This is a genomic window from Acidovorax sp. NPDC077693 (genome assembly GCF_044542805.1).
GTDB lineage: Bacteria > Pseudomonadota > Gammaproteobacteria > Burkholderiales > Burkholderiaceae_C > Acidovorax.
The window spans coordinates 113208-170023 of sequence record NZ_JBITVD010000012.1 but is presented as its reverse complement, the minus strand read 5'-3'; the positions used below and the strand labels follow the sequence as shown (position 1 = coordinate 170023).

Genomic DNA, 56816 nt, shown 5'->3' with positions numbered 1-56816 from the left:
GCACCTCGCGCGCAGCCAGCAGGACGTCGTGGCGGCTCAGGTAACCGCTGGCCAGCACGTGCTGCATGGCGCCCAGGTACTCGCGTGCCTGGCCGATGCGCTGGTCGATGAAGGCATCCGCCACATCGAGCGGCAGGCCGATGTCGGCATAACCTGCGTTGAGCTTTTTCAGGCTGACGGCCAGCTGGGTCAAGGCATCCTGGTAGCCCTTGCCTTCGGCAAACAGCGCATAGATGCCGCGCTCGCCCGTCTTCTTGTGCTCCAGCAGCTGGTTGGTCACGCCCGAGTACGCGGAGACCACGTAGATCCGGCCGTTGATGCGCTTGGGATCGTGCAGCACGATGTGGCGCAGCACATCGCCAAAGGCGGTCATGGAAGTGCCGCCGATCTTTTCGACAGAGATCTTGGAGTTTTGAACGTCTTGCATGGACAGGCTCAAGGGAGCAAACAAGTAAAAAAACCGGGCCGCAGCGCTGCCCGAAAGGCATGCGGCAGCAAACCCGGTATTTTCCACCACTTTTGGCGCGGCACTCTGGCGCGTCCCTGTGTCGGGGCCGCATGTCGGGGCCAGGCACACGCCACAAGGGCTTCGCGGCGATGGAAGGCTGGCGTGCGCCGCGACAGACACCGGCACAAATTGCGAGACCATTTTCGAGGTTCAGTGACATACTTTGCCGGCGCGCGCTTGCCTGAGGCCTTTGCAAGGCATCCACCGCTTTTGTTCATCCACAACAACCGGTACGAAGCACCATGGCACTACCCAATTTGCATGTCCGTTTTGATGGAATCGAGCAGGCGACGCCTGACATGCCCTGTTACGACCCCGCACAGCCGTGGTTTGCCCACGTGACCGTGATCAATGCCAACTACCGCACCGACCTGAGCCCACCGGACGCCTTCCTCGACCCCAAGAGTCCGACGGGGGAAACCGGGCTGTTCTATGTGCGGTTCGAGGTATTTGCCGGGCCGACGCAAGCGGATGGCCCCATGTACGCGGTGGGCCACGACATCGACAAGCTGGGCGGGTATCCGGGCAGCGGGGACTGCATGATCGGCTTCTCGATGCAGCTGCCCAAGAACATCACCAAGGATCAGTTCGGGTCGAAGCACGGTTTCCGGATCACCGCCGACGGTTATGGCGACGTGATCGAGTCGAACGAGAACGACAACGTGGTGTTGTGGGAAAAGGCGCAAGTGCCCCCGTTGGCGCCGAAGTGGAAAGAAGGCGACCCTAGCCCGTTTTCCAACCTGAAGTTCATCGACTTCAAGGCGGTGCCGGGCAGCAAGCGTCAGCTTGACGTTCTGGTCAAGAACCAGGGCACCGAACAATCGCTGCAACTGGAGCTGCGTCTGACCGTGATGGGCCCGCCCTCCCCGGCCAGCCCTCTTGGCACGGCGGCAGAAACCGTCAGCGTCAACTCCACAGCGATTCCCCCCGGCGGCCAGACCTGGGTGCGCTTCAGCGCGCGCAGCGCCTTCGTGCAGCCGCTGGCGGACCTTTCATTGCGCGAGCGCCGGGGCCTGGCACAGGGGGTCAACCGCCGGTTTCGGCAGGTGCAATCGGGAGCGTCGGGCTTTGCGGATATCGGCCCTTTGTCACGGTACCTGGTGGTGGAAAAGAACTTCGATTTTGTGCCGCTCAAGCCCTTCTTCATCGCACTGATGAACTCGGAGCGCAGCGAGAAGGTGGCCTTCGGAGAGAACAAGCCGGTGACCAAACCACCGCGCAAACGCCCTATTGCGATTCCGCACAAGTGACAGGGGCGGTTTGCATCGGGCTCCGGTCCTGATCAGGCTGACAACGGCCCAGCAACCCCTTGGGCAGACGAAAAAAAGCCCAGGCAGCGAACTGCTTGGGCTTTTTTGCGCAATGGCTGATGCGATTACTTCTTCTGCGGCGGCACGTCCGTGCAGCTGCCGTGCGCGATCTCCGCCGCCATACCGATGCTTTCGCCCAGCGTCGGGTGCGGATGGATGGTCTTGCCGATGTCGACTGCGTCCGCGCCCATCTCGATGGCCAAAGCGATCTCGCCGATCATGTCGCCAGCGTGGGTGCCCACGATGCCGCCGCCCAGGATCTTGCCGTGGCCGTGGGCCTCTGGCGAGTCGTCGAACAGCAGCTTGGTCACACCCTCATCGCGGCCGTTGGCGATGGCGCGGCCGGAAGCATTCCACGGGAACAGGCCCTTCTTGACCTTGATGCCTTGCGCCTTGGCCTGGTCTTCGGTCAGGCCCACCCATGCCACTTCGGGGTCGGTGTAGGCCACGCTCGGGATCACGCGGGCGTTGAAGGCGGCGCTGGCCAGTTCCTTGTTGCCTTGCAGTTCACCTGCGATGACTTCGGCTGCCACGTGCGCTTCATGCACCGCCTTGTGCGCCAGCATGGGCTGGCCCACGATGTCGCCGATGGCGAAGATGTGCGGCACGTTGGTGCGCATCTGGATGTCGACGTTGATGAAGCCCCGGTCCGTCACGGCCACGCCGGCCTTGTCGGCGGCGATCTTCTTGCCGTTGGGCGTGCGGCCCACGGCCTGCAGGACCAGGTCGTAGGTCTGCGGCGCGGGCGCGGTGCCGCCCTCTTCCGCTGCGGCGAACGTCACCTCGATGCCTTCAGGCGTGGCCTTGGCCCCCACCGTCTTGGTCTTGAGCATGATGTTGTCGAAGCGCGGCGCGTTCATCTTCTGCCAGATCTTGACGAGGTCGCGGTCGGCGCCCTGCATCAGGCCGTCCATCATCTCGACCACGTCCAGGCGTGCGCCCAGCGTGCTGTACACGGTGCCCATTTCGAGGCCGATGATGCCGCCGCCCAGGATGAGCATGCGCTTGGGGACTTCCTTGAGCGCCAGGGCGCCGGTGGAGTCGACCACGCGTGGATCGTCGGGCATGAAGGGCAGGCGCACGGCCTGGCTGCCGGCGGCGATGATGGCCTTCTTGAAGGCGATGACCTTCTTGGTGCCCGTCTTCTCCTGCGCGGTGCCGCTGGTCTCTTCCACCTCGAGGTGGTTGGCGCCGACGAAGCTGCCGTAGCCGCGCACGGTGGTCACCTTGCGCATCTTGGCCATGGCGGCCAGGCCGCCGGTCAGCTTGCCGATGACCTTGTCCTTGTGGCCGCGCAGCGTGTCGATGTTGACCTGCGGTGCGCCGAAGTCGATGCCGGCCGCCTTGAGGTGGCTGACTTCATCGATCACGGCGGCCACGTGCAGCAGCGCCTTGGAGGGGATGCAGCCCACGTTCAGGCACACGCCGCCCAGGGTGGCGTAGCGCTCGACGATGACGACCTTGAGGCCCAGGTCGGCCGCACGGAAGGCGGCGCTGTAGCCGCCGGGGCCGCCACCGAGCACGACAACGTCGCAGTCCAGGTCGGCCGTGCCGCCGAAGCTGGATGCTTCGATTTTAGGAGCGGCTGGCGCTTGCGCGGCGGGCGCTGGAGCAGCTTTTTGCTCAGGACTTGCGGGTGCAGATGCCGCGGCTGGAGCAGCCGCAGGCGCTGGCGCCGGTGCAGCGGCCGCATCCGACGTTTCGAGCGTGAGCACCACCGAGCCTTCGGCGATCTTCTCGCCGAGCTTGACCTTCAGCTCCTTGACCACACCGGCGTGGCTGGAGGGGATCTCCATGGAGGCCTTGTCGGACTCCACGGTGACCAGGCTCTGCTCGGCCTTGATGGTGTCGCCGGGCTTGACCAGCACTTCGATGATCGCCACTTCGGCGAAGTCGCCGATGTCCGGAACCTTGATATCAATGATTGCCATACCAGGGTCTCCTTGTTACAGCAGGATGCGGCGGTAGTCCGCCAGCACCTGGCCCAGATAGGCGTTAAAGCGCGCAGCCGATGCACCGTCGATGACGCGGTGGTCGTACGACAGCGACAGTGGCAACACCAGGCGCGGCACGAACTGCTTGCCGTCCCACACGGGCTTGGTCTGGCCCTTGGACAGGCCCAGGATGGCCACCTCAGGTGCGTTGATGATGGGGGTGAAGTGCGTGCCGCCGATGCCGCCCAGCGAGCTGATCGACATGCAGCCGCCCTGCATGTCGGCAGCGCCGAGCTTGCCGTCGCGGGCCTTCTTGGCCAGTTCGCCCATCTCCTGGCTGATCTGGATGATGCCCTTCTTGTCGGCGTCCTTGAGCACGGGCACCACGAGGCCGTTGGGCGTGTCGGCCGCAAAGCCGATGTGGTAGTACTGCTTGTAGACGAGTGTGTCGCCGTCCAGGCTGGTGTTGAACTCAGGGAATTTCTTGAGCGCGGACACCACGGCCTTGATCACGAAGGCGAGCATGGTCACCTTGACGCCGCTCTTCTCGTTCTCCTTGTTGGTGGAGACGCGGAAGGCTTCGAGTTCGGTGATGTCGGCCTCGTCGTTGTTGGTGACGTGGGGGATCATCACCCAGTTGCGGTGCAGGTTGGCGCCGCTGATCTTCTTGATGCGCGACAGGTCCTTGCGCTCCACCGTGCCGAACTTGGTGAAGTCGACCTTGGGCCAGGGCAGCAGATCCAGGCCTGCGCCGGAGCCACCGCTGACGCCCGCGGGCGCCTTGGCGGCCTGGGCCTTGGTCTGGGTGGCGCCGCTCATCACCTGCTTGGTGAAAGCCTGCACGTCGTCCTGGCTGATGCGGCCCTTGGGCCCGGTGCCCTTGACCTCGTCGAGCGGCACGCCGAGTTCGCGGGCGAACTTGCGCACGGAGGGCGATGCGTGCGGCAGGCCGGGGGTGGGCGTGCCGGGCTGGTGGGCAGGCACGGCCGCCGCTGCCGGGGCAGGTGCTGCCGCAGCGGCCTGGGCCGGAGCCGGTGCTGGGGCCGCAGCCTGGGCTGCAGGCGCAGCAGCAGCAACCGGGGCGGCGGCAGGTGCCGGCGCAGATGCCGCAGGCGCGGCTGCACCTTCCAGCACCGCGACCAGGTCGCCGATGTTCACGGTGTCGCCGATCTTGACCTTGAGTTCCTTGAGCACGCCAGCGGCGGGCGAAGGGATCTCCATGGAGGCCTTGTCGGACTCCACGGTGAAGAGCGACTGCTCGACCTTGACCGTGTCGCCGACCTTGACCAGCATCTCGATGATGGCCACGTCCTTGAAGTCACCGATGTCGGGGACGCGCACTTCCACCGGGCCCGATGCAGCGGCCGGCGCCGCTGCAGGAGCGGGAGCCGGTGCTGCGGCCTGGGGTGCTGCAGCGGGTGCGGGTGCAGATGCCGACGCGGGTGCTGCAGCCGGAGCGGCCGCAGGAGCGCCAGCGTCTGCCGCTTCGAGCACGACGATGACGGAGCCCTGCTTGACCTTGTCGCCGACGGCGGTCTTGATCTCCTTGATCACGCCCGCGTGGCTCGACGGGATTTCCATCGATGCCTTGTCCGATTCCACCGTGATGAGCGACTGCTCTGCCTTGACGGTATCGCCAGGCTTGACGAGCAGCTCGATCACGCCGACTTCGTCGAAGTCGCCGATGTCCGGGACTTGAATGTTGACCAATGCCATTGTTGTCTCCGGTTCGATTTATGCGTAGAGCGGGTTGACCTTGTCGGCCTGGATGTTGTACTTGGCGATGGCTTCTGCCACCTTGGCCGCAGGCACCTTGCCTTCTTCGGACAGCGCCTTGAGGGCCGCCACGACGATGTAGTGGCGGTTGATCTCGAAGTGCTCACGCAGCTTGCTGCGGAAGTCGCTGCGCCCGAAGCCGTCGGTGCCCAGCACCTTGTAGGTGCGCCCAGCCGGGATGAACGAGCGGATCTGGTCCGCATAGTTCTTCATGTAGTCGGTGGATGCGACCACGGGGCCCGTGGTCTTGCCCAGTTGCTCGGCCACGAAGGACGTGCGTGGGGTTTCCGTGGGGTGCAGCAGGTTCCAGCGCTCCACGTCCTGGCCGTCGCGGGCCAGTTCGTTGAAGCTGGGGCAGCTCCAGATGCTGGCGGCCACGCCCCATTCCTTTTCGAGCAGTTCCTGGGCGAAGAAGGATTCGCGCAGGATGGTGCCGCTGCCCAGCAGTTGCACGGTGGGTGCGTCTGCCGCCAGGGCGGGCGCCTGCTTGCACAGGTACATGCCCTTGATGATCTGCTCTTCCGTGCCGGGCTGCAGGCCGGGCATGGGGTAGTTTTCGTTGAGCAGCGTCAGGTAGTAGAAGACGTTTTCCTGGCGCTCGACCATGCGCTTCAGACCGTGGTGCATGATCACGCCGACTTCGTGGGCGAAGGTCGGGTCGTAGCTCACGCAGTTGGGGATGGTGCCGGCCAGGATGTGGCTGTGGCCGTCTTCGTGCTGCAGGCCTTCGCCATTGAGCGTGGTGCGTCCGGACGTGCCGCCCAGCAGGAAGCCGCGGGCCTGCATGTCGCCCGCCGCCCAGGCCAGGTCGCCGATGCGCTGGAAGCCGAACATCGAGTAGTACACGTAGAACGGGATCATGATCCGGTTGTTCGTGCTGTAGCTGGTGGCAGCGGCGATCCAGCTGGCCATGCCGCCGGCTTCGTTGATGCCTTCCTGCAGGATCTGGCCGGCCTTGTCTTCCTTGTAGTACATCACTTGGTCGCGGTCGACCGGGGTGTACAGCTGGCCCTTGGGGTTGTAGATGCCGATCTGGCGGAACAGGCCTTCCATGCCGAAGGTGCGGGCCTCGTCCACCAGGATGGGCACGACGCGCGGGCCCAGGGCCTGGTCGCGCAGCAGCTGCGTCAAGAAGCGCACGTACGCCTGGGTCGTGGAGATTTCACGGCCTTCGGCGGTGGGCTCCAGCACGGCCTTGAAGGTGTCGAGCGAGGGCACGGTGAAGCTCTCTTCGGCCTTGGGCAGGCGCTTGGGCAGGTAGCCGCCCAGGGCCTTGCGGCGCTCCTGCAGGTACTGCATTTCCGGCGTGTCGTCGGCCGGCTTGTAGTAGGGGATGTCGGCCAGTTGGCTGTCCGGAATCGGGATGTTGAAGCGGTCGCGGATGTACTTGATGTCTTCGTCCGACAGCTTCTTGGTCTGGTGCACGGTGTTCTTGCCTTCACCGGCCTTGCCCATCCCATAACCCTTGACGGTCTTGACCAGCAGCACCGTGGGCTGGTTCTTGTGCTCGTTGGCGGCGTGGAACGCGGCGTACACCTTGGCGGGCTCGTGGCCACCGCGGCGCAGCTCGAAGATCTCTTCGTCGCTCATGTGCTCGACCAGCTTGGCCGTTTCGGGGTACTTGCCGAAGAAGTTCTTGCGCACGAAGGCGCCGTCGTTGGCCTTCATGGCCTGGTAGTCGCCGTCCAGCGTTTCCATCATCAGCTGCTTGAGCTTGCCGGTCTTGTCGCGCGCCAGCAGGGTGTCCCAGCCATTGCCCCACAGGAGCTTGATGACGTTCCAGCCGCTGCCGCGGAACTCGCTTTCGAGCTCTTGCACGATCTTGCCGTTGCCGCGCACCGGGCCGTCCAGGCGCTGCAGGTTGCAGTTGACGACGAAGACCAGGTTGTCCAGGTTTTCACGCGCGGCCAGGCCGATGGCGCCCAGCGATTCGGGCTCGTCCATTTCGCCGTCGCCGCAGAAGACCCAGACCTTGCGCTTGGCCGTGTCGGCAATGCCGCGGGCGTGCAGGTACTTGAGAAAGCGCGCCTGGTAGATGGCCATCAGCGGGCCCAGGCCCATCGACACCGTGGGGAACTGCCAGAACTCGGGCATGAGCTTGGGGTGCGGGTAGCTCGAGAGGCCCTTGCCATCCACTTCCTGGCGGAAGCTGTCGAGCTGCTCTTCGGTCAGGCGGCCTTCGAGGTAGGCGCGGGCGTAGATGCCGGGCGAGCTGTGGCCCTGGATGTACAGCAGGTCGCCACCGTGGTCCTCACTGGCAGCGTGCCAGAAGTGGTTGAAGCCGGCGCCGAACATGCTGGCGACGGACGCGAACGAGCCGATGTGGCCACCCAGATCGCCACCGTCGGCAGGATTCAGGCGGTTGGCCCGCACGACCATGGCCATGGCGTTCCAGCGCATGTAGGCGCGCAGGCGCTTTTCGATCGCGATATTGCCAGGGCAATGGGCTTCCTGGTCGGCTTCGATGGTGTTGACGTAGCCCGTATTGGCGGAGAACGGCATGTCGATGCTGCTCTGGCGGGCGTGTTCGAGAAGTTGCTCGAGCAGGAAATGGGCGCGCTCAGGGCCCTCCTTGTCGATGACGGCGGACAGGGCGTCCATCCATTCACGGGTTTCCTGCTGATCGGCGTCCGTGCCGATGCCGAAACCGGCCTCTTGGTCGGGCTGAGCTGACATGTTTGTCTCCTGTAGATGTGGCAGCAAATTTAGGTCGTTGGCTCTAGTTTCGCATATTTTTTACCAATTTCAAATGGTGCTTTTGCATTTCACATTGCAAGAAAATGCTGCAAGCGCACAAAATACCGGGGCCAGCAGGGCCACGCGCCTCACCTACACTCGGAGGATGGACCCGCTGCCGACCACCTCCCCTCCCACGGCCTCCCCCGTGGCCGCCCCGATCCGCTGGTGGCGCAAGTGGTGGCGGGGGCTGTCGCCCACCCGGCAGGACCGGTTTGCCGCCCTGGCGCCGCTGGCTGCGGTGCTGATGTTTCTGGCGGCCATCGTGGCGGCGTTCTGGTATTTGAGGGCCGAAGAGGCCGAACGCGAACAGGAAGCCCTGCGCCGTGATGTGGAATACGCCCAGCAGCGCGTGCGGCTGCGGCTGCTGGAGCGCCAGGAGCAGCTCATGCGCATTGCGCGCGACCTGTCGAACCAGGAGCTGGAGCGCTCCGAATTCGTGAGCCGCGCCGAGACCCTGATCAGCCAGTACCCCGAGCTGCAGGCCATCACCTGGATCGACGAGCGCCGCCGCATCCGCGCCAGCCACGCCGCCCCCACCCTGGCCAGCAGCGAGCTGCGCATCGCGGGCGAAGTGCTCAAGCCCGGCGACACGGCGGACACCTTCGGCCTGGCACGCGACCTGCAGCAACCGGTGTATGCCCAGCCCGCGGTGACGGCGGGCGACACCACGCCGCTGCTGCAACTGCAGGTGCCCCTGAACAACCAGGGCAAGTTCAGCGGCGTGGTGCTGGGCGAATATTCCATCGACAGCCTGCTGCGCTACGGCACCCCCACCGAGGTGCTGGCACGGTATGCCGTGACGCTGCTGGACGGCAAGAACCAGGTGCTGGCCGGCACGCCGCTGGGGCCGCGCAATACCGCCACGCAGTTTCTGCCGTGGGCATCGCGTGCCAACGAATACGAAGTGCCCGTCTCGCCCGTGGGCAACGGCCTGGTGCTGAAGGCACAGGCCTACCGCACGTCCCTGGGCGTGGTGGGCAGCGGGCTGTTCTGGCTGGTGGGCACGCTCTCGGCCATGACCGCGTGGATGCTGATCGCCACCTGGCGCCACACGCGCCGGCGCATGCAGGCGCAACAGGCCCTGGTGGCCGAGACCAACTTCCGCCGCGCGATGGAGAACTCCATCCTGACCGGCATGCGTGCGCTGGACATGGAAGGCCGCATCACCTACGTGAACGCCGCTTTCTGCCAGATGACGGGCTGGAGCGAGGCCGAGCTGGTGGGCCTGAAGGCGCCCTTCCCCTACTGGCCCGATTCCGACCACGAAGCGCTGCACGCCAAGCTGCGCGACGAGCTCTCGGGCAAGACCATCGTGGGGGGCTTTCAGGTGCGGGTGCGGCGCAAGAGCGGCACCCTGTTCGACGCGCGGCTGTACGTCTCGCCGCTGATCGACGCGCGCGGCCACCAGACCGGCTGGATGACGTCGATGACCGACATCACCGAGCCCAACCGCATCCGCGAGCAGCTGTCGGCCTCGCACGAGCGCTTCACCATCGTGCTGGAGTCGCTGGACGCCTCGGTGTCGGTGGCGCCGCTGGGCAGCGAGGAGCTGCTGTTCGCCAACAAGCTCTACCGCCAGTGGTTCGGCTCGCAGACCGGCGGGCACCTGCAGCTGGTGGCGCAGGCCGGCGTGGTGCCCGTGGCCGGCAACAACCCCACGGGCATGGACGACGAGGACGGGCTGATGGGCCTGCCGACCGACCCGCTCACCAGCGCACGCACCGAGAACGCCGAGATCTATTTGCCCGACCTGGGCAAGTGGCTGGAAGTGCGCTCGCGCTACCTGAACTGGGTGGACGGGCGCCTGGCGCAGATGGTGATTGCCACCGACATCACGCCACGCCGCCAGGCCGAAGAGCAGGCGTCGCGCCAGGCCGAGCGCGCCCAGTCGGTCAGCCGCCTGATCACCATGGGCGAGATGGCGTCGAGCGTGGCGCACGAGCTGAACCAGCCGCTCACGGCCATCAACAACTACTGCAGCGGCATGGTCTCGCGCATCCAGAGCGGGCAGTTGACCGAAGAAGCCCTGCTGACCGCGCTGCAGAAAACGGCGCACCAGGCGCAGCGTGCGGGCCAGATCATCCAGCGCATCCGCGCCTTCGTGAAGAAGAGCGAACCCAACCGCACGCTGGCGGACGTGCATTCGATGGTGAACGAGGCCGTGGAGCTGGCCGACATCGAACTGCGCCGCCACAACGTGCGCCTGACGCACTACGTGGCTGCGCGCCTGCCGCCGGTGATGGCGGACACCATCCTGATCGAGCAGGTGCTGGTGAACCTGATGAAGAACGGCGCCGAATCCATCCAGCATGCCGACCGCCCGGTGGCTGGCCGCAGCGTGGAGCTGCGGGTGGTGCCCAAGACCATCGAAGACCGGCAGGGCGTGGAGTTCTCGGTGCAGGACACCGGCAAGGGTCTCGCGCCCGAGGTGCTGGAGCGGCTGTTCGAGGCGTTCTTCTCCACCAAGGCCGAAGGCATGGGCATGGGGCTGAACCTGTGCCGCAGCATCGTCGAGTCGCACCAGGGCCGGATGCAGGCGGAGAACCTCTACAATGGAACAGAGGTCATTGGCTGCAGGTTCTTCTTCTGGCTGCCGCTTGCCAAACCTGCGGATGCCACTACAAATTCTGTAGCAAACGTACAAAACCCAAGGACAATTGCATGAGCTTGATTCCGAAAAAAGGCACCGTCTATGTGGTGGATGACGACGAGGCGGTTCGCGATTCCCTGCAGTGGCTGCTGGAAGGCAAGGACTACCGGGTGCGCTGCTTTGATTCGGCCGAGACCTTTTTGTCGCGCTACGACCCGCGCGAGGTGGCCTGCCTGATCGTCGACATCCGCATGGGCGGCATGACCGGCCTGGAGCTGCAGGACCGCCTGATCGAGCGCAAGTCGCCCCTGCCCATCGTCTTCATCACCGGCCACGGCGACGTGCCCATGGCGGTGAACACCATGAAGAAGGGCGCGCTGGATTTCATCCAGAAGCCTTTCAACGAAGAAGAACTGGTCGGCCTAGTCGAGCGCATGCTGGACCACGCCCGCGAAGCCTTCGCCGGCTACCAGCAGGCCGCCAGCCGCGACGCCCTGCTCTCCAAGCTCACCAGCCGCGAAGCCCAGGTGCTCGAACGCATCGTCGCCGGCCGCCTGAACAAGCAGATCGCCGACGACCTGGGCATCAGCATCAAGACGGTGGAAGCGCACCGCGCCAACATCATGGAAAAGCTCAACGCCAACACCGTGGCCGACCTGCTCAAGATCGCCCTCGGACAGAACGCACCCAAGGGCTGAGCTGAACCAATAGCATTGCTCACATTTTCATAGCTTCTTGCGCTCTACAGACCAGCGGTAGCGGCCATTTTGATCCGGTATTTTTGACATGACAGCACAGCTCATCGACGGCAACGCCCTCTCCCGACAATTGCGCGCCGACGTGGCGCAGCGCGCAGCCGCCCTCACCGCACGCGGCCACCAGCCGGGCCTGGCGGTGATCCTGGTCGGCGAAGATCCGGCCTCGGCGGTGTACGTGCGCAACAAGATCAAGGCTTGCGAGGACAGCGGCGTGCGTTCGGTCTTCGAAAAGTACGACGCCGATCTGGCCGAAGCGAAGCTGCTCGATCGCATCGCTGCACTCAATGCCGACCCGGCAGTGCACGGCATCCTGGTGCAGATGCCGCTGCCCAAGCACATCGACCCCCACAAAGTGATCGAGGCCATCGCAACGGCCAAGGACGTCGACGGGTACTCCGTGCTGTCGGCCGGTGAGCTCATGGCGGGCCTGGACGGGTTTCGCCCCTGCACACCTTACGGCAGCATGAAGCTGATCGAATCCACGGGGCAGTCGATCAAGGGCAAGCACGCGGTCGTCATCGGCCGCAGCAACACCGTGGGCAAGCCCATGGCGTTGCTCCTGCTGCAGGCCAATGCCACCGTGACCGTCACCCACAGCGGCACGCCGGACCTGGGGTATCACACCCGCCAGGCAGACATCGTCGTGGCGGCCGTAGGCCGGGCCAACACGCTGACCGCCGACATGGTCAAGCCCGGCGCCATCGTCATCGACGTCGGCATCAACCGGAAGGCGGACGGCAAGCTCTGCGGCGACGTGGACTTCGACGGCGTCAAGGAAGTCGCCGGCTGGATCACCCCCGTTCCTGGCGGGGTCGGCCCCATGACCATTACCATGCTGCTGGTGAACACCATCGAGGCAGCCGAGCGCACTGCGGCCCGCTGAGCGCGGGCCGAAAGCCCAGACGACCACCGGCGACATGCGCTGGCTGCCTTGCAACTTGAACCTACGCCCCTCGGCGTCATCTACCTTCGCATGAGCAACGCCCTTCTCGACTTCACCGGCCTCCCCCCCTTTGACAGCATCCGTCCCGACGACGTGGCGCCCGCCATGGACGTGCTGCTCGAACGGGCCAGTGCGGCCCTGGAAACCGTCACGGCACCCGACTTCCCGGCCCGCTGGGATGCGATCGCCAAGGTGCTGGACGTGGCGACCGAGCGGCTGGGCATGGCCTGGGGCGCGGTCAGCCACCTCAACAGCGTGGCGGACACCCCCGAGTTGCGCGCCGCATACAACGCCGCCCTGCCCCGCGTGACCGAGTTCTGGACGCGCCTGGGCGCCGACGAACGCCTGTTCGCCAAGTACAAGGCCATCGACCCCGCCACGCTCACGGACGAGCAGCGCCAGGCGCACCGCAACGCCGTGCGCAACTTCGTGCTCAGCGGCGCTGAGCTGACGGGTGCCGCCAAGGAGCGGTTCGCCCAGATCCAGGAGCGCCAGGCCGAGCTGTCCCAGAAGTTCAGCGAGAACGCGCTGGATGCCACCGACGCCTACGCCTACTACGCCACGGCCGACGAGCTGGACGGCATCCCGTCCGATGTGCAGCAGGCCGCGCTCGCAGCCGCGCAGGCCGACGGCAAGGACGGCTACAAGCTCACCCTGAAGATGCCGTGCTATCTGCCGGTGATGCAGTTCGCCACGCGCAGCGACCTGCGCGAAAAGCTGTACCACGCGTACGTCACCCGCGCCTCCGACCAGGCCCAAGGCGATGCGCGCAAGTTCGACAACACGGCGCTGATCGGCGAGATCCTCGCGCTGCGCCGTGAAGAGGCCCAGCTGCTGGGCTACGCCAATTTTGGCGAAGTCTCCGTGGTGCCCAAGATGGCGCAGTCGCCCGCACAGGTCGTCGGATTCCTGCGCGACCTGGCCCGCCGCGCGCGCCCCTATGCCGAAAAAGATGTGGCAGACCTGCGCGCCTTTGCGGCAGAAAAGCTTTCGCTCTCCAATCCACAGGCCTGGGACTGGCCCTATGTCTCCGAAAAGCTCAAGGAAGCGCGTTATGCCTTCAGCGAGCAGGAGGTCAAGGAGTACTTCACGGCGCCCAAGGTGCTGGCGGGCCTTTTCAAGATCATCGAGACCCTGTTCGAGGTGTCCATCCGCCGCGACAGCGCGCCGGTGTGGAACCCCGCGGTGGAGTTCTATCGCATCGAGCGTGGCAGCACATTGGTCGGCCAGTTCTACCTGGACCAGCCGGCCCGCACCGGCAAGCGTGGCGGCGCCTGGATGGACGACGTGCGCGCCCGCTGGCTGCGCCCCGATACCGGCGTGCTGCAGACCCCGGTGGCGCACCTGGTCTGCAACTTCGCCAGTGGTGTGGACGGCAAGCCGCCGCTGCTCACGCACGACGACGTGATCACGCTGTTCCACGAGTTCGGCCATGGCCTGCACCACATGCTGACCCAGGTGAATGAACGCGACGTCTCGGGCATCGGCGGCGTGGAGTGGGATGCGGTGGAACTGCCCAGCCAGTTCATGGAAAACTTCTGCTGGGAATGGGATGTGCTCAAGCACATGACGGCCCATGTGGACACCGGCGCACCGCTGCCCCGCGCGCTGTTCGACAAGATGATTGCGGCCAAGAACTTCCAGAGCGGCATGCAGACGCTGCGCCAGATCGAGTTCTCGCTGTTCGACATGCTGCTGCACACCGAACACGACCCGGCAAAGGACTTCATGCCCCTGCTGGCCCAGGTGCGCGACGAGGTCTCGGTGCTCACGCCACCTGCCTTCAGCCGCACGGCCCACACCTTCAGCCATATCTTTGCCGGCGGCTACGCGGCAGGCTACTACAGCTACAAGTGGGCCGAGGTGCTGAGCGCCGACGCCTACGCCGCCTTCGAAGAGACCGCCGGAAGCGATGGCCTGCCCAGCACTGAGACAGGGCGCCGCTACCGCGAGGCCATCCTGGAGGCTGGCGGCAGCCGCCCTGCCATGGAGTCGTTCAAGGCGTTCCGGGGCCGCGAGCCCAATCTGGACGCCTTGCTGCGCCACCAGGGCATGGCGCAAGCGCCAGCCGCGTGAACAAGACATGGAGCCCGAAGCATGTGCGGTGTTTGTTATGCATCCCGTGCCGACGGACCAGCCCCCGAATGAGTGAGGAGAATCGAGCATGCACAAGCCCCTGACCGCCCCTTTGCTGGCATCTTTGCTGATGACACTGGCCTGTGCCGGCGCCCATGCGCAAGGCGTCTATCGCATCGTCGGTCCCGACGGCAAGGTGACGTTTTCGGACCGCCCGCCCGCGGAAGGAAACGCACAACCGGCGCGCATGACGGGCACGGCACCGGCTTCTGCCAACGACAATCTGCCGGCCTCGCTGCGCCAGGTCGCCGGTCGATTTCCCGTCACGCTCTACACAGGCAATGACTGCACACCGTGTACGTCGGCGCGTACCTTCCTGACATCGCGGGGCATTCCGTTCACGGAGCGCACGGTCACGAGCAATGAAGATATCGCAGCGCTTCAAAAATTGAGCAACAACACCAGCCTGCCGTTTGGCACGATCGGGAGTCAGCATCTCATAGGCTTCTCGGAAGGCGAGTGGTCCCAGTACCTGGACACGGCAGGGTATCCCCAGCAATCTCAACTCCCACGCAACTATCGGGCTCCGACGCCGACGCCCCTGGTGGCAGTCAAGGCGGCAGAACCAGCTGCTTCGCCTGCATCAGCGTCTGCACCGCCGGCAGCCACCAATTCACGGGTGCGGCCCCCGGCTCCTGTCAATGAAGGACCCAGTCCCAGCAACCCCGCCGGTATCCGTTTCTGATATCCACCCATTCCGCGGGTCGCAGGTGCCGACGCACTGGCGCCGCGGAGCTCCAAACACAAAGGGCCGTCATTACGGCCCTTTGTGTTTTCTGCGTGGCTCCGGAGCCGTTCAATAAGCCAAGGTTTTGACACCCTGGGCGGTACCCAGCAGGCACACCGACGCCTTCTGGTGCGCGAAGACCCCCACCGTCACCACACCGGGCCACTGGTTGATCTCGGACTCGAATGCGAGCGGGTCCTGGATGGAGAGGCCCGTGACATCCAGGATGTGCTGACCGTTGTCAGTGACCAGGGGTTGGCCGTCCTTGAGGCGCAGGCTGGCGGTGCCGCCCATCGCGGCGAACCGGCGCGTGATGTGCTGGGCGGCCATCGGGATGACCTCCACCGGCAGCGGGAACTTGCCCAACGCGGCCACGAGCTTGGATTCGTCGGCGATGCACACAAACCGGCTCGCCAATGCCGCCACGATCTTTTCGCGGGTGAGCGCAGCGCCGCCGCCCTTGACCATGTGGCCGTTGCCATCGATCTCGTCGGCGCCGTCGATGTAGACCGCCAGCGATTCGACCTCGTTCGCATCGAACACCGGGATGCCCAGGGCCTTGAGGCGCTCTGTGCTGGCCACCGAGCTGGAGACCGCGCCCTTGATCTCGTCCTTCATGCCGGCCAGCGCATCGATGAACTTGTTCACCGTGGAGCCTGTGCCCACCCCCACTATCTCGCCGCGCACCACGTATTGCAACGCGGCTTGGCCTACCAGGGTCTTGAGTTCGTCTTGGGAGAGGGAGGTGGAGGTCGTCATGAGAGAAAATCGGAGGTTATTGCGCAATTATCCCCCGCCACACCTCCATGTCCCTGATCCCCTACGCCCTGACCCGCCCTTTCCTCTTCGGCCTGGATGCCGAAGCTGCGCATGAACTCACCATGGACATGCTGGCCCGCGGTCAGCGCACCCCACTGCAGTGGGCCTGGTGCAACGAGACGGTGGACGACCCCGTGCAACTGGCCGGGCTGACCTTTCCGAACCGCGTCGGCATGGCGGCAGGCCTGGACAAGAACGCCCGCTGCATCGATGCGCTGGGCGCCATGGGGTTTGGTTTTGTAGAGGTGGGCACCGTCACCCCGAAGGCGCAGCCTGGCAACCCCAAGCCACGCATGTTCCGCCTGCCCGAAGCCCGTGCGCTCATCAACCGCCTGGGGTTCAACAATGAGGGGCTGGATGCCTTTTTGCACAACGTGCAGCAGGCACGTTTTCGCACCACGCAAGCCCGACGCCACCCCCTGCTGCTGGGCCTGAACATCGGCAAGAACGCCACCACCCCCATCGAGAACGCCACCAGCGACTACCTGACCTGCCTGGAGGGCGTGTATCCCCATGCCGACTACGTCACGGTCAACATCAGCTCGCCGAATACGCAGAACCTGCGCGCCCTCCAGAGCGATGCGGCGCTGGACGCCTTGTTGGGGGCCATCGCGGAGCGCCGCGAAGTCCTGGCCACGCGCCATGCCCGGCGCGTGCCCGTGTTCGTGAAGATTGCGCCGGACCTGGATGAATCGCAGGTCGCCGTGATTGCAGCCACCCTGACACGCCATGGCATGGACGGCGTGATCGCCACCAACACCACCATCGTGCGCACTGCCGTGCAAGGCCTGCGGCACGCCGAGGAAACGGGGGGGCTGAGCGGCGCACCCGTGCTGGAGGCCAGCAACCAGGTGATCCGGCAGCTGCGTGCAGCGCTGGGGCCGCAGTTTCCCATCATCGGCGTCGGTGGCGTGATGAGCGCGCAAGACGCTGTGAGCAAGATCCGCGCGGGAGCGGACGTGGTGCAGATCTACACCGGCCTCATTTATGAAGGCCCGGCTCTGGTGGTCAAAGCGGCCAAGGCCATCAAGGCCATGGCGCGATAGGCAACCTTCTCGCCGGCCGGAAGGCAAAAAAAAGCCGCTGTACGACAGCGGCCTCGGGATGCACTCGCGCAGCGCTCAGCGGCGCAGCCGCATCAACAGCGGCAACACCACGCCAGCCCAACGGATCAGACGACGAGGCCCCGCCACCAGGCCCACACCCGCCATCGCGACCATGGCCACGGGATGTTCGCGGGCAAAACCCGCCAGGCGCAGTGCCATGGACTCATCGATGCCGCCCGCGCCCTCACGTTGCCGTGACAGCGCCACGGACTGGGCCCGCGCAACCCGGCGCGCACGCAGGCGCGCGCGCTGAGTGGCAATGCGATCAATGACCTTTTGCTGCGCATCCGTGGGGGGCGGAAGGTCCGCCACGTCAGGGACGGCAGTGGTTGGAGATGCGGCGGCCATTACAAACGCTCCTTGATGTCACGCCAGTCTTGCGCCAGTTCTCGGCGGGTCAATGCAAAGCCATCACTGGCCCGCTTGGCCACCGAAACGAGCGACAGCAATGTTGCGCCCCATCCGGCCACCCAGACACCTGCAACGATCCAGGCCACCAGCGTACGCTGTGGCGTGTCCCAAAAATGCACGAGGACGGCCAGAGAGAGCATGATCAGCGCCACCACCGTGAGGCCTGCAACCAGAATGGTCAGCACCAGCATTTGCTGCAAGCGCTGCTTCTGGTCCTGCCACTCCAGGCGCGCCAGATCCATGCGGTCTTCGGCCGCGATGGCAGCCTCGATGACGTTGGCACGCCACCGGGACACCAAGCTTTCCAGCCCCAGAATGGACAACCAGTTCATGGACGGTCTCCGAACCTTTGCTTCATAGGGCGCGGTACCGGGTTAGCGGCGGGCCAGCACGAAGCCCACGAGGGCGCCCACGGCCAGAGCGGCACCGGCCACACGCCATGGCTCGTCGTGCGCATAGCGGTCTGCGGCGAGGGCAGCGTCCTTGGCCTGGCGTGCTGCGTCCTGCGCGGCACGGACTGCGGATTCACGGGCGTTGTGCAGGCCATCGTCCAGGCGTTGGCGCAGCACTTTGATGTCGGGCACGGCGTCCAGGTCCTTGCTGGCTAGCAGCCCGCGCAGGTCGGACACCAGTTTTTCCAGTTCGCCCTGGGTCGTGGTGATGGTGTCGGAAACAGTCATACAAGCCTTTCTTGAGAGCAACAAAAAATGTTGGACCTCCACACAGGAGGTCTCGGGTTTCATCTTAGCCACGTGCCCGAAGCCCCTTCGTAGGACGGGGACCCAAGAGGTTACGGTGTGCAAGCAGCTTGCGCCAGATCAAGCCAGCGCCGCCACATGCTCCCCAATCGCGAGGGCACTTGTCAACCCGGGCGATTCGATGCCGAACAGGTTGACCAGCCCTGCGATCCCGTGCACCGATGGCCCCTGGATCACGAAATCCGCCGCCGCGGCGTCGGGACCGTGGATCTTGGGGCGCATGCCCGCATAGCCGGGCACGAGCGCGCCATCGCGCAAACCGGGCCAGTAACGTCGGACCTCGGCATAGAACGCATCGCCACGGGATGGGTCCACCGCCAGATCGTCGGGTGAGTCGACCCACTGCACGTCCGGCCCGAACTTCGCCTGCCCGCCCAGGTCCAGCGTCAGGTGCACACCGAGGCCTGCGGCCTCCGGCACGGGGTAGATCAGCCGGCTGAAGGGCGCCTTGCCAGACAGGGTGAAGTAGTTGCCCTTGGCGTAGTGGGCGACAGGCACATGCGCGGCGCCGAGGCCCGCAAATCGTGCGGCCAGCGCGGGGGCATGCAGGCCGGCGGCATTGACCACGGAACGCGCCACCAGGCGTGTACCGTCAACCGCTACCAATTCAATAGCATTTGGCGCGCATTCAGCGTGCGCCAGGGGCGAATTCAATACCACCATCCCACCCGCGTGCTCCAGGTCTCCCTGCAGAGCGAGCATCAGCGCATGGCTGTCGACGATGCCGGTGCTCGGCGAATGCAGGGCGGCCACGCACTGCAGCGCAGGCTCCAGCGCCTGCGCGGCCTCGGCATCGAGCCATTGCAGATCGCCAACGCCGTTGGCACGTGCGCGCGCTTCGATGCCCTGCAGCGCCGGGATCTGTTCCGGGGACGTGGCCACGATCAGCTTGCCGCAGCGCCGGTGCGGCACGCCGCGCTCGGCGCAGTAAGCGTAGAGCAGCTCGCGGCCTTGCACGCACAGCCGCGCCTTGAGCGAGCCCGTGGCGTAGTACAGCCCGGCATGGATGACCTCGCTGTTGCGCGAGCTGGTGCCGGTGCCGATGGCATCGGCCGCCTCCAGCACCATGACCTCGCGCCCCTGCAGCGCCAGCGCACAGGCCACGGCCAGGCCGACCACGCCAGCACCGACCACCACGCAGTCGACAGCTTCGCTCATCGCGGGGCCGCCTGCTCGAAACCATCGAGCACGTTCACGGCGTTGTGGCCCAGTTCGGCAGCCGCGTAGCCGCCTTCGAGCACGAACACCGTGGGCAGCCCCAGGGCGGCCAGCCGCTCGCCCAGGCGGGTGAAGTCCGAGGTCTTGAGCGCGAATTTCGAGATGGGGTCGTCCTCGAAGGCGTCGAGCCCCAGCGAGACCACCAGCGTATCTGCCTGGTACTGCGCAATGCGCACGCAGGCCTGCTCCAGCGCGGCGAACCATTGCGTGGCGGTGGTGCCCGCGGGCAGCGGCAGGTTGAGGTTGAAACCTGCGCCCTCGCCTTCGCCGGTTTCGTCGGCATGGCCCAGGTAGAACGGGTATTCGGTGCGTGGATCGCCATGCAGGCTGAGGAACAGCACGTCGGCACGGTCGTAGAAGATGCTCTGCGTGCCGTTGCCGTGGTGATAGTCCACGTCCAGCAGGGCTACCCGCCCGGACCCATGGTTGCGCAGCCACTGCGCCGCCACGGCAGCGTTGTTGACAAAGCAGTAGCCGCCCATGAAGTCGGGCCCTGCATGGTGGCCCGGCGGGCGTGTACAGCAGAACGCGGCACGCGCGCCCTGGGCCACGCGGGCCGCTGCGCTGGCAGCGGCATCGGCCCCTGCCTTCACGGCCTCCCAGGTGCCCTCGGCCATGGGCGTGCCGTTGTCCATGGAGTACAGACCCAGTTTCGCCACGAAGTTGTCCGGCTCCACGTCGCTGCGCAGGCTGCGCACTGGCCACACCGACGGGAATGGCTGGACCGAAGCGTTGGCCGCGTCCAGTGCCAGCCACTGTTGCCATGCGCTCTGCAAAAAAGCCAGGTACCGCGGCGCATGGATCTGGGCCAGCACCGGCGTGCTGTCCACATCAGGCGCCAACAGCCCATGGCCACGCCCCAGCAGGGCGTCCTCCACATATTGGGCACGGACCGGTTTCTCGAAGCACGGCACGCGCTCGCCCCGGTAGAACTCATGGACCGGCGCATGCCGGTGGTGCAAGGGGTTGTGGAAAGAAATCAAGCGGATACAGAAAGGAAATGGTTTTGCCCGCGTCCGTCGATGCATCCCACGGAGGCAGGCAGGGCTCACCACTTTAGCGCGTCCCACACCGCTGGAAACGCTGCCCATGCACCACACCGCAGCGAAAACTGGCACCAGGCAGGGCTGGCAGCACAGGCAGGCACCCAGCCGCACGTGCCGCGCTTCATGTGCCGGTACCAGACATCGTCCGGGCCCCAAAGCCACGAGCTTCCCTCTAAGCGCAATGCAGTTCTTGCGGGATTGCCTGCCTCTTGGAGCACATCGATCTTGTCGATCCGCTGCGAACTCAGTGGGCCTGGCACAGCGCTTGCATCTCTTCTTGTATCCAAGATTGAATTCTTCAAAATGGTGCAAGTAACAAACTCCCTGGTGGCCGAATTTCCTCCTGTGCCTGACGGTTCACCGCGCCTCCCATTGGCCGAGCAGGCCTGGTTGGTGCGCTGCGAGCCCGCGGTCGCCGGCAGGGCTGGCGGCCCGCTCAGCGGCCTCCGCTTTGCGGTCAAGGACAACATCGATGTGGCCGGCTACCCCACATCCGCCGCCTGCCCTGGCTTTGCCCACACGGCGACGGCCCATGCAGCGGTGGTGCAGCGCCTGCTCGACGCCGGGGCAACGCTGGTGGGCAAGACCAACCTGGACCAGTTCGCCTGCGGGCTCAACGGCACGCGCTCGCCGCATGGCGCGGTACCCAACGCGCTCAACCCCGCCTACGTGTCCGGTGGCTCCAGTTCCGGCTCTGCCTATGTGGTGGCTACCGACCAGGTGGACTTCGCGCTGGGGACCGACACGGCCGGCTCGGGCCGCGTGCCCGCAGGGCTGAACAACATCGTGGGCATCAAGCCAACCAAGGGTCTCGTCAGTGCACGGGGCGTGGTGCCGGCCGCGCAGAGCGCCGACTGTGTCTCGATCTTCGCGCGCACGGTGGACGTGGCGGCCCGCGTGCTGCAGGTCGCACAGGGCTATGACGGGCAAGACCCCTATGGGCGGCAGCTCACCCTGGCCACCAAGCCATTGCCCGCCAGCTTCCGCTTCGGCGTGCCCGATGTGCTCGAGTTCTTCGGCGATGCAGCGACCGAGGCGGCATTCGCCGAGGCCGTGGCCCGCCTTCAGGCGCTGGGCGGCACGGCGGTGCCCATACCCTACGCGCCGCTGTCCCAGGCCGCGGCCCTGCTTTACGAAAGCGCCCTGGTGGCAGAGCGCTATGCCGCCGTGCGCAGCTTCTTCGACCAACACGAGGACCAGGTGGTGGAGCCGGTGCGCAGCATCCTGGCCAGCGGGCGCAGCTACAGCGCGGCCGACCTGTGTGACGCCCAGACCCGGCTGCGCGCCCTGGGCCAGCAGGTGGCACCGATGTGGCAGGGCCCCGAGGCCATCGACGTGCTGCTGGTGCCCACGGCCCCCACGCACTACACGATTGCCGCCATGCAGGCCGACCCGGTGGTGCTCAACCGCAACCTGGGCGCCTACACCAACTTCGTCAACCTGCTGGACTACGCCGCCATCTCGGTACCCAGCAGCCTGCGCGCCGACGGCCTGCCCTTCGGCATCACGCTCATCGGCCCCTGCGGCAGCGACTGGCAGCTGGCGGAGCTGGGCCAGCGCTACCACCACGCCACCGGCCTGCCCCAGGCCGCCGGCAGCACGCCCTTGCCCGTGCCCCAGCCCATCGCCGGGCTGCAGGCGCCCGCCACAGTACGGGTCGCCGTGGTCGGTGCCCACCTGAGCGGCATGCCGCTGAACGGCCAGCTCACAGACCGCGGCGCCACGCTGGAGCTGGTGACCGAGACAGCCGCCGACTACCAGCTCTACGCCCTGCCCGGCACCGTGCCGCCCAAGCCCGGCCTGCTGCGTGTGGCGCCGGGCCAGGGCACGCGGATCGCCATCGAGGTGTGGCGCATGCCCGCCGCGAACTACGGCAGCTTCGTCGCGTTGATCCCGCAGCCGCTGGGCATAGGCACGCTCACCCTGGCCGACGGCAGCAGCGTGCAGGGCTTCATCTGCGAGCCGCTGGCGCTGGCCGGTGCGCACGACATCAGCCACTTTGGCGGCTGGCGGGCGTACATCGCGTCGCTCAGGGCCGGCACCTGATTCCCTGTTTGTCCCTTCCAACCCTGCTGCAGGAGCCTTCCATGACATCCCACAGTTCCATCACGTCCACGGGCGCATCGCGCCGCCGCATCTTGCAGGTCTCGGCCGCAACCCTGGGTGTGCTGGCAGCACCCGCGCTGGTGCGCGCCCAGGCGGCGCCCAAGATCCGCATCGGCTTCTGGCCCGTGGCGGCCGGGCTGCCTTTCTTCGCTGCGGTGGAGAAAGGCTATTTCAAGGAGGCAGGCCTGGACGTAGAGCCGCTCAAGTTCGCGGGCGCCCAGCAGGTGATGGAGGCCATGCTCGCGGGCCGCTCCGACGGCAGTTCCAACGGCACGGGGTCGGCCAACCTGGCCATCGGCGAGATCGCCCAGCCGGGCCTTTTCAAGATCTTTGCCACCAACCCGAGCAACGCCAGGTTCGTGCTCGACCAGTTCATCACCGGCAAGGACAGCGCCATCAAGACCATGGCCGACCTCAAGGGCAAGAAGGTCGCCTCGGGCCCCGGCATCCAGAACATGACGCTGTGCAAGACCATGCTGGAGCGCGCCGGCGCGACGGGTGCCACAGTGACCGAGCTGCCCATCGGCCAGCACATCGCCGCCATCGTGGCCGGCCAGGTGGATGCCTGCTACACGCTGGAGCCCACCGGCACCATCGGCCGCATGAACGGCACCACGCGGATCATCGAGTCGGGGGTTGTGGCCAGGTACATCCTGGGCGATGCGATGGCGCCCTGGCACGGCGGCGCAGCCAGCCTGACCAGCGAGTTCATCAAGAAGAACCCCGAGGTGGCCAAAAAGTTCATCGCCGCCTACGCCCGCGGTATCGAGCTGGTGCGCAGCAAACCCGACGAGGCCCGGCAGTTCATGAAGGGCTACACCGCCATCGAAGGCGCGCTCACGGCCGAGGTGCCGCTGGCCTCATACATGCTCTACAACGAGTTCAAGCCCAGTGACCTGGCGCACTTCCAGAAGTTCTACGACCTGTTCACCGAGAAGGGCATCTTCGAGAAGAAGGTCGTGGTCGACAGCCTGATCTACAAGGCCTGAAGGGGCGCACCATGGCCGAAACCACCTCCACCACTGCCGGCGCCTGGTCGCCGCCCGCGGGCACGGCGGCATCCGCTGTGCCCAAGACGCCCGCCTGGGACAGGCTGCTTCCCTTCGTCGGCCCCCTGGCCCTGTTCGTCCTCTGGGACCTGGTGGTGCGCCTGGGCTTCATCAAGCCCATCCTGCTGCCCCCGCCCGGCGCCACCGTGCTCACGCTGGTCACCGGCCTGGCCGGCGGGCCGCTGCTGCTCGACTTCGCGGTGACCGTCTGGCGCACGGTGCAGGCCTTTTTGATCGCCGCCGTGGTCGGCGTGCCCCTGGGCGTGCTGCTGGGCAGCAACGAGCGCGCGTACCGCAGCGTGGAGTTTCTGATCGACTTCTTCCGCTCCACCCCCTCGTCGGCGCTGATCCCGCTGTTCCTGTTGATCTTCGGCGTGTCGGATGTGAACAAGGTAGCCATCGCCGCGTTCGGCGCCTTCCTGATCGTGATCTTCAACAGCGCCTATGGCGTCATCAACGCCCGCAAGCAGCGCGTCATGGCGGCGCGCGTGATGGGCGCATCGCGCTGGCAGATCTTCAAGGACGTGCTGATCTGGGAAAGCCTGCAACCCACCTTCGTCGGCCTGCGCTCGGCCGTGTCGATGGCGCTGGTCATCGTCATCGTGGCCGAGATGTTCATCGGCTCGGACAACGGCCTGGGCCACCGCATCATCGATGCGCAGCAGGTGCTCAACGTCAAGAGCATGTACGCCGCCATCCTGGCAGCAGGCGCCCTGGGCTATGCCCTGAACATTCTCTTTCTGATCGCCGAACGCAGGATCGTGCACTGGAGCGGCCGATGAACGCCGTCGTCAATGGCGCCGTGTATGCCGATGTGCCCCAGCGTGTCTTCACGCCCGGCCCGGCCGGCACCCACATCACCATCCGTGGGCTGACCAAGTACTTCGCGGGCTGGCCGCTGTACGAGGACTTCGACCTCGACATCCCCAAGCACAAGATCGTCTCGGTCTTCGGCCCCAATGGCTGCGGCAAGAGCACGCTGATCAACATGATCGCGGGCCTCGTGCCCATCGACCGCGGCGAGATCCTGTTCGACGGCAAGAGCCTCAAGGACACGAAGATCGGCTACGTCTTCCAGAACTACCGCGAGGCGATGTTCCCGTGGATGCGCACCATCGACAACATCGCCTACCCGCTCAAGCTCGAAGGCAAGAGCAAGGCCGAGGTGGACCGCCGCATGGCCGAACTGGTGGCCTCGTTCGACGTGAAGTTCGACCTCAACCGCTACCCCTACGAACTCTCGGGCGGGCAGCAGCAGACGGCGTCCATCATGCGCGCGCTGGCGCCCAACCCCGAGGTGCTGTTCCTCGACGAGCCCTTCTCGGCACTCGACTTCGAGATGACGCTGTTCATCCGCGAGAAGCTGCAGGAGGTGTTCATGCAGACCGGCACGACCATGCTGCTGGTGTCGCACGACCTGGAAGAAGCCGTCTACCTGGCCGACGAGGTGCTGCTGCTGACCAAGCGCCCGACCAAGGTGGCCGAGATCCTGCACTACGAAGACGCGCGCCCGCGCACCCTGGCCACGCTGAGCGAGCCGAGCTTCGTGGCGATGAAAAAGCTCAGCCTGGAGATCTTCCAGCGCGAGGTGCGCCGATGAACGCCACCGAGCTGGAACGCTACCTCGATGCGGCCTCGGCCGCCATCGGCCTGCCCATGGCGCCCGAACACCGCGCGGCCGTGCTCGGCTACCTGGCGCTGGCCAGCGATTTTGCCGACACCGTCAACGCCGTGCCGCTGGCCACGACGGACGAGCCCGCCATGGCCTTCGTCCCGGTGGTGCCGCCTGAGGGAGGCCGCACATGACCGCGCCCTGGTGGCAACAGGACGCCGCCGGCATGGCACAGGCCGTGGCGGCGCGCGACGTATCGGCCACGGCGCTGGTGACGGCCTGCCTGGACCGCATCGAGCAGACCGACGCCCGCGTCAACGCCTTCACCGCCGTGCTGCGGGCACGTGCCCTGGCGCGCGCTGCACGCATCGATGCCGGCCTGGCTGCGGGGACACAGGCCGCCCTGCCCCTGCTGGGCGTGCCCTTTGCCGTGAAGAACCTGTTCGACGTGGCGGGCCTCACCACGCTGGCCGGCTCCAAGATCGAGCGCGACCGCCCTCCCGCCCGGGCCGACGGTCTGCTGGCGCAGCGCCTGGAGGCCGCAGGCGCCATTCTGGTGGGGGCGCTCAACATGGACGAGTACGCCTACGGCTTCACCACCGAGAACAGCCACGAGGGCGCCTGCCACAACCCGCACGATCTGGCGCGCATCGCCGGTGGTTCGTCGGGCGGCTCCGGCGCGGCCGTGGCTGCGGGCCAGGTGCCCATCACGCTCGGGTCGGACACCAATGGTTCGATCCGTGTGCCGTCTTCGCTGTGCGGCGTGTTCGGACTCAAACCCACCTTCGGGCGGCTGCCGCGCACGGGCAGCTTTCCCTTCATCTCCAGCCTGGACCACCTGGGCCCCATGGCGCGCAGCGTGCGCGACCTGGCGCTGGCCTACGACGCCATGCAGGGCCTGGAGGCTGCGGCTGCGCACACCGATGCAGGCTGCGCACAGCGGCCCGCAGAACCGGTGGCCCACGACCTGGAGACGGGAATCACCGGTCTGCGCATCGGCGTACTGGGCGGCTACTTTGCCGACAACGCCCTGCCCGAGGCACGCGCCGCCGTGGCCCGGGTGGCACAGGCGCTGGGCGCAGAGGCCGAGCCGGTGGAACTGCCACTGGTGGAGGCAGGCCGCGCGGCGGCCTTCCTCATCACCAATGCGGAGGCGGGTGCCCTGCACCTCGACAACCTGCGCACGCGCGCAGCCGACTTCGAGCCGCTGTCACGCGATCGCCTCCTGGCAGGCGCGCTGATCCCTGCCGCCTGGGTGGCACGCGCCCAGCGCGTGCGCAGCCGCTATGCCCACGAAGCCGCACGGGTGCTCTCGCGCTACGACCTGCTGCTGGCCCCTGCCACGCCCTGCGCGGCCACGCCCATCGGCACCGAGCGTTTCAACCTGAACGGTCGCGACCTGCCGCTGCGCCCCAACATGGGCCTGCTGACCCAGCCCCTCTCATGCATCGGCCTGCCGGTGTGCGCCGTGCCGGTGTGGGGCGCGCACGCAAGCCTTCCCATCGGCGTGCAGATCATCGCGGCGCCCTGGCGCGAAGACCTGGCGCTGCGTGCCGCCACCGTGCTGGAGGCTGCGGGCATCTGCCGCGCGCCCATCGCCATTTTGTGAAAGCCATCTTCTTCATGCCCTACACCATCAACCAGCCCGAGGTGCTCGCCGAGGTCGAGGACGTGTTCGCCCGCTACGAAGATGCCCTGGTGCACAACAAGGTGGAGGTGCTCGACGAGCTCTTCTGGGACAGCCCCCACACCCTGCGCTACGGCGCCACCGAGAACCTGTACGGCTACGCGCAGATACAGGCCTTTCGCGCCGCGCGCCCGGCCCAGGGGCTGCAGCGGCGCCTGCTCAAGACCGTGATCACCACCTACGGCCGCGACTTCGCCACCGCCAATGTCGAATTCCAGCGCGAGGGCAGCGCCCGCACCGGCCGCCAAAGCCAGACCTGGCTGCGCACGCCAGCCGGCTGGCGCGTGGTGGCCGCCCACGTGAGTCTTCTATGAAGCACCCCCTGAGTCGCTACGCGCCTTCCCCCTCTCTCGTCTCGCTGCGCGAGTCGGGAGGGGGACGCCCCCAGCGCGGCGGGGCGGCCCTTGCGCGCGGGCACTGGCCTTGGCCGCGCCAGTGGCACCGGCTTCAGGCATAGCGCGGCCAGAGGCCAGAGTAATGCACCTCTCTCGATTTCTTTCTGTTCCCCTTTATCCAACCCCTGCCGAAAGGACCGCCATGAAACACGAGAAACCCATGTCCCGCCTTGCCCACCCGAACCGCCGCGAATCCCTCCAAGCCCTTGCGGCGCTGGGCGCTGCAAGCACCCTGGGCGGCTGGGCAATGCAGGCCAACGCACAGGCCCCCCTCACCGTGGGCGTGATCTATGTCGGCCCGCGCGACGACTACGGCTACAACCAGGCCCATGCCCAGGCCGCGGCCGATCTCAAGAAGATGCCCGGCGTGAAGGTGGTCGAAGAAGAGAACGTGCCCGAAACCGCCGCCGTGCAGAAGACCATGACCGGCATGATCGCGCAGGACGGCGCCAAGCTGCTGTTCCCCACCTCGTTCGGCTACTTCGACCCGCACCTGCTGGCCCTGGCCGCCAAATACCCCGACGTGCGCTTTTCGCACTGCGGCGGCATGTGGACCGAAGGCAAGCACCCCAAGAACGCGGGCAGCTTCTTCGGCTACATCGACGAATGCCAGTTCCTCAACGGCGTAGTGGCCGGCCACATGAGCAAGAGCGGCAAGATCGCCTTCATCGCGGCCAAGCCCATCCCGCAGGTGCTGCGCAACATCAATGCCTTCACGCTGGGCGCGCGCTCGGTCAAGCCGGGCATCACCTGCAGCGTCATCTTCACGGGCGACTGGTCCATGGCCGTGAAGGAGGCCGAGGCCACCAACAGCCTGGCGGACCAGGGCTGCGACGTGTTCACCATGCACGTGGACGGACCCAAGGTCATTGTCGAGACCGCAGCCAAGCGCGGCAAGATGGTCTGCGGCTACCACGCCAGCCAGGCCAAGCTGGCACCCCAGGCCTACCTGACGGGGGCCGAATGGAACTGGCTCACGGCCTACACCACCATCATCGAGGCGGCCCGCACCGGCAAGCCGCACCCCAACTTCCTGCGCGGGGGCTTGAAGGAAGGCTTTGTGAAGATGTCCGCCTACGGCCCGGCCGTGAGCGACGCCGCCAGGAAGCAGGCCGACGACACCAAGGCCAAGATGATCGCGGGCGGCTTCGACATCTTCAAGGGACCGCTCAAGAGCAACAAGGGCAAGGAGGTCATCGCCAGCGGCAAGTCGTTCAAGCAGACCGACCTGGAGCTGGAAAAGATGGACTACCTGGTCGAAGGCGTCCTCGGCTCGTTCTAAGCAAGGGACTGCCATGCACTCGGCCGCCAAGGACGCCCTTTTGCCTATCGCCGCCATCGCGCTGGCGCTGCTGCTGTTCGGCGGCTTCGTCGGCTTTGCGGGCGTGAACCCGATTGACGTGTGGACCACGCTGTTCAAGGGTGCGTTCGGCGACTGGTTCTCGTGGCAGAACACCCTGCAGCGCTCCGCGCCGCTGATGCTCACGGCCCTGTGCGTGGCCCTGCCCGCACGGGCGGGGCTGACCATCATCGGGGGCGAGGGTGCGCTGGTGCTCGGCGGCCTGGCCGCCGCGGCGCTGCCCATGGCCGTGGCCCTGCCCGGCAATGCGGCGGGCACCGTGCTGGCCTGTGCCGCCGGTGCCGTGGCCGGTGCCCTGTGGATCGTGCTCGCAGGCTGGCTGCGCCAGTACCGCGGCATCAACGAAACCATCAGCAGCCTGCTGCTGTCGTACGTGGCCATCGGCCTGTTCAAGCACTTCGTGGAGGGCGCCCTGCGCGACCCTGCCAGCCTGAACAAGCCGGCCACGCCCAGCCTCGATCCGGGCCTGCTGATCGGTGGCATCGGCGGCTCGGACGTGCACTGGGGCCTGGTGCTGGGCGTGCTGGCCTGCGTGGCGCTGGGCCTGTGGCTGCACTGGACGGCTTCGGGCTTCTCGATCCGCGTGGTGGGCGGCAACCCGCGCGCCGCGCAACTCGTGGGCCTGCCGGCCACGCGCCTGATCCTGGTGGCCTGCGCCCTGGGCGGCGCGGCGGCAGGCCTGGCCGGTGCCGTGGAGGTGGCGGCGGTGCACACCAATGCTAACGGCGCGCTGATCGCGGGCTACGGCTACGCCGGCATCCTCGTGGCCTTCATCGCGCGGCACAACCCGATCGCCATCATTCCGGTGGCCATCCTGTTCGGCGGCTTCGGCGCGGCCGGCAGCCTGCTGCAGCGCCGCCTGGGCCTGCCCGATGCCTCGGTGATGGTACTGCAGGGCATTGCCTTCGTGCTGATCCTGGCCAGCGAGGCGCTGCGTGACGTGGACTGGCGGGCCCTGTGGGCCCAGCGGCGCAGCCGGCCCGCCGAGGCGACGACTCCAACCGCCCCTCCCACCGCGAATGTGGAGCCCATATGACCGCAGACCAATGGATTGCCCTGGTGGCCGCCATCGTGGGCGGGGCCCTGCGCGTGGGCGTGCCCTTCCTGTTCGTGAGCCTGGGCGAGTGCCTCACCGAAAAATCCGGCCGCATCAACCTCGGGCTGGAGGGGGTGCTGGTGCTCTCGGCCATGACCGCCTTCGGTGGCGCCTACCTCACCGGCTCGCCCTGGCTGGGCGTGTTGGCAGGGGCCACGGCAGGCGCCCTGCTGGCCACGCTGCATGGCGTGCTGTGCTCGCTGCCGCGCGTGAACGACGTGGCCACCGGCATTGCGCTGATGCTGCTGGGCACGGGCCTGGCCTTCTACCTGGGCAAGCCGCTGATCCAGCCGCAGGCCCCGCAGATCCCGGCGCTGGCGCTGGGCGGCTGGAGCGACTCGCCCGTGGTGCAGTCGGCCCTGCAGGTCAACGCCCTGCTGCCGCTGGGCATCGTGCTGGCCGTGGCCCTCTGGTGGGCCTTTGCGCGCACCCGCTGGGGGTTGCTGGTGCGGCTGGCGGGCGACTCGGCCAACGCCGCGCGCGCGCTCGGCTATTCGGTGCCCGGCATCCGCATCGCGGCCACGGCGGCGGGCGGCTTCATCGCCGGGCTGGGCGGCGCCTCGCTCACCCTCTTCTACCCCGGTAGCTGGAACGAGGGCATCTCCAGCGGCCAGGGCCTGATCGCCGTAGCGCTGGTGATCTTCGCGCGCTGGAACCCGCTGCGCTGCATGGTCGCCGCCATGCTCTTCGGCGGGGCCGGCGCCATCGGCCCGGCGCTGCAGTCGGTGGGCGTGGGCTGGGGCTACCACCTGTTCAACACCGTTCCCTATGTGCTGACCCTGTTGATCCTGGTCGTGACCTGCAAGCCCGGCAGCGTGGCCGCGGGCAGCCCGGGCGAATTGTCTTCCACCAAATAGTCTTGAAGGACCTCTCACGTGACCACAGCGACCACCCGCCATGTGCAGGCCAACCCCTATGCCTGGCCTTACAACGGCGACCTGCGCCCGGACAACACCGCGCTGATCGTGATCGACATGCAGACCGACTTCTGCGGCATCGGCGGCTATGTGGACGTGATGGGCTACGACATCGCCCTCACGCGGGCCCCCATCGCCCCGCTGCAGCGGCTGCTGTCGGCACTGCGCACGCTGGGCTACCGCATCATCCACACCCGCGAGGGGCACCGGCCTGATCTCGCCGACCTGCCGGCCAACAAGCGCTGGCGTTCGCGCCAGATCGGCAAGGAGGGCCTGGGCATCGGCGACGCCGGGCCGTGCGGGCGCATCCTGGTGCGCGGCGAGCCGGGTTGGGAGCTGATCCCGGAGCTGGCGCCGCTGCCCGGCGAGGTGGTGATCGACAAGCCCGGCAAGGGCTCGTTCTACGCCACCGACCTGGACATGGTGCTCGGCCTGGCGGGGGTGCAGAACCTCATCCTCGCCGGCATCACCACCGACGTCTGCGTGCACACCACCCTGCGCGAGGCCAACGACCGCGGCTACGAATGCCTGCTGCTGTCCGACTGCACGGCCGCCACCGACCCCGCCAACCATCAGGCCGCATTGAACATGGTGACCATGCAGGGCGGAGTTTTCGGTGCACATGCCCCCTCCAGCGCGCTGCTTGCCGCATTGGCCTGAAGGAAAAGGAAGCTCCCATGCCCGAACAACCCATAGGCGCCCTGCCCACAGGCACCGGTGCATTGGCGCTGGAGACCTGGAACCTGACCAAGCGCTTTGGCAGCTTCACCGCCATGGACCGCGTGAGCATGCGCGTGGAACCCGGCAGCGTGCACGCCCTGCTGGGCGAGAACGGCGCGGGCAAGAGCACCCTGGTCAAGTGCGTGGCGGGCTTCCAGAGGGCCGAGGAAGGCGCCATCCTGCTGGACGGGCGCGAACAGGCCATCGCCAACCCCATCGTCGCGCGCAGCCTGGGCATCGGCATGGTCTACCAGCACTTCACGCTGGCCCCGGGCATGACGGTGGCCGAGAACCTGCTGCTGGCCGGTGGCCAAACCCCGGCGGTGATCGACTGGCGCGCCCAGCGGGCCGAGCTGCAGGCCTTTCTGGCCACCACGCCCTTCCGGCTGGACCTGGATGCCCGCCCGTCGGAACTGGCAGCCGGAGAAAAGCAGAAGCTCGAACTGCTCAAGCAGCTGTACCTGCGCCCGCGCCTGTTGATCCTGGACGAACCCACCTCGGTGCTGACCCCGCAGGAGGCCGACGAGGTGCTGGGCCATGTGCGCACCTTTGCACGCAGCGGCCAGTGCAGCGTCATCATCATCACGCACAAGTTCCGTGAAGTGATGGCCTATGCCGATGCGGTGACCGTTCTGCGCCGCGGCCAGGCTGTGCACCACGGCCGGGTGGCCGACACCGGCCCTCAGGCGCTGGCACAGGCCATGATGGGCGATGCCGCCAACGCCTCGCCACCCGCAGCCAGCGCGGCAGCGACAGCGGACACTGACGAACCGCCGGGCGAGGTCGCGCTGCAGGTGGAAGGCCTGCAGGCCCTCGGCGACCGTGGCACCCTCGCCCTGCATGGCCTTGATCTGTCGGTGCGCAGGGGCGAGGTGCTGGGCGTGGCCGGCGTATCGGGCAACGGCCAGCGCGAGCTGGTCGAGGCCCTGGTGGGCCAGCGCCCGCGCCTGGCCGGCAAAGTGCAGGTGCTGGGCCGGGACTACACGGCCACGCGCGCGCAGAACCGTGAACTCAGGGTACGCAGCCTGCCCGAGGAGCCGCTGCGCAATGCCTGCGTGGGCGACCTGTCGGTGGCCGAGAACATGGCCCTGCGCGACTTCGACCAACCGCCGTTGTCAACGGGCGGCGTGCTGCGTTTTTCCACCTGGCGCAGCCGGGCACGCGAGTGGATCGCTGGCTACGGCGTCAAGACCCAGGGAGAAGGCGCCCCCATCCGCAGCCTGTCGGGCGGCAACGTGCAGCGCGCGGTGCTGGCGCGCGAGCTGGCGGGCGAGATCAATGTGCTGATCGCCGCCAACCCGGTGTTCGGGCTGGACTTTGCGGCCGTGGCAGAGATCCATGCTCGCATCCTGGGCGTGCGCGAGCGCGGCGGCGCCGTGCTGCTCATCAGCGAAGACCTGGACGAGCTGCTGGAGCTGGCCGACCGCATCGTGGTCATGAGCGAAGGCCGTATCGTCCACGAAACCCCCTCCGCCATCGCAGAGCGCCATGTGCTGGGCGCCTACATGGGCGGCGGACACGATCACACACCCCACCAGGAAGCGGCATGAGCCTGACGACCATCCACGCCCACCCTTTCGACTACCGCTTCTCGCTGCCGCACACCGCGCTGGTGATCATCGACATGCAGCGCGACTTCATCGAGCCCGGCGGCTTTGGCGAGACGCTGGGCAACGACGTGTCTTTGCTCGAAGCCATCGTGCCGGCCTGCCAGGCCGTGCTCCTGGCCTGGCGCGCCGCGGGCGGCCTGGTCGTGCACACGCGCGAATCGCACCGGCCCGACCTGTCCGACTGCCCGCCCGCCAAGCGCCTGCGCGGCAACCCGCAATTGCGCATCGGCGACGCGGGGCCCATGGGCCGCATCCTGGTGGCGGGAGAGCCGGGCAACCAGATCATCCCCGCGCTGGCGCCGGTGGTGGGCGAGATCGTCGTCGACAAGCCCGGCAAGGGCATGTTCTACGCCACGGGCCTGCACGAAACGCTGCAAGCGCGCGGCATCACCCACCTCGTCTTCATGGGCGTGACCACCGAGGTCTGCGTGCAGACCAGCATGCGCGAGGCCAATGACCGCGGGTATGATGGCCTGCTGCTCGAAGACTGCACCGAGAGCTATTTCCCCCATTTCAAGGCAGCCGCCATCGAGATGCTGCGCGCCCAGGGCGCCATCGTCGGCTGGACCGCTCCGTCGGCCGCGTTGCTGCCGCGATTGGCCGACGCGTTGCTGGCCCCGTAGTTGCTAAAGTCGCCCTGTGCAGCCCCCCCGCCCCGCCTCCCCTCCTTCCAAGACGAAACCGGTGCGCAACTCGCGCGCCGACGATGTGTACGCCCAGCTCAAGCGCGACGTGGGTGAGTTCAAGCTGGTGCCGGGCGACCGCTTCACCGAGAACGAGATCTGCGAACGGCTGGGCGTCTCGCGCACGCCCGTGCGCCAGGCCCTGGTGCGCCTGCAGCAGGAGGGCTACGTGGAGGTGCTGTTTCGCAGCGGCTGGCGCGTGCTGCCTTTCGACTTCGACCAGTTCGAGCAGCTCTACGACCTGCGCATGGTGCTGGAGACCACGGCCGTGCACCGCCTGTGCGACGAAGGAGCGGGCGCTCTCAAGTCCATCCAGGTCGACCACCGGTTGCTCGACGAACTCAACAACATCTGGCTCGTGCCGCCGGACCAGCGCAGCACCGACACCCTGCAGGTGGCAGCCTGGGACGAGGCATTCCACTGCGCGCTGGTGCGCGCCGCCGGCAATGCCGAGATGACGCGCGTGCACCGCGACGTGACCGAGCGCATCCGCATCATCCGCCGGCTCGACTTCACGCAGCAGGCGCGCATCGATGCCACGTACGATGAGCACGCCACCATCCTCAAGGCCATCCGCGCGCACCGCGGCGACCAGGCCGCCATGCTGCTGCGCGCCCACATCCAGACCAGCCAGGCCGAAGTGCGCAAGATCACCCTGCACCAGGTGCACATGGCGCGTCTGGGGTCCAGTGCCGGGTAAGTGACACAATCTGCGGGTTGCGGGCTGCGGCAGCAGTCGCAGCCCCGCCCACCCACCGAATGAGGAGATGCCATGCGCTTGAAGTGCTCTGCCGCTGCCCTCTTCCTGGTCGCCGCTTTGTCGGCCCAGGCCCAGAACGTGAAGGTGACGCCGTTGGGCGGCATCGAGGGTGAGCTGTGCCCGCAGGACCGGGCCCTGGTCTTCGAGGACCCCAACGGCACGCGCGTGCTGTACGACCCGGGCCGCACGGTGGCCGGCGCCAGTGACCCGCGCCTGGGCAAGATCGACATCATCCTCGTGAGCCACATGCATGGTGACCATGTGGGCAACGCGCACAACGCGGCGCCCAATTCGGGGACCTGTGCCAGCCCCGACATGTCGGTCTCGGCCCTGCCCAACTCCAGCGCGGTGAACATCGCGCTGGCCAAAAAGTCCAAGATCGTGACCGGCAGCGAGATGCCGCCCTTCTTCGCGGCCAAGCTCAAGGCCAACGGCGGCGACCCGGCCAACTCGATGCTGGCGCGCTTCGGCGGCAGCGTCACGGTCGCCGGCGTGCGCATCGCAACGGTGACGGCCATGCACAGCAACGGCGTCGACCCGGACTACATCGGAGGCCAGCTGGGCGATGCAATGAAGGCGGCCGGCATTGCCGGTGACGTTGGCCTGGCAACCGGATACGTGCTGACCTTCAGCAACGGGCTGGTAGCCTACCTGTCGGGCGATACGGGCATCACCGCCGACCAGGAACGCGTGGTGCGCGACTACTACAAGGCCAAGCTCGCGGTGATGAACATCGGCGACGGCTTCAGCACCGGCCCTGCGGAAGCCGCCTTCGTGATCAACGAACTGGTCAAGCCGGCATCCGTGATCGCCTAACATGTCAACGAGGTCGGCACGGTGGATGGTGTGGTGCGCCCGGGCAGCAAGACGGAAGCCTTCATCAAGGCATCGCGCGTTCCGGTCATCGTGCCGCTGTCGGGGCGGACCATGGAGTTCGCGGCCTCGGGCCTGTGCGCCGCTGGCTGCGGCAAGGCCAGCAACTGAGCGGGCTTGTACGCGCCGCAACGAAAAAATCCTTGCAAGCCCTAAGCCTGCAAGGATTTTGAATTGGTGGGAGATGCAAGTTTCGAACTTGCGACCCCTGCAGTGTGAATGCAGTGCTCTACCCCTGAGCTAATCTCCCGCAGCTCCGTCCTTCGAAAAAAGGACTTTGCCGTGGCTTGTCTGCGAGCGTGCTTGGTGGGAGATGCAAGTTTCGAACTTGCGACCCCTGCAGTGTGAATGCAGTGCTCTACCCCTGAGCTAATCTCCCGTCGTCGCTCCGACAAGCCTTCGATTATGGCACAACTTTTCAGGCGTTTTCAAATTTTCGCCAGATTGTCTTGCTGCCGCTGGCCTTGTCGATCTGTGCCAGCACCTCTTCGTGCGCCACATTCTCGGCCTCGCTGGCACTCAGGACCGGCAAGCTGAAAGTGCGCAGATCCACCGCGACGATCGGCAGTCCGTCCGCGCCCTCGTCGCCATCGTCGGCAATCAGCAGCGCGTCCTGGCCCCGCGTGAGGTTGATGTACACATCGGCCAGCAGCTCGGCGTCCAGCAGCGCGCCGTGCAGGGTGCGGCTGGAGTTGTCCACGCCCAGGCGGTCGCACAGGGCATCCAGCGAATTGCGCTTGCCGGGGTACATCTCCTTGGCCATGGCCAGCGTGTCGGTGACGCTTTCCACGTAGGTGCGAAACGCGGGCCGTCCGATCAGCTCCAGCTCCTTGTTCAGGAAGCCGACGTCGAACGCGGCGTTGTGGATGATGATTTCAGCGCCCTGCAGGTACTGCAGGATCTCATCGGCCACTTCCGCAAACTTGGGCTTGTCCTTCAGGAACTCGTTGCTGATGCCGTGCACTTTCAAAGCATCTTCATGGCTGTCGCGGCCCGGGTTGAAGTACAGGTGCAGGTTGTTGCCCGTGAGCTTGCGGTTCAGAAGCTCGACGCAACCGAGCTCGATGATGCGGTCGCCGCTGTCGGCCGACAGGCCGGTGGTTTCGGTGTCGAGAACGATCTGGCGGGTCATGCGCGCCCCCAGGCTTGGCATGCCGTGTCCACGCGGCCCCCCAAGGAGGCGCAACCTTGCTGGGTGTGGCCCGTCGCTGCGCGCATCAGTGGTTCTCCTTGGCGTGGTTGATGGTGTATTTGGGAATCTCCACCACAACGTCCTGCTGCGCCAGGATGGCCTGGCACGACAGGCGCGATTGGGGCTCCAGGCCCCAGGCACGGTCGAGCAGGTCTTCCTCTTCTTCTTCGGCCTCGTTGAGCGAGTGCAGACCCTGGCGCACGATGACATGGCAGGTGGTGCAGGCGCAGCTCATGTCGCACGCGTGCTCGATGTTGATGTGGTTCTCGAGCAGCGCCTCGCAGATCGATGTGCCCGCAGCCGCGGTGATCTCCGTGCCTGCAGGGCAGTATTCGGGATGGGGAAGGATCTTGATGACGGGCATGGGGTCGTTTCTTCTTGTCGTCTGGACGGGTCGTCTCGGTCGTCTTTTCGGGTTTTGTCGGGGGCTGATGTCGAGTCGGCGTCAGAGCGCCTGAACGTTCTTGCCCGCCAGCGCCTGCTGGATGCCACGGTTCATGCGCTGGGCCGCAAAGGCTTCGGTGCCTTTGGCCAGGGCCTCGGTCGCGGCTTCGATCACGGCGGCATCGTCCACCTCGCGCTGCCCGCGCAAGGAGGCCATCAAGGCCTCGATGCGTGTGCGCTCTTCCGCCATGAGCACGTCGCCATCTGCATCCAGTGCGCTTTGCGTGGCGATGAGCATGCGGTCGGCATCCACCCGGGCTTCGACCACGGCGCGCGCCTTCATGTCCTGCGCGGCCGTCGCAAAGCCATCCTGCAGCATGCGGGCGATATCGTCGTCCGAGAGGCCGTACGACGGCTTCACGTCGATGCGCGCCTCCACGCCACTGCCCTGCTCCTTGGCGCTCACGCTCAACAGGCCATCCGCGTCGACCGTGAAGGTCACGCGGATGCGGGCGGCACCGGCCGCCATGGGCGGAATGCCGCGCAACTCGAAGCGCGCCAGGCTGCGGCAGTCCTGCACCAGGTCGCGCTCGCCCTGCACCACGTGGATCGCCAGCGCGGTCTGGCCGTCCTTGTAGGTGGTGAAGTCCTGCGCCTTGGCGGTGGGGATGGTTTCGTTGCGGGCCACGATGCGCTCCACCAGCCCGCCCATGGTTTCGATGCCCAGCGACAGCGGTGTCACGTCCAGCAGCAGCAGGTCGCCAGCGGTGTCGTTGCCCGCCAGCTGGTTGGCCTGCACCGACGCGCCCAGGGCCACCACCTCGTCAGGGTTCAGGTTGTTCAGCGGCTGCTTGCCAAAGAATTCGGCCACGGCACGCTGCACCTGCGGCATGCGGGTGGAGCCCCCCACCATCACCACGCCCTGCACTTCGTCGCGGGCCAGGTGCGCATCGCGCAAGGCGCGGCGCACAGCGGCCATCGAGCGGGCGGTCAGGTCGGCGGTTGCGGCTTCAAAATCGGATTTCTTGACGTCGAAATGCACGCTACCGCCCGATAGGTGCGCGCTGAATGCTATCAAATCAGTAGTGGTCAGCGCCTCCTTGCAGGCCCGTGCGGCCATCCGCACGGCCGCCTTGTCGGCAGGGGTCGTCACCTGCAGGTTCAACTGCGCCAGCACCCAGTCTGCCAAGGCTGCGTCGTAGTCGTCACCGCCCAGGGCAGAGTCGCCACCGGTGGCAATCACCTCGAACACGCCCTGCGTGAGCCGCAGGATGGAGATGTCGAAGGTGCCGCCGCCCAGGTCGTACACGGCGTACACACCCTCGCTCGCGTTGTCCAGACCGTAAGCGATGGCCGCGGCCGTCGGCTCGTTGATGAGGCGCAGCAGATGGATGCCGGCCAGCTTGGCGGCGTCTTTGGTGGCCTGGCGCTGCGCGTCGTCGAAGTAGGCAGGCACGGTGATGACCGCGCCGTAAAGGTCGTCGTTGAAGGTGTCTTCCGCGCGGTAGCGCAGCGTGGCCAGGATCTCGGCACTGACTTCCACTGGCGACTTGACGCCATCGGCTGTGTCCAGGCTCACCATGCCTTCGGACTGCGGCCCGTTGCCCGATACGAAGTCGTACGGAAGCTTGTCGGCATCGGCCACATCGCGCAGGCCACGGCCCATGAAGCGCTTGACGGACGCAATGGTGTTGCGCGCATCCTGCGTCTGGGCTGTCACCGCGTCGTAGCCGATCTGGCGGCCGCCGTTGCCCAGGTAGCGCACCACTGAGGGCAGCAGCACCCTGCCCTGCGCGTCGGGCAGGCATTCGGCAACGCCGTTGCGCACGGCCGCGACCAGAGAATGCGTGGTGCCCAAATCAATGCCCACGGCAATGCGCCGCTGATGGGGGTCGGGGGACTGGCCGGGCTCGGAAATCTGCAAAAGCGCCATGGAATTCGGTATCTCTAACGAGGAAGGCAGGCCACGGTCACGGCCTGCCTCTGGAGGGGAAACACAAGAAACGGGGGCTATTGTCCCAGTTGCTCTCGCCGGCGCTCGATGTCGTCGGCAAATCGCGCAATGAACATGAGGGCTCTGACCTGCTGGGAAGCACCCGCATAGTTGTGCTGGCTATCGATCAGCGCTTCGCATTCGGCAAGCGCCTCCCGGCGGGCTCGCGCCACGGTGTCGTCCAGCGCATCCAGTTCGGGCTCCGCCTCGGCCTCTTCCAGGGCCTCACGCCATTCCATCTGCTGCATGAGGAACGCGGCAGGCATTGCCGTGTTGTCCTCGGCACGGATGGGCGCACCGTGGAGCTCGCACAGGTAGGACGCCCTGCGCATGGGGTCCTTCAGGCGCTGGTAGGCCTCGTTGATGCGCACCGACCACTGCATGGCCACGCGCTGGGCGGCAGCGCCCTGGGCGGCGAACTTGTCCGGGTGCGCCTCGCGCTGCAGCTCTTTCCAGCGCGCATCGATGGCGCTGCGATCCTGCGCAAAGCGGCGATCCAGGCCAAAGAGTTCAAAGTCGTCAGATTGCAGGTTCATAGGCCAAGAAAAAACCGCCAACGGGGGCGGTTTGTCAGGTGGTTGTCCATCGCGCTAAGCACTGCCCACAGCCCATGAAACCGATACGGCTGCCACCAGTGCCACCGCAGTGCTCACTCTGCCAAGCCCCGTTGGGCGCCCCACTCCCACGGGAGAGGGGCAAGGCGCTACGCAGCTCACGGGGCGGTTCATACCTCAGACGCGGAAGCTCTCTCCGCAGCCGCAACGATCCCGCTCATTGGGGTTGTTGAACTTGAAGCCCTCGTTGAGGCCTTCACGCACGAAGTCGAGCTCGGTACCGTCGATGTACGCCAGGCTCTTGGGGTCGATCAGCACCTTGACGCCGTGGTTCTCGAACACGATGTCTTCGGGCTGGGTGTCATCCACATATTCCAGCTTGTAGGCCAGGCCAGAGCACCCCGTCGTCTTGACGCCCAGGCGCACGCCCAGCCCCTTGCCCCTGCGGGACAGGTACCGGTTCACATGCCGGGCAGCGGCTTCAGTCAGCGTAATGGCCATGGCAATCAGGCAGCGGTGGCAGTGGCTGCGTGTTTGGTCTTGTAGTCCAGCACGGCGGCCTTGATGGCGTCTTCCGCGAGGATCGAGCAGTGCACCTTGACCGGCGGCAGCGCCAGCTCTTCGGCGATTTCGCTGTTCTTGAGCGCCGCGGCTTCATCCAGCGTCTTGCCCTTGACCCATTCGGTCACGAGCGACGACGAAGCAATGGCAGAGCCACAGCCGTAGGTCTTGAAGCGCGCGTCTTCGATCACGCCGGTGGCAGGGTTGACCTTGATCTGCAGCTTCATCACGTCGCCGCAGGCTGGCGCGCCCACCATGCCGGTGCCCACCGAATCATCACCCTTGTCGAACGAACCCACGTTGCGGGGGTTCTCGTAGTGGTCTACCACTTTGTCTGAGTAAGCCATGATGTGTACCTCTTGAATCTTCGGAAATTGGGGATCAGTGCGCAGCCCACTGGATGGTGCTGATGTCGATGCCGTCCTTGTACATCTCCCACAGGGGGCTCAGCTCGCGCAGGCGGGCGACGTTCTCGCGGATGGTGGAAATCGCGTAGTCGATCTCTTCTTCCGTGGTGAAGCGGCCGATGGTCATGCGCAGGCTGCTGTGCGCCAGCTCGTCGCTGCGGCCCAGGGCGCGCAGCACGTAGCTGGGCTCCAGGCTGGCAGACGTGCAGGCGGAGCCGGACGACACTGCCAGACCCTTGATGCCCATGATGAGCGACTCGCCTTCGACGTAGTTGAAGCTCATGTTCAGGTTCTGCGGCACGCGGCGTTCCATGCTGCCGTTGATGAACACCTGCTCGATGTCCTTCAGGCCGACCAGCAGGCGCTGCTGCAGCGCATGGGCCTTGGCATTGCTTTCGGCCATTTCTTCCTTGGCGATGCGGAACGCCTCGCCCATGCCCACGATCTGGTGTGTGGGCAAGGTGCCCGAGCGCATACCGCGCTCGTGGCCGCCGCCGTGCATCTGGGCTTCCAGGCGCACGCGGGGCTTGCGGCGCACGAACAGTGCGCCGATGCCCTTGGGGCCGTAGGTCTTGTGCGCCGTCATGCTCATCAGGTCGACGGGCAGCGTGGCCATGTCGATCGCCACGCGGCCGGTGGCCTGGGCCGCGTCGACGTGGAACAAGATGCCCTTCTCACGGCACAGTGCGCCGATGGCCGGAATGTCCTGGATCACGCCGATTTCGTTGTTCACGAACAGCACGCTGATGAGGATGGTGTCAGGGCGGATGGCCGCCTTGAGGGCGTCCATGTTGACCAGGCCGTCTTCCTGCACGTCGAGGTAGGTGACCTCGAAGCCCTGTCGCTCCAGCTCGCGCATGGTGTCCAGCACGGCCTTGTGCTCGGTCTTGAGCGTGATGAGATGCTTGCCCTTGCCTTTGTAGAACTGGGCGGCACCCTTCAGAGCCAGGTTGATCGATTCGGTGGCGCCGCTGGTCCAGACGATTTCGCGCGGGTCGGCGCCGATCAGGTCGGCCACCTGGCCGCGGGCATTCTCTACCGCTTCTTCCGCCTCCCAGCCCCAGGCGTGGCTGCGCGAGGCCGCGTTGCCGAAATGCTCGCGCAGCCAGGGAATCATGGCGTCCACCACGCGCGGGTCCACCGGAGTGGTGGCGCCGTAGTCGAGATAGATGGGGAAGTGCGGGGTCATGTCCATGGCTGGCTCAGTAGAGGTTTCTGGCTGGCAGATTTGCTGGAAGAAGGTCGATGTTCAAATAACGTTCAGGGCGGTGCCGACCCCAGGGCCAGCACGGCGCACCGAGGCTCAAGACTTCGCGAAGACGTTGCCCAGGGCAAAGACGGAGTTCGGGGCATTCACGCGGATGGGCTTGACCACCGGCGTCGTGGAGATCGCGCGGCGAACCACGGGCTTGTCCTCGATCTGCACACCCTTGGCAAGCTGCTCTTCCACCAGCTTTTGCAGCGTGACGGAGTCCAGAAACTCCACCATGCGCTGGTTCAGCGAAGCCCACAGTTCATGCGTCATGCAGCGACCGGCTTCGCCCAGGCAGTTTTCCTTGCCGCCGCACTGGGTCGCGTCGATGGGTTCGTCCACCGACACGATGATGTCCGCCACGGTGATGTCGCCCGCCTTGCGGGCCAGGGTGTAGCCGCCACCGGGGCCGCGGGTCGATTCGACCAGTTCATGGCGGCGCAGTTTGCCGAACAGCTGCTCGAGGTACGACAGCGAGATCTGCTGGCGCTGGCTGATCGCGGCCAGCGTGACAGGGCCATTGTTCTGGCGCAGGGCCAAATCGATCATGGCGGTGACCGCAAAACGGCCTTTGGTTGTGAGACGCATCGCAAGCTCCTTGTGCTAAGGCTTGTTCGTTGTAGAAACCGCCGCCACTGGCTGATGGCCAGTGAGGCACCGTCTCCGCCCCTTCTCCGTGCGATCACCTGCAAAGGCGTGCAAGGAGCCCTTCATCGCTGGGCTGTTTTCTTGAGTGTTTTGTGCAAGTATAACACAAATCCCTATCGAATTGGTCGGGATAAAAAACCAACTGGTCGCAATTTGATCAGCAATGTCTTAACCCGACACTTCCAACGCCCATTCACAAGGCCACCGAATCATTTCCGTGCGCACCGAACGCTTGGTCCTTGAGCCTCGTCAGCTGGTCCCGCACGCGGGCAGCCTGCTCGAATTCCAGGTTGCGCGCGTGCTCCAGCATGAGCTTTTCCAGCCGCTTGATCTCGCGCGCCACGTCCTTCTCGGACATGTCCTCCACCTGGGCGCGCCGCATGGCTTCCTGCTCCAGACGTTCGGCGTCCTTGCCGGCCTTTTCGCTGTACACACCGTCAATCAGGTCTCTTACCCGCTTGACAATGCTGCGCGGCGTGATTCCGTGTTCCTCGTTGTGTGCGATCTGCTTGATGCGGCGTCGTTCCGTCTCGCCCATGGCTTTTTTCATGGAGTCGGTGATCCGGTCGGCGTACAGGATGGCGCGGCCGTTCAGGTTGCGCGCTGCGCGGCCGATGGTCTGGATCAGGCTGCGCTCGGCACGCAGGAAACCCTCCTTGTCCGCATCCAGAATGGCCACCAGCGATACCTCGGGAATATCGAGCCCCTCCCGCAGCAGGTTGATCCCCACCAGCACATCGAAAGCACCCAGGCGCAGGTCGCGGATGATCTCCACCCGCTCGACCGTGTCCACGTCGCTGTGCAGGTAGCGGACCTTGACGCCGTTGTCGGTCAGGTAGTCGGTCAGTTGCTCGGCCATGCGCTTTGTCAGCGTGGTAATGAGTACGCGCTCGTGCTTTTCGACCCGAATGCGTATTTCCTGCAGCACATCATCCACCTGATGGGTGGCGGGGCGCACCTCGACCTGTGGGTCCACCAGCCCCGTCGGACGCACCACCTGGTCCACGATCTGCCCGGAATGCGTGCGTTCGTACTCCGCAGGGGTGGCGGTAACGAAGATCGCCTGGCGCATGCGCTGCTCGAACTCCTCGAACTTGAGCGGGCGGTTGTCCAGCGCCGACGGCAGCCGAAAGCCGTACTCCACCAGCGTCGTCTTGCGCGACCGGTCGCCGCTGTACATGGCGTTGAGCTGGCCGATCATCTGGTGGCTCTCGTCCAGGAACATCAACGCATCCTTGGGCATATAGTCCGTCAGCGTGCTGGGCGGGTCGCCCGGCGCAGCGCCGGACAGGTGGCGCGTGTAGTTCTCGATGCCCTTGCAGTGCCCTACTTCGCTGAGCATCTCCAGATCGAACCGGGTACGCTGCTCCAGCCGCTGCGCCTCCACCAGCTTGCCGTCGGCCAACAGTTGCTGCAGGCGTTCGGCCAGCTCCAGCTTGATGGTCTCCACAGCGGTGAGCACCTTGTCGCGTGGTGTGACGTAGTGGCTGCTGGGATACACCGTGAAGCGCGGTATCTTTTGCTTGACGCGCCCGGTGAGGGGGTCGAACAGCTGCAGGCTCTCCACTTCGTCGTCAAAAAGCTCGATCCGGATCGCCAGCTCGGAGTGCTCGGCTGGAAACACGTCGATCGTGTCCCCCCGCACGCGGAACTTGCCGCGTGAAAAATCGGCCTCGTTGCGCTGGTACTGCATGCGGATCAGCTGCGCGATCACGTCGCGCTGGCCCAGCTTGTCGCCCACGCGCAGCGTCATCACCATGCGGTGGTAGCTCTCGGGCTCGCCGATGCCGTAGATGGCCGACACGGTGGCCACGATGACCACATCGCGCCGCTCCATCAGGCTCTTGGTGCAAGACAGCCGCATCTGCTCGATGTGCTCGTTGATCGCGCTGTCCTTTTCAATGAACAGGTCCCGTTGCGGCACATAGGCCTCGGGCTGGTAGTAGTCGTAGTAGCTCACGAAGTACTCCACGGCGTTCTTGGGGAAGAACTCGCGGAACTCGCTGTACAACTGCGCGGCCAGCGTCTTGTTGGGCGCGAAGATGATGGCCGGGCGACCCATGCGGGCGATGACGTTGGCCATGGTGAAGGTCTTGCCCGAGCCCGTCACGCCCAGCAGGGTCTGGAAGGCTTCGCCGTCGTTCAGGCCCTCCACCAGCTTGGCAATGGCCTCGGGCTGGTCGCCCGCAGGCGGGTACGGCTGGAACAGCTCGAAGGGTGAATCGGGGAAACTGACGAATTCGCCGTCTTGCTTTTCCGTTATGACCTGTGTGATATCCGGCATGGGTGCAGTCAACGAGTGGTGTGGGCAGGCCGTTAAAATCGGCGGAACCCGGCACAGTACACCACGCCTGGATTCTTCGCTACTGACAACCTTTCAAGGATTTTCATGTCTCTGTTCACCGCCGTCGAAATGGCCCCCCGCGACCCCATCCTGGGCCTCAACGAGCAATTCAACGCTGACACCAACCCCAACAAGGTCAACCTGGGCGTCGGCGTTTATTTCGACGACAACGGCAAGCTGCCCCTGCTGCAGTGCGTGCAGGCCGCAGAAAAGACCATGATGTCCGCCCCCACCGCCCGCGGCTACCTGCCCATCGACGGCATCGTGGCGTATGACAACGCCGTCAAGAGCCTGGTGTTCGGCGCCGACAGCGAACCTGTCACGTCCGGCCGCGTGGCCACCGTGCAGGCCATCGGCGGCACCGGCGGCCTGAAGATCGGCGCCGACTTCCTCAAGAAGGTCAGCCCCAACGCCAAGGTCTTGATCTCCGACCCCAGTTGGGAAAACCACCGCGCCCTGTTCACCAACGCCGGCTTCGAAGTCGACACCTACGCCTACTATGACGCAGCCAAGCGCGGCGTGAACTTCGAAGGCTTCCTGGCCAGCCTGAACGCAGCTGCTGCCGGCACCATCGTCGTGCTGCACGCCTGCTGCCACAACCCCACCGGCTACGACATCACTCCCGAGCAATGGGACCAGGTGGTGGCCACCGTCAAGGCCAAGGGCCTGACCCCCTTCCTCGACATGGCCTACCAGGGCTTTGGCCACGGCATCGCCGAAGACGGTGCCGTGATCCAGAAGTTCGTGGCCGCTGGCCTCACGTTCTTCGTGTCCACGTCGTTCTCCAAGAGCTTCAGCCTGTATGGCGAGCGCGTGGGCGGCCTGTCGGTGCTGTGCACGGACAAGGAAGAAGCCTCCCGCGTGCTGAGCCAGCTCAAGATCGTGATCCGCACCAACTACTCCAACCCGCCCATCCACGGTGGTGCGGTGGTGGCTGCGGTGCTGAACAACCCCGAGCTGCGCGCTCTGTGGGAAAAAGAGCTGTCCGAAATGCGCGTGCGCATCAAGGCCATGCGCCAGAAGCTGGTCGATGGCCTCAAGGCTGCCGGCGTGAAGCAGGACATGAGCTTCATCACCACCCAGATCGGCATGTTCAGCTATTCGGGCCTGACCAAGGACCAGATGGTGCGCCTGCGCAATGAATTCGGCGTGTACGGCACGGACACCGGCCGCATGTGCGTGGCTGCGCTCAACAGCAAGAACATCGACTACGTGTGCCAGTCGATTGCCAAGGTGGTCTGACTTGGATGCTGAAGCGGCGCTCGAGCGCCGCTTTGTGACCGAAGCGCTCCAGAACCCGCACAACGCGGCCATTCTGGAGCGTTTGCCACTTCTGGGCCTGCCCGATGCCTGGCTGGTGGCCGGCTGCCTGTTCCAGACGGTGTGGAACCTGCGCTCCGGGTGGGCACCCACGGCGCACATCAAGGACTACGACCTGTTCTACTTCGACGCCGCTGACGTGTCGCAAGCCGCAGAGCACGCAGTGCAGGGCCGCGTCGCCGCCCTCTTCGCCGATCTGCCGATCACTGTGGAAGCCAAGAACCAGGCCCGGGTGCACTTGTGGTACGAGCAGTGGTTCGGCTTTCCTTACGACGCACTGCAGTCAGCCCGCAATGGCATCGAACGCTTTCTGGTGCCCTGCACCTGCGTGGGCTTGCAGCCGGGCGCGGCGGCCGGGGCACCCACGCTGTACGCGCCGTATGGCTTGGCAGAGTTGTATGCGGGCACCCTGCGGCCCAACCCGCAGTGCCCTCACCTGCCCCTGTTTCAGGCCAAGGCTGCGAGCTACCGCCATCGCTGGAGCTGGCTGCAGATTCAAGACGCTCAAGACACCAAGACACAGCAGGCCAGCCTGTCGCGCTGAGCGGTGGGGCCAAGCGATCTGATACGGTGGTCTCATCCGTTCAGCAGACGGCGCTTGCGCAACTGCACCAGTGTGGCGGCCAGCACGATGCGCATCACGATAGAGAGCGCCGCCACATACATGCCCACCTTCATCAACTCACGCTCGCGCAATTTGGCAACGTCCTGCCGCTGGTTCAACAGCGACTTCTCAGTTCGCACCACTTCTTGCACCTCAGCGCGCACAGCGTCCATCAGTTGCTTGCCCTGGCCGGTGGCGATCTTCGCCCCCGCATCGGCAAACCCATCCCTGCGCCGCAGCAAGATCACTTCCCGCAGCTCATCCAGCTTGCTGTCGATCAGGGACTCCAGCCTGTCCATCTGCGAATTCTGAATGGCGCTGCCTACCAACAGCGCGCGCAGCCGCTCGAACGCCGGCCCCGTGGCGCCCACCGCCTGCCGGTAAGGGTCCAGATAGCTGTCGTCACCGGTGATGACGAACCCGCGCTGCCCGGTCTCGGCGTCCTGCAGCAGGATGAAAAGCTGGTTGACCTCTCCCAGGACCCGATGGGTGTAGTCCACCTGCGAGCGGCTTTGCACCAGCTGTTCATGAAAATGGTAGGACAAGTAGGTCCCCAGCAGCACGACCATCGTCATCGGCAGCGCCGAGAAAACCGACCACACCATCACACGCCGCGGAGGCGCCTTGAACCGGCGGCTGCGCAGGCTGCGCAAGGGTTTGGTGACGAAACGGAACACTGAGCGTGCCCGACCTGGCACGGCTGAAGACCGGGGCAGCTGAAAATTCATGGCGTTGAACGGTAGGGAGGGACGCTAAAAGATGGGGGACGCCATGTGCACCGCATGCGGTGAATGCAGCAAGCACAACACTGCTCGCCGCCAAGATATGGCGACCCGAGGGCCCCCTCAGTCGGCAGGAAACCTGACAGGCTGTAGTCCGCGCGGCGGGCGCTCAACGGTGGCCGTCGAGCCTGATGCGCGGACGGTATGGGCTTGGGACCGATTGCGCGCGCGCACCGTGCCACAGCGCAGGGCCAAGTGATTCAGTGCCGGTGAGGCGTGAAGGCAAATCACCCCCGTCCCCCTGCGCGAGGGCTGCAGCGTGCATGCAGAGTGCACGCACTGCCGCGCCGTCGTCATGGCTACCTCAGGCACAAAAAATACGCGCGGGCCCAGGCCGCCACTGGCACCCAGGTGCTGCATCAGCAACAGAGCGCAGCTGCATTGCGACAACGCAGTCGCAAGCCCAAGAGTGCCCGCCCCGTGCAGACGAGATCAACCTGTACGCGTGCCCAAAGAGCCGCTCAACCCCACAGCACCGACCGCATCGAGATCGACGCCGACTGGTAGCCCGTGTTGAAGAACCGCGGCATTTCGCTGGGCGCCACCGCGCCTGCGGCGTACAGCAGCGGCAGGTAATGCTCGTGCGTAGGGTGCGCCTGCTGCGCCACGGCGCCCAGTTTTTGAAAGTCCTGCAGGGCGCCGAGCTGGCCCTTCTTGATCTGGTCCTGCACCACCGTGTCGAACTCGGTGGCCCAGTCGTAGGCCTCGTTGGCGGCAGAACCGCGGCGCGATGCGCGCAGGTTGTGCACGATGTTGCCGCTGCCGACAATCAACACGCCGCGGTCGCGCAGGCCCTTGAGTTGCTGGCCCAGCGCGTAGTGCTCGGCCGGGGCGCGGCTGTAGTCCATGGACAGCTGCAGCACCGGGATGTCCGCCTTGGGGAACATGGGCTTGAGCACCGACCAGGTACCGTGGTCCAGCCCCCACTCGCCTTCGTCCACCCCCAACGCGCCGCCCGTGGCAGGTGACTTCAACTCCCTGGCCAGGCTGCGCGCCACCGCCGGCGCGCCCGGTGCGGGGTACTGCTGGTCGAACAGCGCCTGCGGAAAGCCGCCGAAATCATGGATCGTCTTGGGCTGCGCCATGCCGGTGACCTGCCAGCCTCCCCGCGTGAGCCAGTGGGCCGACACGCACAGAATGAGCTGCGGCTGCACCGCGCGCGCCATCAACTCCGTGCCGGTGGCCTGCCAACTGCGGCGCCATGCGTTGTCCTCGATCGCGTTCATGGGACTTCCGTGGCCGACGAACAGCACCGGCATGCGGGGCGACGGCTTCAACGCCTGCAAGGGCGGCAAGCCGGCGGCGTGGCTCAAGGAAGTCATGGAGAAAGCTCCCGGAAAGGTGGCCAGGCCCGCCAGGGCCGCCAAAGAGGTTCTGCGTTGCATGGGTCTGGGAGCGTAACAAATTATGTATAACGCAGGGAAGGAGCGCCTACCCCCGCCAAAAGTTCCAGCCAGTGGCGGTGCGATCCACACCTGTTGCGCCATCTCCGCCGTCTCCGCCGTCTCTGCTAGCTCCCAGCCATACCCCCAGCCAACGCCACGCCCCATGACCGCTCGCACCGCCTTCCTCGCAACCACCGATCAGCCTCAACCTCAGCCCCTGCGCAGCACCCGCATCTTGAGCCTGGCGCTCAACCTGCCCGGCCCTGCCGCACTGATGCGCTGCGCACGCCTGGGCGCGGAGTGCACCAAGCTCGAGCCGCCCCCGGCGACAGGCCACCCCAGTGCCGACCCGATGGGCATCTACAGCCCGGCGGCTTACGCCACGCTGCACGCTGGCGTGCGGGTGGTGCATGCGCACCTCAAGACCCCTGAAGGCCAGGCAGTACTGCATGAGGAACTGGCGCGCACGGATGTCCTGATCACGTCCTTTCGTCCATCGGCGCTGGGCAAGCTGGGCCTGGCGTGGGATGCACTGCAGGCGCGCTACCCGCGCCTGTCGCTGGTGCGCATCGTGGGCGCCGCGGCCGAACGGGCCGAGGAGCCTGGCCACGACCTCACCTACCTGGCCGACGCGGGCCTGGTGACCGGCACCGAGATGCCCCCGACGCTCTACGCCGACATGGGCGGTGCGCTGATGGCCAGCGAAGCCGTATTGCAGGCGCTGCTGGAGCGCGCCCGTACCGGCCACGGCGTGTGCATCGAGGTCGCACTGGCCGACGCTGCCGCATGGCTGGCCCAGCCCCGCGACTGGGGGCTCACCACCCCCGACGGCGATGTGGGCGGCCAGCATGCGGGCTACCGCATCTACCCCTGCGCCGACGGCCGCGTGGCCGTGGCCGCGCTGGAGCCGCACTTTGCCGCGCGTTTGTGCACCGCCGCAGGCCTGCCCGCGAGCGGTGATGCCGACGTACTGCGCGCACCCGCCACCCACCAGGCGGTGGCGGCGTTCCTGCGCACCCAGACACGGGCCCAGCTCGATGCCCTGGCGGTGGCCCAGGACATTCCCCTGCACACCCTGGCCTGACGCACCCGAGACCGATGCAAAAACAAGGCACCGTCATCCGCTGGGACGCCACGCGCGCTTTCGGCTTCATCCGCAGCCCCGGCACGTCGGCCGATGTGTTCTTTCATCTGCGCGACTTTCGCGGGAGCGCGCCGCCCCGCGAAGGGCTGGCCGTCAACTACGAAGAAATCCATGTCGGCGGCAAAGGGCCGAGGGCCATGGCCGTCGAGCCCGCGGGGCTGGCCCCCCGCAGCACAGGCATGTCGCGCAACCCTCCAGCCCGGGACGCAGCGCGCCCCAGACCAGACCGCGGCAACCGCAATGCACCCCGCTCTAACCCCAGCCCAAGGGCCGCGCGCACCCGGGGCAGGCGCGGAGGTGGCCAGTCCGCATCGGCTGGCTTGGCACTGGCACTCACGTTCGGCTGGGTGTTGATGCTGGGGTGGGGCATCTCTGCACACCAGCTGCCGCTCGGCTGGACGCTGACTGCAGCCGTGGCGGTGAACGTGGTTACCTTCTGTGCCTATGCCGCCGACAAGAGCGCCGCCATGCATGGCCGCTGGCGCACGCAGGAAAAGCACCTGCACCTGCTCGGCCTGGCTGGCGGCTGGCCGGCCGCGTGGCTGGCCCAGCAGGTGCTGCGGCACAAATCGAGCAAGCCGGAGTTTCGCGCGGTCTACTGGCTGACCGTGGTGGTGCACTGCGCGGCGCTGGCGGCGTGGATCACTGGCCTGGGCCGTTGACCACGGCATCGCGCCGCCGGGCAATTGCTACTGTATTGATAGCTGATGGCGCTTATCCACTGAGCGTCTGGGGCCATTCAGGCACGACTGCGCTGCCTGACGGCAAAAAGGCCAGACGACCTACACGGCCAGATCCCGCCGCACGGTTCAATCCAGGCAGTTGAACCACTACCGGGAGATGGCCATGAAGCCTTTGATTCTTGATTCGTCCATGACCAACATGGGCGGCACCTTCTACCCCACCGGCCACGTTTTCGCGCTGTTCCCGGACGAAGACTGCGTGCGCCAGGCCGCCGCGTCCCTGCAGGCGGCTGGACATGAGGGCGACGCGGCCTACGCCAGCCCCGAGGTCATCATGCAGGACATCGTGCGCACGCTCGGCACGGCCGATGCCCCCCTGCCCTCCGTCGGCGCCGAAGGCGACATGGTCCGGCGCATTGCGGACCTGGCCGGGGCGGGACACCACGGCATGCTGGTGAAGATGGCGGACAAGGACAACGCCGATGCACTCGTGTCCGCCATCACCCCCGAAGGCGCAGTCGCCGCCTTCTACTACCGCACCTTCATCATCGAAGACCTGATCACCCCAGCCATCCCGGACGACCAGCAGTCCGTGACGGTAGGCACGCGCGCAGCGTCACCGGCGCCCTAACGCTAACTTCCAGCGCCCAGCGCCCAGCGCCCGGGGCATCGAAGGCTTCGCTTTCGCCCCAGCGACCGGCCCATGGCAGCATGTCTGCCGTGGGCCGTTTCTCTTTGGGCTTTCGCGGCAAGCACGCCAAGGGCCCAGGCGGCCGAGGGTCGGGGTGGCGCAAGCTTTGGTGCATTCGCCGCACGATCGCTATATAGTGCGTCGAGACCTTCCGGCAAGGCCCCCACGGCGCCCTGCAACCTGCGGAAGGCACAGCCAGCACGGCCTGGTCAGCTTTTCGGGGCGCAGCACTGCAGGCCCCGGACCTGGGCCACGGCGGGAGATCAATCCATGGATGCGTCGCAGCCGGTTGAGCGGAGCCCCCTGCAGCTGACATTGCGGCTGACCTGGCCATTCATTGCCATGGTGCTGCTGCTGGCCGCCTGCGCCACGGCCAGCCTCTATGTGCTGTCCAGCGTCCGCGCCTTCGTGGCCGGCGAGAGCGTGTGGACGAAAGGGCAAAAGGACGCCATCTACTACCTGGGCCAGTATGCGGCCAATGGCTCGCCCCAGGCATTCGAACGGTTCACGCAGGCCATGCAGATCCCGCTCGGGGATCGATCGGCGCGCCTGGCGCTGCAACCCGGACAAGTGCAGGTCGCGCTGGCGCGCGAGGGCTTTGCGCACGGCGGCAACCACCCGGACGACATCGACAGCCTCATCTGGCTGCTGCGCTACTTCCACCGCTTCGAGATAGTGCAAAAGCCGATGGAGTTCTGGCTGGTGGGCGACGAATACATCAACGCGCTGCGTGACCTGTCGCACGAGATCCGCCATGACACCGAACTGGGCCAGGTGGACGAGATCACGCGCGTGCACTGGCAGGCCACGATCCGCGACATCAATGCCGGCGTGACGCCTGTGGCCCGCAGTTTCAGCGAGGCATTGGGCGACAGCTCGCGCCGCATCGTGCAGATGCTGATGTGGCTCAACGGCGGCATGGCCGCCACCCTGATCCTGCTGACGCTGTGGCACACGCACACCTTGCTCGCACAGCGCCGCCGCGCCGAGCAGGCGCTGAGCGCCGAGCGTGAACAGGCCCGCACCACGCTCACCGCCATCGGCGATGCAGTGATCACCACCGACATCCGCGGCCAGATCGTCTACATGAACCCCGCAGCCGAAGTTCTGCTGGACCACGCTGCAGCGCCGTCAACAGGGCAGCCGCTCGCGGACATCCTGAAGTTCGACGGTGACGGCGGCCAGGTACCCACGGCCGCAGCTCTGGTGACCGACATCCTGCAGGCCGGTGCGGGCGGCCACAGCGGCAGCGTTTCGGCGGGCCCGGTGCACGCACCCTCCCACCGCACCATCGTGCGGCCCGACCAGACCGCCGTGCCCGTCAAGCTGATGGGCTCGGCCCTGCGCCACCACGGCAAGGTGACGGGGGCGGTGCTGGTGCTGCACGACGTCACGCGCGAGCAGCACTATGTCGAGCAGCTCTCCTGGCAGGCCAGCCACGACGCACTCACGGGCCTCGTCAACCGGCGCGAGTTCGAGCTGCGGCTCGACGCCCTGCTGCGCCGCCCGCGGCAGCCGGGCCGCGAAGGGTCCCTGCTCTACCTGGACCTGGATCAGTTCAAGCTCATCAACGACACCTGCGGCCACCAGGCCGGCGACGAGATGCTGCGCGAGGTCTGCCGCATGCTGCAAGCCCATCTGCGCGAAGGCGACACGCTGGCCCGGCTGGGCGGCGACGAGTTCGGCATCCTGCTCACGGACTGCCCCGCGGGGCCCTCGGCGCGCATTGCCGAACAGCTGCGCCAGGCCGGGCAGGACCTGCGGCTGGACTGGGAAGGCCAGCAGCTGACCACCGGCCTGTCCATCGGCATGGTGCAGCTCATCCCGGCCCTGAACTCCATCCAGGAGGCCATGCGCGTCGCCGACATGGCCTGCTACCGCGCCAAGGAAGGCGGGCGCAACCGGGTGTTCATCTACCAGCCCGAAGACATCGAGATGACGCGGCGGGAAGGCGACATGGACTGGGTGCGGCGCCTGCGCCTGGCGCTGGAGCACGACCGGTTCCAGCTGCACGCCCAGGCCATCCGCGCACTGCACACGCCCGGCGACGAAGGACTGCACATGGAGGTGCTGCTGCGCCTGTGCGATGAAGAGGGCGCGCTGGTGGCGCCCGGCGCCTTCATCCCCGCAGCCGAACACTACGGAATGATGCCCTCCATCGACCGCTGGGTGATCCACAACACGCTCAAGGCATTGGCACAGCATCAGCGCACGCCGGGCGTGATGGCGGTGCACACCTGCGCCATCAACCTCTCGGGCACCAGCCTGGGGGACGACAGCCTGCTCAAGTACATCCGCACGGCCCTCACCGAATCAGGGGTGGAGCCTGCGCTGCTGTGCTTCGAGATCACCGAGACCAGCGCGATATCGCACCTGCCCAACGCGGTGCGCCTGATGAAGGAGTTGCAGCAACTGGGCTGCCGGTTTGCGCTGGACGACTTCGGCGCCGGGATGTCTTCCTTCACCTATCTCAAGCACCTGCCCGTGCACTATCTCAAGATCGACGGCGCCTTCGTGAAAGACCTGCTGCACGACCCGACCAGCCAGGCCATGGTGGAGATGGTGCACCGCATCGGCCATGTGATGGGCAAGCAGACCATTGCCGAGTTCGCGGAGTCTGACGCCATCGTGGACGCATTGCGGCTCATCGGCGTGGACTACGCGCAGGGGTATGCGGTGGCAAGGCCCGTGCCGCTGGCGCAACTGCTGCAGCTCCAGGGCACACCGGGCACACCGGGCACAAAGCACCCGCCTAACGAGCTTTCTTGAATGGCTTGCCGCTGCCCTTGCCTGCGCCTGCGGGCGCCGTGCCAGAGCCCGTCACGCGCGGCGGCAAGCCCGTGTGCTGCGTCAGGATGCGGCCCTTGGTGGGCTGCTGCACACTGCGCGATGCGGGCACCACGGCAGCCTTGGCGCCGGTGGGGGTCGAATTCTTGCGGCGGGCGCTCTGGTAGCCGCCATCGGTCAGCGGCTGGAAGGTCGGGATCAGGTGGTGCTTGCCATTGCCGATCAAATCGGCCCGGCCCATGGCCTTGAGCGCATCGCGCAGCAGGGGCCAGTTGTTCGGGTCGTGGTAGCGCAAAAAGGCCTTGTGCAGGCGGCGGCGCTTGTCGCCGCGCACGATGTCCACCGCCTCGCTGTCGCGCGTGATCTTGCGCAGCGGGTTCTTGTTGCTGTGGTACATGGCCGTGGCCGTGGCCATGGGGCTCGGGTAGAAGGTCTGCACCTGGTCGGCACGGAAACCGTTCTTCTTGAGCCAGATGGCGAGGTTCATCATGTCCTCGTCGCTGGTGCCCGGGTGCGCGGCGATGAAGTACGGGATCAGGAACTGCTTCTTGCCCGCCTCTTCGCTGAACTTCTCGAACATCTGCTTGAACTTGTCATAGCTGCCGATGCCCGGCTTCATCATCTTGGTGAGCGGGCCCTGCTCGGTGTGCTCGGGCGCGATCTTGAGGTAGCCGCCCACGTGGTGCTGCACCAGCTCCTTCACGTATTCGGGGCTCTTCACCGCCAGGTCGTAGCGCAGGCCCGAGCCGATCAGGATCTTCTTGATGCCCTTCAAGGCACGGCCGCGGCGGTAGATCTTGATCAGCGGGTCGTGGTTGGTGCCCAGGTTGGAGCAGATGCCGGGGTACACGCAGCTGGGCTTGCGGCAGGCGGCCTCGATCTCGGGGCTCTTGCAGCCCAGGCGGTACATGTTGGCCGTGGGGCCGCCCAGGTCGCTGATGGTGCCGGTGAAGCCGCTCACCTTGTCGCGGATGTCCTCGATCTCCTGGATGATGGAATCCTCGGAGCGGCTCTGGATGATGCGGCCTTCGTGCTCGGTGATGGAGCAGAAGGTGCAGCCGCCAAAGCAGCCGCGCATGATGTTCACGCTGAAGCGGATCATCTCCCACGCGGGGATCTTGGTGCCGTGGTCGTGGCTGCCGTTCTCGTCGGCGTAGCTCGGGTGCGGGCCGCGCGCGTAGTGCAGGTCGAACACATAGTCCATCTCGGCCGTGGTCAGCGGAATGGGCGGCGGGTTGATCCAGACGTCGCGGGCGGTCACGCCCTCGCCGTGGGCCTGCACCAGCGCGCGGGCGTTGCCGGGGTTGGTCTCCAGGTGCAGCACGCGGTTGGCGTGGGCGTACAGCACCGGGTCGCTCTTGACCTGCTCGTAGCTGGGCAGGCGGATCACGCTCTTGTCGCGCGGCGGCACCTTGAGCTTGGCCTTGAGTGCCGGGTTGGCGACGAACTGGATGGGCTGGATCGCAGGGTTGGGGCTGTTTTGGCCGCTACCGCTTGCTGCGCCTGCGCCAGAAGCTATCGAATCAGGAGCATCGTCCTTGCTGCAGGTGCTGCCCTGCGCGGCGGCCTGCTCGCTGGTCGTCATGTAGGGGTTGACGTGCGCCTCCACGCGGCCGGGTTCGTCCACGCTGGTGGAATCGATCTCGAACCAGCCCTTGCCGCTCTCGTCGTCAGGCCGTCGCACGAAGGCGGTGCCGCGCACGTCGGTGATCTTCTCGACCGGCTCGCGCGCCGCGATGCGGTGCGCCACCTCGACCAGGGCACGCTCGGCGTTGCCGTACAGCAGCAGGTCGCACTTGGCGTCCACCACGATGGAGCGGCGCACCTTGTCGCTCCAGTAGTCGTAGTGCGCGATACGGCGCAGGCTGCCTTCGATGCCGCCCAGGATGATGGGCACGTCCTTGTAGGCCTCGCGGCAGCGCTGGCTGTAGACGATGGCGGCGCGGTCGGGGCGCTTGCCGCCGATGTCGCCGGGGGTGTATGCGTCGTCGCTGCGGATCTTCCGGTCGGCGGTGTACCGGTTGATCATCGAATCCATGTTGCCCGCCGTCACGCCCCAGAACAGGTTGGGCTTGCCCAGCACCTTGAAGGGCTCGGCGCTCTGCCAATCAGGCTGGGCGATGATGCCCACGCGAAAGCCCTGGGCCTCCAGCGTGCGGCCGATGACGGACATGCCGAAGCTCGGGTGGTCGACATACGCGTCGCCGGTGACGAGGATGATGTCGCAGCTGTCCCAGCCCAGCTTGTCCATCTCGGCGCGGCTCATCGGCAAGAACGGGGCCGTGCCAAAGCGCTTGGCCCAGTACGGGCGGTAGCTGGTCAATGGCTTTGCGGCACGCGCAAAAAAGGAGACGTCGACGGGGGCGTTCATTCGGATGGGGAGCGCGGCCGGCCCATGTGCGGATGGGGCCTCGTGGGGCGCGGCTGTGGTGGGTAAC

At 66.3% G+C, this 56816-nt stretch carries 51 protein-coding genes and 2 tRNA genes (1 of these 53 only partly in view); 29 read left to right on the top strand and 24 right to left on the bottom strand.

Annotated elements, in window-relative coordinates; all coding sequences use genetic code 11:
* Nucleotides 1-427, bottom strand: partial view of an aspartate kinase gene (locus ACIGHN_RS18265; protein ID WP_056421489.1) — the beginning only. Its footprint begins 995 nt before the window's first position; 427 of the gene's 1422 nt are visible here — the first part of the coding sequence; its start codon is at nt 425-427; its stop codon lies beyond the left edge, outside the window.
* Nucleotides 428-750: 323 nt separating this feature from the next.
* Here ACIGHN_RS18265 and ACIGHN_RS18260 point away from each other — a divergent pair, with 323 nt between their 5' ends.
* Nucleotides 751-1758 (top strand): hypothetical protein, encoded by a 1008-nt coding sequence (locus ACIGHN_RS18260; RefSeq protein ID WP_396505453.1) that lies wholly within the window; start codon nt 751-753, stop codon nt 1756-1758.
* Nucleotides 1759-1883: 125 nt separating this feature from the next.
* On the opposite strand, the gene lpdA is transcribed toward ACIGHN_RS18260, so the two are convergent.
* Genes lpdA through aceE form a run of 3 tightly spaced genes read right to left on the bottom strand, consistent with a single transcriptional unit; the run spans nt 1884 to nt 8204 of the window.
* Complete coding sequence (gene lpdA, locus ACIGHN_RS18255) at nt 1884-3749, bottom strand: dihydrolipoyl dehydrogenase (protein WP_396505452.1); 1866 nt, start codon at nt 3747-3749, stop codon at nt 1884-1886.
* Nucleotides 3750-3764: 15 nt separating this feature from the next.
* Nucleotides 3765-5468, bottom strand: coding sequence for a dihydrolipoyllysine-residue acetyltransferase (aceF, locus tag ACIGHN_RS18250; protein ID WP_396505451.1), 1704 nt, complete (start codon nt 5466-5468; stop codon nt 3765-3767).
* A gap of 18 nt (nt 5469-5486) precedes the next feature.
* On the bottom strand, nt 5487-8204 hold the full coding sequence (aceE, locus tag ACIGHN_RS18245; RefSeq protein ID WP_056421380.1) for a pyruvate dehydrogenase (acetyl-transferring), homodimeric type: 2718 nt from the start codon (nt 8202-8204) through the stop codon (nt 5487-5489).
* Nucleotides 8205-8370: 166 nt separating this feature from the next.
* Here aceE and ACIGHN_RS18240 point away from each other — a divergent pair, with 166 nt between their 5' ends.
* The 5 genes from ACIGHN_RS18240 (at nt 8371) to ACIGHN_RS18220 (ending at nt 15379) form a co-directional block, all read left to right on the top strand.
* Entirely contained in the window at nt 8371-10932 is a 2562-nt protein-coding gene (locus tag ACIGHN_RS18240; RefSeq protein WP_056421381.1) for a PAS domain S-box protein, read from the top strand.
* The gene (locus tag ACIGHN_RS18235; RefSeq protein ID WP_056168907.1) at nt 10929-11555 is read left to right on the top strand and encodes a response regulator transcription factor; all 627 of its coding nucleotides are present in this window, start codon (nt 10929-10931) and stop codon (nt 11553-11555) included. The genes ACIGHN_RS18240 and ACIGHN_RS18235 overlap by 4 nt, the downstream gene beginning before the upstream one ends.
* Before the next feature lie 88 nt (nt 11556-11643).
* A complete protein-coding gene (gene folD / locus ACIGHN_RS18230; RefSeq protein WP_396505450.1) occupies nt 11644-12498 on the top strand; it encodes a bifunctional methylenetetrahydrofolate dehydrogenase/methenyltetrahydrofolate cyclohydrolase FolD in 855 nt (284 codons plus the stop codon).
* Between the two features lie 90 nt (nt 12499-12588).
* Nucleotides 12589-14634, top strand: a complete 2046-nt coding sequence (locus ACIGHN_RS18225) for a M3 family metallopeptidase (RefSeq protein ID WP_396505449.1) — start codon at nt 12589-12591, stop codon at nt 14632-14634.
* Between the two features lie 88 nt (nt 14635-14722).
* The gene (locus ACIGHN_RS18220) at nt 14723-15379 is read left to right on the top strand and encodes a glutaredoxin family protein (RefSeq protein ID WP_082486124.1); all 657 of its coding nucleotides are present in this window, start codon (nt 14723-14725) and stop codon (nt 15377-15379) included.
* 111 nt (nt 15380-15490) lie between these two features.
* On the opposite strand, the gene rpiA is transcribed toward ACIGHN_RS18220, so the two are convergent.
* Entirely contained in the window at nt 15491-16180 is a 690-nt protein-coding gene (gene rpiA / locus ACIGHN_RS18215; RefSeq protein ID WP_396505448.1) for a ribose-5-phosphate isomerase RpiA, read from the bottom strand.
* Between the two features lie 47 nt (nt 16181-16227).
* Between rpiA and ACIGHN_RS18210 the strand changes: the two genes are divergently transcribed.
* Nucleotides 16228-17286, top strand: coding sequence for a quinone-dependent dihydroorotate dehydrogenase (locus ACIGHN_RS18210; protein WP_396505447.1), 1059 nt, complete (start codon nt 16228-16230; stop codon nt 17284-17286).
* A 75-nt stretch (nt 17287-17361) separates the two neighbouring features.
* On the opposite strand, the gene ACIGHN_RS18205 is transcribed toward ACIGHN_RS18210, so the two are convergent.
* The 5 genes from ACIGHN_RS18205 to ACIGHN_RS18185 all read right to left on the bottom strand — a co-directional run bounded on the left by ACIGHN_RS18205 (nt 17362) and on the right by ACIGHN_RS18185 (nt 20716).
* Nucleotides 17362-17694, bottom strand: coding sequence for a hypothetical protein (locus ACIGHN_RS18205; protein ID WP_396505446.1), 333 nt, complete (start codon nt 17692-17694; stop codon nt 17362-17364).
* The gene (locus tag ACIGHN_RS18200) at nt 17694-18089 is read right to left on the bottom strand and encodes a phage holin family protein (RefSeq protein WP_056423341.1); all 396 of its coding nucleotides are present in this window, start codon (nt 18087-18089) and stop codon (nt 17694-17696) included. Before ACIGHN_RS18200 ends, ACIGHN_RS18205 begins: the two co-directional genes overlap by 1 nt.
* A gap of 42 nt (nt 18090-18131) precedes the next feature.
* Nucleotides 18132-18437, bottom strand: a complete 306-nt coding sequence (locus ACIGHN_RS18195) for a DUF883 family protein (protein ID WP_056421388.1) — start codon at nt 18435-18437, stop codon at nt 18132-18134.
* Nucleotides 18438-18575: 138 nt separating this feature from the next.
* Nucleotides 18576-19673, bottom strand: a complete 1098-nt coding sequence (locus ACIGHN_RS18190) for an NAD(P)/FAD-dependent oxidoreductase (RefSeq protein WP_396505445.1) — start codon at nt 19671-19673, stop codon at nt 18576-18578.
* Complete coding sequence (locus ACIGHN_RS18185; protein WP_396505444.1) at nt 19670-20716, bottom strand: histone deacetylase family protein; 1047 nt, start codon at nt 20714-20716, stop codon at nt 19670-19672. The genes ACIGHN_RS18190 and ACIGHN_RS18185 overlap by 4 nt, the downstream gene beginning before the upstream one ends.
* A gap of 366 nt (nt 20717-21082) precedes the next feature.
* Here ACIGHN_RS18185 and atzF point away from each other — a divergent pair, with 366 nt between their 5' ends.
* From atzF to ACIGHN_RS18105, 16 genes are all read left to right on the top strand, one after another.
* Nucleotides 21083-22825, top strand: coding sequence for an allophanate hydrolase (gene atzF, locus ACIGHN_RS18180; protein ID WP_396505443.1), 1743 nt, complete (start codon nt 21083-21085; stop codon nt 22823-22825).
* Nucleotides 22826-22866: 41 nt separating this feature from the next.
* A complete protein-coding gene (locus tag ACIGHN_RS18175) occupies nt 22867-23874 on the top strand; it encodes an ABC transporter substrate-binding protein (RefSeq protein WP_396505442.1) in 1008 nt (335 codons plus the stop codon).
* Nucleotides 23875-23885: 11 nt separating this feature from the next.
* Nucleotides 23886-24716: an ABC transporter permease gene (locus ACIGHN_RS18170; protein WP_396505441.1), complete on the top strand. Its 831-nt coding sequence runs from the start codon at nt 23886-23888 to the stop codon at nt 24714-24716.
* Complete coding sequence (locus ACIGHN_RS18165; RefSeq protein WP_396505440.1) at nt 24713-25534, top strand: ABC transporter ATP-binding protein; 822 nt, start codon at nt 24713-24715, stop codon at nt 25532-25534. The genes ACIGHN_RS18170 and ACIGHN_RS18165 overlap by 4 nt, the downstream gene beginning before the upstream one ends.
* Nucleotides 25531-25740, top strand: coding sequence for a DUF4089 domain-containing protein (locus ACIGHN_RS18160; protein WP_396505439.1), 210 nt, complete (start codon nt 25531-25533; stop codon nt 25738-25740). The genes ACIGHN_RS18165 and ACIGHN_RS18160 overlap by 4 nt, the downstream gene beginning before the upstream one ends.
* Nucleotides 25737-27155 (top strand): AtzE family amidohydrolase, encoded by a 1419-nt coding sequence (locus ACIGHN_RS18155; RefSeq protein ID WP_396505438.1) that lies wholly within the window; start codon nt 25737-25739, stop codon nt 27153-27155. Before ACIGHN_RS18160 ends, ACIGHN_RS18155 begins: the two co-directional genes overlap by 4 nt.
* Nucleotides 27156-27169: 14 nt before the next feature.
* Nucleotides 27170-27547, top strand: a complete 378-nt coding sequence (hpxZ, locus tag ACIGHN_RS18150; protein ID WP_396505505.1) for an oxalurate catabolism protein HpxZ — start codon at nt 27170-27172, stop codon at nt 27545-27547.
* Nucleotides 27548-27788: 241 nt separating this feature from the next.
* Entirely contained in the window at nt 27789-28910 is a 1122-nt protein-coding gene (locus tag ACIGHN_RS18145) for a BMP family ABC transporter substrate-binding protein (protein ID WP_396505437.1), read from the top strand.
* Between the two features lie 13 nt (nt 28911-28923).
* The gene (locus ACIGHN_RS18140) at nt 28924-30024 is read left to right on the top strand and encodes an ABC transporter permease (RefSeq protein ID WP_396505436.1); all 1101 of its coding nucleotides are present in this window, start codon (nt 28924-28926) and stop codon (nt 30022-30024) included.
* Entirely contained in the window at nt 30021-30941 is a 921-nt protein-coding gene (locus tag ACIGHN_RS18135) for an ABC transporter permease (protein WP_396505435.1), read from the top strand. Before ACIGHN_RS18140 ends, ACIGHN_RS18135 begins: the two co-directional genes overlap by 4 nt.
* 18 nt (nt 30942-30959) lie before the next feature.
* On the top strand, nt 30960-31661 hold the full coding sequence (locus ACIGHN_RS18130; RefSeq protein ID WP_396505434.1) for a cysteine hydrolase family protein: 702 nt from the start codon (nt 30960-30962) through the stop codon (nt 31659-31661).
* A 17-nt stretch (nt 31662-31678) separates the two neighbouring features.
* A complete protein-coding gene (locus ACIGHN_RS18125; RefSeq protein WP_396505433.1) occupies nt 31679-33271 on the top strand; it encodes an ABC transporter ATP-binding protein in 1593 nt (530 codons plus the stop codon).
* Nucleotides 33268-33954, top strand: coding sequence for a cysteine hydrolase family protein (locus ACIGHN_RS18120; RefSeq protein WP_056421401.1), 687 nt, complete (start codon nt 33268-33270; stop codon nt 33952-33954). The genes ACIGHN_RS18125 and ACIGHN_RS18120 overlap by 4 nt, the downstream gene beginning before the upstream one ends.
* A gap of 16 nt (nt 33955-33970) precedes the next feature.
* Entirely contained in the window at nt 33971-34714 is a 744-nt protein-coding gene (locus tag ACIGHN_RS18115; RefSeq protein ID WP_396505432.1) for a GntR family transcriptional regulator, read from the top strand.
* Nucleotides 34715-34786: 72 nt separating this feature from the next.
* On the top strand, nt 34787-35590 hold the full coding sequence (locus ACIGHN_RS18110) for an MBL fold metallo-hydrolase (RefSeq protein ID WP_396505431.1): 804 nt from the start codon (nt 34787-34789) through the stop codon (nt 35588-35590).
* 21 nt (nt 35591-35611) lie between these two features.
* Nucleotides 35612-35758, top strand: a complete 147-nt coding sequence (locus ACIGHN_RS18105; protein WP_396505430.1) for a hypothetical protein — start codon at nt 35612-35614, stop codon at nt 35756-35758.
* 64 nt (nt 35759-35822) lie between these two features.
* On the opposite strand, the gene ACIGHN_RS18100 is transcribed toward ACIGHN_RS18105, so the two are convergent.
* From ACIGHN_RS18100 to uvrB, 11 genes are all read right to left on the bottom strand, one after another.
* A tRNA-Val gene (locus ACIGHN_RS18100) sits at nt 35823-35897 on the bottom strand.
* A 54-nt stretch (nt 35898-35951) separates the two neighbouring features.
* Nucleotides 35952-36026 (bottom strand) — tRNA-Val (locus ACIGHN_RS18095).
* 39 nt (nt 36027-36065) lie between these two features.
* Entirely contained in the window at nt 36066-36779 is a 714-nt protein-coding gene (gene dnaQ, locus ACIGHN_RS18090; RefSeq protein WP_056421404.1) for a DNA polymerase III subunit epsilon, read from the bottom strand.
* Between the two features lie 85 nt (nt 36780-36864).
* Nucleotides 36865-37203, bottom strand: coding sequence for an ISC system 2Fe-2S type ferredoxin (gene fdx / locus ACIGHN_RS18085; RefSeq protein WP_056421405.1), 339 nt, complete (start codon nt 37201-37203; stop codon nt 36865-36867).
* A gap of 81 nt (nt 37204-37284) precedes the next feature.
* On the bottom strand, nt 37285-39156 hold the full coding sequence (gene hscA, locus ACIGHN_RS18080) for a Fe-S protein assembly chaperone HscA (protein ID WP_396505429.1): 1872 nt from the start codon (nt 39154-39156) through the stop codon (nt 37285-37287).
* A gap of 77 nt (nt 39157-39233) precedes the next feature.
* Nucleotides 39234-39752: a Fe-S protein assembly co-chaperone HscB gene (hscB, locus tag ACIGHN_RS18075; protein ID WP_396505428.1), complete on the bottom strand. Its 519-nt coding sequence runs from the start codon at nt 39750-39752 to the stop codon at nt 39234-39236.
* Nucleotides 39753-39947: 195 nt separating this feature from the next.
* Complete coding sequence (iscA, locus tag ACIGHN_RS18070; RefSeq protein WP_056421408.1) at nt 39948-40271, bottom strand: iron-sulfur cluster assembly protein IscA; 324 nt, start codon at nt 40269-40271, stop codon at nt 39948-39950.
* Between the two features lie 5 nt (nt 40272-40276).
* On the bottom strand, nt 40277-40678 hold the full coding sequence (gene iscU, locus ACIGHN_RS18065; RefSeq protein WP_056421409.1) for a Fe-S cluster assembly scaffold IscU: 402 nt from the start codon (nt 40676-40678) through the stop codon (nt 40277-40279).
* 34 nt (nt 40679-40712) lie between these two features.
* The gene (locus ACIGHN_RS18060) at nt 40713-41933 is read right to left on the bottom strand and encodes an IscS subfamily cysteine desulfurase (RefSeq protein ID WP_396505427.1); all 1221 of its coding nucleotides are present in this window, start codon (nt 41931-41933) and stop codon (nt 40713-40715) included.
* 108 nt (nt 41934-42041) lie between these two features.
* Nucleotides 42042-42578 (bottom strand): Fe-S cluster assembly transcriptional regulator IscR, encoded by a 537-nt coding sequence (gene iscR / locus ACIGHN_RS18055; protein ID WP_007851285.1) that lies wholly within the window; start codon nt 42576-42578, stop codon nt 42042-42044.
* A gap of 253 nt (nt 42579-42831) precedes the next feature.
* Nucleotides 42832-44922, bottom strand: coding sequence for an excinuclease ABC subunit UvrB (gene uvrB, locus ACIGHN_RS18050; protein WP_056421411.1), 2091 nt, complete (start codon nt 44920-44922; stop codon nt 42832-42834).
* Between the two features lie 105 nt (nt 44923-45027).
* Between uvrB and ACIGHN_RS18045 the strand changes: the two genes are divergently transcribed.
* Both ACIGHN_RS18045 and ACIGHN_RS18040 read left to right on the top strand, forming a co-directional pair.
* Nucleotides 45028-46224, top strand: coding sequence for an amino acid aminotransferase (locus tag ACIGHN_RS18045; protein ID WP_056421412.1), 1197 nt, complete (start codon nt 45028-45030; stop codon nt 46222-46224).
* 1 nt (nt 46225) lies between these two features.
* Nucleotides 46226-46846 carry a nucleotidyltransferase family protein gene (locus ACIGHN_RS18040; protein ID WP_396505426.1) on the top strand — a complete coding sequence of 207 codons (621 nt, stop codon included), beginning with the start codon at nt 46226-46228 and terminating at the stop codon, nt 46844-46846.
* 32 nt (nt 46847-46878) lie between these two features.
* Here the strand turns inward: ACIGHN_RS18040 and ACIGHN_RS18035 are convergent, their stop codons facing one another.
* Together ACIGHN_RS18035 and ygiD are read right to left on the bottom strand one after the other, a co-directional pair.
* Nucleotides 46879-47634, bottom strand: a complete 756-nt coding sequence (locus ACIGHN_RS18035; RefSeq protein WP_396505425.1) for a CHASE3 domain-containing protein — start codon at nt 47632-47634, stop codon at nt 46879-46881.
* Nucleotides 47635-48149: 515 nt separating this feature from the next.
* Entirely contained in the window at nt 48150-49010 is an 861-nt protein-coding gene (gene ygiD, locus ACIGHN_RS18030) for a 4,5-DOPA dioxygenase extradiol (RefSeq protein WP_396505424.1), read from the bottom strand.
* 226 nt (nt 49011-49236) lie between these two features.
* On the opposite strand from ygiD, the gene ACIGHN_RS18025 reads away from it, so the two are divergent.
* The 4 genes from ACIGHN_RS18025 to ACIGHN_RS18010 all read left to right on the top strand — a co-directional run bounded on the left by ACIGHN_RS18025 (nt 49237) and on the right by ACIGHN_RS18010 (nt 54360).
* A complete protein-coding gene (locus tag ACIGHN_RS18025) occupies nt 49237-50157 on the top strand; it encodes a CoA transferase (protein ID WP_396505423.1) in 921 nt (306 codons plus the stop codon).
* Between the two features lie 14 nt (nt 50158-50171).
* Complete coding sequence (locus ACIGHN_RS18020; protein WP_396505422.1) at nt 50172-50879, top strand: DUF1294 domain-containing protein; 708 nt, start codon at nt 50172-50174, stop codon at nt 50877-50879.
* Between the two features lie 184 nt (nt 50880-51063).
* Complete coding sequence (locus tag ACIGHN_RS18015; RefSeq protein ID WP_056421493.1) at nt 51064-51531, top strand: hypothetical protein; 468 nt, start codon at nt 51064-51066, stop codon at nt 51529-51531.
* Between the two features lie 330 nt (nt 51532-51861).
* Nucleotides 51862-54360 (top strand): EAL domain-containing protein, encoded by a 2499-nt coding sequence (locus tag ACIGHN_RS18010; RefSeq protein WP_396505421.1) that lies wholly within the window; start codon nt 51862-51864, stop codon nt 54358-54360.
* Here the strand turns inward: ACIGHN_RS18010 and ACIGHN_RS18005 are convergent.
* On the bottom strand, nt 54344-56749 hold the full coding sequence (locus ACIGHN_RS18005; RefSeq protein ID WP_396505420.1) for a YgiQ family radical SAM protein: 2406 nt from the start codon (nt 56747-56749) through the stop codon (nt 54344-54346). The genes ACIGHN_RS18010 and ACIGHN_RS18005 overlap by 17 nt on opposite strands.
* Nucleotides 56750-56816 lie beyond the last annotated feature (67 nt).

Coding starts and splice junctions, on each gene's coding strand:
- ACIGHN_RS18200 (WP_056423341.1), bottom strand. CDS start 18,089: ATGAACTGGTTGTCCATTCTGGGGCTGGAAAGCTTGGTGTCCCGGTGG.
- ACIGHN_RS18170 (WP_396505441.1), top strand. CDS start 23,886: ATGGCCGAAACCACCTCCACCACTGCCGGCGCCTGGTCGCCGCCCGCG.
- iscU (WP_056421409.1), bottom strand. CDS start 40,678: ATGGCTTACTCAGACAAAGTGGTAGACCACTACGAGAACCCCCGCAAC.
- atzF (WP_396505443.1), top strand. CDS start 21,083: ATGGTGCAAGTAACAAACTCCCTGGTGGCCGAATTTCCTCCTGTGCCT.
- ACIGHN_RS18035 (WP_396505425.1), bottom strand. CDS start 47,634: ATGAATTTTCAGCTGCCCCGGTCTTCAGCCGTGCCAGGTCGGGCACGC.
- ygiD (WP_396505424.1), bottom strand. CDS start 49,010: ATGACTTCCTTGAGCCACGCCGCCGGCTTGCCGCCCTTGCAGGCGTTG.
- ACIGHN_RS18235 (WP_056168907.1), top strand. CDS start 10,929: ATGAGCTTGATTCCGAAAAAAGGCACCGTCTATGTGGTGGATGACGAC.
- fdx (WP_056421405.1), bottom strand. CDS start 37,203: ATGCCCGTCATCAAGATCCTTCCCCATCCCGAATACTGCCCTGCAGGC.
- ACIGHN_RS18140 (WP_396505436.1), top strand. CDS start 28,924: ATGCACTCGGCCGCCAAGGACGCCCTTTTGCCTATCGCCGCCATCGCG.
- ACIGHN_RS18060 (WP_396505427.1), bottom strand. CDS start 41,933: ATGGACATGACCCCGCACTTCCCCATCTATCTCGACTACGGCGCCACC.
- ACIGHN_RS18145 (WP_396505437.1), top strand. CDS start 27,789: ATGTCCCGCCTTGCCCACCCGAACCGCCGCGAATCCCTCCAAGCCCTT.
- ACIGHN_RS18020 (WP_396505422.1), top strand. CDS start 50,172: ATGCAAAAACAAGGCACCGTCATCCGCTGGGACGCCACGCGCGCTTTC.
- ACIGHN_RS18225 (WP_396505449.1), top strand. CDS start 12,589: ATGAGCAACGCCCTTCTCGACTTCACCGGCCTCCCCCCCTTTGACAGC.
- ACIGHN_RS18025 (WP_396505423.1), top strand. CDS start 49,237: ATGACCGCTCGCACCGCCTTCCTCGCAACCACCGATCAGCCTCAACCT.
- folD (WP_396505450.1), top strand. CDS start 11,644: ATGACAGCACAGCTCATCGACGGCAACGCCCTCTCCCGACAATTGCGC.
- dnaQ (WP_056421404.1), bottom strand. CDS start 36,779: ATGACCCGCCAGATCGTTCTCGACACCGAAACCACCGGCCTGTCGGCC.
- iscR (WP_007851285.1), bottom strand. CDS start 42,578: ATGCGTCTCACAACCAAAGGCCGTTTTGCGGTCACCGCCATGATCGAT.
- ACIGHN_RS18110 (WP_396505431.1), top strand. CDS start 34,787: ATGCGCTTGAAGTGCTCTGCCGCTGCCCTCTTCCTGGTCGCCGCTTTG.
- ACIGHN_RS18195 (WP_056421388.1), bottom strand. CDS start 18,437: ATGACTGTTTCCGACACCATCACCACGACCCAGGGCGAACTGGAAAAA.
- hpxZ (WP_396505505.1), top strand. CDS start 27,170: ATGCCCTACACCATCAACCAGCCCGAGGTGCTCGCCGAGGTCGAGGAC.
- ACIGHN_RS18125 (WP_396505433.1), top strand. CDS start 31,679: ATGCCCGAACAACCCATAGGCGCCCTGCCCACAGGCACCGGTGCATTG.
- ACIGHN_RS18240 (WP_056421381.1), top strand. CDS start 8,371: ATGGACCCGCTGCCGACCACCTCCCCTCCCACGGCCTCCCCCGTGGCC.
- ACIGHN_RS18045 (WP_056421412.1), top strand. CDS start 45,028: ATGTCTCTGTTCACCGCCGTCGAAATGGCCCCCCGCGACCCCATCCTG.
- ACIGHN_RS18220 (WP_082486124.1), top strand. CDS start 14,723: ATGCACAAGCCCCTGACCGCCCCTTTGCTGGCATCTTTGCTGATGACA.
- hscA (WP_396505429.1), bottom strand. CDS start 39,156: ATGGCGCTTTTGCAGATTTCCGAGCCCGGCCAGTCCCCCGACCCCCAT.
- aceE (WP_056421380.1), bottom strand. CDS start 8,204: ATGTCAGCTCAGCCCGACCAAGAGGCCGGTTTCGGCATCGGCACGGAC.
- ACIGHN_RS18165 (WP_396505440.1), top strand. CDS start 24,713: ATGAACGCCGTCGTCAATGGCGCCGTGTATGCCGATGTGCCCCAGCGT.
- uvrB (WP_056421411.1), bottom strand. CDS start 44,922: ATGCCGGATATCACACAGGTCATAACGGAAAAGCAAGACGGCGAATTC.
- ACIGHN_RS18015 (WP_056421493.1), top strand. CDS start 51,064: ATGAAGCCTTTGATTCTTGATTCGTCCATGACCAACATGGGCGGCACC.
- ACIGHN_RS18135 (WP_396505435.1), top strand. CDS start 30,021: ATGACCGCAGACCAATGGATTGCCCTGGTGGCCGCCATCGTGGGCGGG.
- ACIGHN_RS18005 (WP_396505420.1), bottom strand. CDS start 56,749: ATGAACGCCCCCGTCGACGTCTCCTTTTTTGCGCGTGCCGCAAAGCCA.
- ACIGHN_RS18175 (WP_396505442.1), top strand. CDS start 22,867: ATGACATCCCACAGTTCCATCACGTCCACGGGCGCATCGCGCCGCCGC.
- ACIGHN_RS18155 (WP_396505438.1), top strand. CDS start 25,737: ATGACCGCGCCCTGGTGGCAACAGGACGCCGCCGGCATGGCACAGGCC.
- ACIGHN_RS18010 (WP_396505421.1), top strand. CDS start 51,862: ATGGATGCGTCGCAGCCGGTTGAGCGGAGCCCCCTGCAGCTGACATTG.
- hscB (WP_396505428.1), bottom strand. CDS start 39,752: ATGAACCTGCAATCTGACGACTTTGAACTCTTTGGCCTGGATCGCCGC.
- ACIGHN_RS18205 (WP_396505446.1), bottom strand. CDS start 17,694: ATGGCCGCCGCATCTCCAACCACTGCCGTCCCTGACGTGGCGGACCTT.
- ACIGHN_RS18210 (WP_396505447.1), top strand. CDS start 16,228: ATGTCCCTGATCCCCTACGCCCTGACCCGCCCTTTCCTCTTCGGCCTG.
- ACIGHN_RS18190 (WP_396505445.1), bottom strand. CDS start 19,673: ATGAGCGAAGCTGTCGACTGCGTGGTGGTCGGTGCTGGCGTGGTCGGC.
- ACIGHN_RS18160 (WP_396505439.1), top strand. CDS start 25,531: ATGAACGCCACCGAGCTGGAACGCTACCTCGATGCGGCCTCGGCCGCC.
- aceF (WP_396505451.1), bottom strand. CDS start 5,468: ATGGCATTGGTCAACATTCAAGTCCCGGACATCGGCGACTTCGACGAA.
- lpdA (WP_396505452.1), bottom strand. CDS start 3,749: ATGGCAATCATTGATATCAAGGTTCCGGACATCGGCGACTTCGCCGAA.
- ACIGHN_RS18260 (WP_396505453.1), top strand. CDS start 751: ATGGCACTACCCAATTTGCATGTCCGTTTTGATGGAATCGAGCAGGCG.
- iscA (WP_056421408.1), bottom strand. CDS start 40,271: ATGGCCATTACGCTGACTGAAGCCGCTGCCCGGCATGTGAACCGGTAC.
- ACIGHN_RS18120 (WP_056421401.1), top strand. CDS start 33,268: ATGAGCCTGACGACCATCCACGCCCACCCTTTCGACTACCGCTTCTCG.
- rpiA (WP_396505448.1), bottom strand. CDS start 16,180: ATGACGACCTCCACCTCCCTCTCCCAAGACGAACTCAAGACCCTGGTA.